Genomic DNA, 57,671 nt, shown 5'->3' with positions numbered 1-57,671 from the left:
CAAAGAGCTTTCCCGCTGGTTATTTTACAAAGGGTAGATGCATCCACAGCGTGTTGCCGTAATAGATTGTGGCACCAATACCTTTAATCTATTGGTTGCAGAGAAAAAAGGCGATGGGTGGAAGTTCCTGTGTCGCAGAAAGAGAGTTGTCAAACTGGGTTCACAGGGAATTCGAAACCGGATGATTGGTCCGATTCCGGCACGAAAAGCATTGACCGCCTTGATGGATTATAAAGAATTGATCACCGGTTACAGGGTAGATAAGACGATTATTCACGGCACCGCAGCATTGAGAGATGCTATAAACGGACCTGTTTTGCTCGGCGAGATAAAAAAGAAAACGGGATTTACAATTGAGTTAATTGACGGGGATCGCGAAGCTTTTCTCATCTATAAAGGTGTGCAATCCGCGATGACCCTCCCGGAAAGTTGTTCGCTGATCATGGATATTGGAGGTGGGAGTACGGAATTTATTTTATGCAACAATAAAAAGATTCTTTGGAAAAAAAGTTTCCGGCTTGGCGCCGCCCGATTGGCAGAAACACTGGCCCCTTCAGATCCCATCCGGCCCAAAGAAGTAGCTGAATTAAATAAATTACTTGAAAAAGAACTGGAAAGCCTGCTTCAAGCCTGTGCTAAATTCAAACCGGAAAGGCTCATTGGCTCCAGTGGTTCATTTGATACTTTTGCGAATATTATCCTGAGAAAATCCAATCTGAAACTTGGGCGCAAAACCCATTATGTTTTCAAACTCAGTGAATACCGGACATTACATCGTGAACTACTCTCCTCCACCTATAAAGAGCGGCTACGTATACCGGGTATGTTAAAGATGCGGGCTGATATGATCCTGCTCGCCTCCCTATTGCTTACATTTGTGCTGCGAAAAGCAATAATCAACGAAATCCACCTGAGTACTCATGCTCTTAAAGAAGGCATCCTCGCCGACTTAAAATAATGATCCTATGGCAAAAATTTTAGTAATAGACGACGAAAAAAGCATCAGAAACACTTTGAAAGAGATTCTTGAATATGAATCCCATGAAGTGCAGGATGCTGCAGATGGGCTTGAAGGGTTAAAAAAGATCGAATCAGAAAAATTCGATGTGGTGCTCTGCGATATTAAGATGCCTAAAATGGATGGTCTTGAATTGCTGGAGAAAATCATGGAAATTCAGAATGACACGCCGGTTATCATGATCTCAGGTCACGGAACAATTGAAACGGCAGTGGAAGCGATTAAAAAAGGAGCCTATGATTTTATTTCCAAGCCTCTTGATTTGAATCGCATGCTTATTACACTCCGGAATGCTCTTGACCGCTCAATCTTAGTGAAAGAAACCAAGACACTGAAGAAAAAAATCACCCGTAACAATGATATGGTTGGTAATTCGGAGCCCATTCTTAAAATAAAAGAGATGATTGCCCGCGTTGCGCCAACAGATGCACGTGTTTTAATTACCGGAGAAAACGGAACGGGAAAAGAATTGGTTGCACGATGGGTTCATGAGCAAAGTAATCGAAATGCTTCTCCATTAATTGAAGTCAATTGCGCCGCCATACCTTCGGAGTTAATCGAAAGTGAATTATTCGGCCATGAAAAAGGGGCTTTCACCTCTGCTGTTAAACAACGGATCGGAAAATTTGAACTGGCACATAACGGCACTTTATTCTTAGATGAGATAGGTGACATGAGCTTATCTGCACAGGCAAAAGTTCTACGCGCCTTACAGGAAAATAAGATCACCAGAGTTGGTGGAGAGAAAGAAATACCTGTCAATGTCAGAATAATAGCCGCTACCAATAAGGATTTGCAAAAAGAAATTGAAAAGAATAATTTCCGTGAAGATTTATATCACCGTTTAAGTGTTATTGTAATTCACGTTCCCTCTTTAAATGAAAGGAAGGACGATATTCCACAAATTGCTGAATTTTTTATGGAGCAAATTTGTGAAGACTATAAGATGCCGAAGAAAACTTTTTCGAAAGATGCCTATGAAGAGTTGAAAAAAATCAACTGGACAGGAAATATCAGAGAATTAAGAAATGTGGTAGAGCGTTTGATCATCTTATGCGATAAGACGATCACCGGGACAGATGTCATGAATTTCGCCTCAAAAGCTACTGTGTAGATACCGCTTATACTAAGGAATTCTGTGCTTAATAATCGGGTCAGCCCTTCTCCTAACTAGTACTTTTTAGTGCGGGCTATCAATTTCTTTGAAGATGAATATAATCGCTTTTTCCCTGAGCTTCGACTTTACTTTTCAAACATAAATAATCTTAGTTTTGAATAAAAGAATATTCTGATAAAGAATTTCCTGTTTAAACGCAGCGACCGCCGCGAACGCAGCGTTTAAGTTTGGAATTGTTACTGTTCTATATGGTGTTTTAATCACTCTAATTTACTTTATACCTTCTCTGAGTGAGGTTAAAGTAGAAAACCATTAACTTAACCGACTGAATACATTTAACTTATGATTTTACCCGTGAATGCAGGTAAAAGTCAGGAAATATCAGAGAATTAAGAAATGTGGTAGAGCGTTTGATCATCTTATGCGATAAGACGATCACCGGGACAGATGTCATGAATTTCGCCTCAAAAGCTACTGTGTAGATACAGCTGCTGCGGAGGAATTCTGCTATTAATCGTCGTGTCCGCCCTTCTTACAGCAATCATTCAGATTTTTGTATGCTTTTGGATCGGCAGGAATCGAGTCCGCATCATAGCCGATCATGGAAACAGCCTTTCTGATTTTATCGGGACTTATTTTTTCAGGATTATAAATAACCATCAATTGCTTTGTCTTCAAATCAAGATCTGCGGATTTAACACCCTTTGTGTAAACAATATCATGTTCCAGTTTTTTCTTACACATGGAACATTGGGCACTGGTTTTAATTTGAATGGTATCGGACTGTGAATAAGCCGTTGCCATGGAAAACATCAGTAGAATAACTATTTTAATTTTCAGCATTTTCCTTAATTTTTTGATTTATTAATATTTAATCTGACTCCGGCATAAATTCTTGTTCCCATCACCGGACCCCAGATCTGAGTCGCATCAAAATCCGATCCGAAAGGGTTATCGCTGCCAAGGATGACCTGATGCTGGGTATAATTTAAAATATTTTCAGCCCCCAGATAAACCTCCCATATTTTGAAAACACGTGTAATTTGTCCCATCAACTGAACATAATCCGGTGACTTAGAAAAGCCGGGGCCATTTTCATGATTAACATGATCGGTTCCTGCTGCAAGCGGCAAAGGTTTAGTACCTTCCCACTGCAGTGTAACATCTCCTCCACCGCTCTGAACGGTCGGTATAAGCAATATTAAGAAGTGATTTATTACGCGCCAGCAAGGGTTTAGACAAATCCGGAAAATCAAGATAGTCGGCTTTTACGTCATCAAATCGCCAGGCCGCTTTCATCACGAGTCCCATTACCGGTTCATACGTGACTGTCGCCTGTAATGAACTGGCCGAAGACTCCCCTTTTAGATTATAATAGTAAACCGATGTAGAACTACTAAATTGATCGGAAACCCATTGGTTGTTAAAATAGGTATGATAGGCATCAAGCGCCACACTCCCTTCTTTCCCATTTACTTTAAATCGTGCTGTCAGGTTAACTCCGCCATTCCATGCATCTTCCATTTTCGGTTTTTCCAACACTTCCAATTCCTTTGCACTCACGAACAATCCGATATTATCAGAATATGTATTGGGCGTTCGATACGCTCTTCCCGCCGATGCTCTAAGAATGAGTTCAGGAAGAAAATTATACTTCAGGTTCACCCGGGGAGTGTACAGCCAACCGAATAAATTATGGTAATCCGCTCTGACACCTGCAATGGCTCCGAACTTTGCTTCCTCACACCCATAGGTATATTCAAAATAAACTCCGGGTACCGACTCTGTTCTTGTAAACGCACTATCATCTACCGATTCATCGTACAAGTCATATTTATAATCCAATCCGGTTTTAAATTTATGGTCGGTCCTGCCAATTACACTCATGTAAATGTAATTCGCATATCCCGAATATTGCGTACCCAGATATGATCTCAAACCGAAATAGGCATTCTGATCATGCATTGTAGCGGAGAGTTGCAGACCCATCGATTTATACGGTGTTTCAGGAAAAACTATTCCGGTTTTTGAATAGGCTTCCACGCGACGTGTTTCAATGCGGAAACCATAGGCTTTGGTAGTGAACTTATCTTTTGATTCGTCGAATCCTATATTTCCTCCGGTGCGATCTTCGAGCATGGCTTTCAATCCAAACTGACCTTCGAATTTATTCCTGCTATTGAAATGCAAACGGTTGTAAACATTGATCTGACGATAGAGTGGCATGTCCATAAAATTATCATTATTATGGTCATTCTTCGTTTGCAAACCACTGGCATGACCCATGAACATATAATTCCAGTTTCTCTTTAGCGGCATAGTATAAATAGTATTCAACTCTGCTCTGCCGAAAGCATCTCCGTAAACATTCAGATGCAGCAGCGGTTGTTCTTCAAGCGGCTTTTTAAATTCAACATTGATTTGACCGGTCATCCCTTCGTAGCCATAAGCTACAGATCCCACACCTTTGGTAATCTGAATGGATTCCATCCAGGAACCGGGAATATACATCAAGCCGTAGGGAGTGGCGAGTCCACGGAGGGTAGGGATGGCTTCTCCCAACATCTGTGTATAGATACCGGATAAACCCAACAGCTGAATCTCTCTGGCTCCTGTAACTGCATCCGTATAATTTACATCTACAGAAGGATTGGTTTCAAAGCTTTCGGATAAATTACAACAGGCCGCTTTTAACAACTCGCCCTCGTTCAACAATTCCACATTTCGGGGCTGCAGTGTAGAAATTTCTGTGGATTGCCGTCGTGCAATAATTTCTGCTTCCTTTAATTCCAGCGAGGCATATAAGTTAATAGTTAGTTCTTCCGAGGCCTCCCGCACCACCAGGGTATCTGACAGAAATCCCACATAAGATATTACTAACTGAACAGGCAAAGTGCCGGTAGTTTCGAGCAAAAATCGCCCTTGGATATCGGATACTGTTACGGATTGAAGAGCGGGCAATAAAACTGTGGCGCCGGGCAATGACTTCCCGGAAGATGCATCGCGAACGGTACCTTTAATCGTTATACTTTGAGCTGAGAGGTAGTCGATGGAGACCAGACACAACAGCGTGAATATTATTTTTTTCATGAATCATGGAGTTTAATAAATAAGAACAGGCCGAAGCCAACCCAATAAATTAAACTGTTATCAGACTCTGAAAACACTCAACTCTGCCAATCTTTGCGACAAGGAAACCCATTCATCGAGAGGCGGCGGAGAATCCATCCCTGCAAAACCCAATGAACTATTGAGGAAATTTGAACTATTTAAACAGGTATTTACCATAAAATCAATGGAAAGAAATCCTGCTTCCGGAATTGCTAAAGAAGTTGTTTTATACACCGGAAAATTGAGATAAAAGTCAACGTCAAAACAACAGTTCTCGTCATTGGCCGAATAATATACCTCACTTGAACTTTCATGAGTAGCATTCTGTACAGGGACCTCATTTACAAATGCGGATTGATCCACTTTACATGCATCTCCTTCATCGCTGCAACAATCTCCCGAAATCACTTCTTCGCAAGCTTCTTCCATTTTACAAAAATGTCCGGTATACAACCATCCTGCAGATCCCATAAAGATCAACAAGACCAGTAAGGACAAAAGCGGACGAAACAAGTGACGCAACATGATTTGCAAATTTAGGAATTGTTTATTTAAATATTTGAAGTTTAAATGAAGCAAAACGATAGCTATTTCTTATTTTTACGACCCTCTAATAATAACGTTTCATCTATGAGCTTAATTGTAGCCCTCCACGCCAGGGAAATTCTTGATTCCAGGGGAAACCCAACCATTGAAGTTGAAGCATTTACGCAAGGAGGTTATTCCGGCAGAGCGGCAGTACCATCCGGCGCCTCCACCGGAAAACATGAGGCCGCGGAACTGCGCGATAATGATAAGTCCCGTTATTTGGGAAAAGGGGTACTTAAAGCTGTAAACAATGTCAACACAGTGATTTTCGAAGAGTTAAAGGGGATGTCAGTATTTGATCAACGCGCGATTGATGAGGCGATGATCCGGTTGGACGGCTCTGAGAACAAATCAAATCTGGGAGCGAATGCTATTTTGGGAGTGTCACTTGCGGTTGCGAAAGCTGCGGCTGCAGAATCCGGAATGTCATTGTACAGATATATTGGCGGGGTAAATGCCTGCACCCTTCCTCTTCCCATGATGAATATCCTCAATGGAGGAGCGCATGCGGATAATAAGATTGATTTTCAAGAGTTCATGGTGATGCCAACAGGAGCAGATAGTTTTGCGGAATCGCTTCGTATGGGAACTGAGGTATTTCATACACTAAAAGGTGTTCTAAAATCGAAGGGTTTAAGTACCAATGTGGGAGATGAAGGTGGGTTCGCGCCCAATCTTCAATCGAATGAAGAAGCGATTCAGGCGGTATTGGAAGCCATTGAAAAAGCAGGTTATTCACCCGGCAAGGATATTTTCATTGCCATGGATGCTGCCAGTACTGAATTCTATGATGAGGCCAGTGGGATGTATATTTTTAAGAAATCTACCGGCGACAAATTGACTTCCTCTCAGATGGTTAGTTTTTGGGCGGATTGGTGTAAAAAGTACCCTATTATTTCTATCGAAGATGGTTTAGCTGAAGATGACTGGAAGGGTTGGGACGAGCTGACGAGAGTATTGGGCGATAAGATTCAGTTGGTGGGAGATGATCTCTTTGTCACTAATTCACGACGCCTGCAAAAGGGAATCGATGCGAAAACCGCAAACTCCATTCTTGTGAAGGTCAATCAGATAGGAACTTTAACAGAAACCATTAATGCGGTGAATCTTGCCAAAGAAAATGGTTACACGGCGGTGATGAGTCATCGTTCCGGAGAAACGGAAGATTCCACAATAGCAGATCTTGCTGTCGCGTTAAATACCGGCCAGATCAAAACCGGTTCGGCTTCCCGTTCGGACAGGATTTCCAAATACAATCAGTTGTTGCGGTTGGAAGAAGACCTCGGCGACAGTTCCATCTTTGCAGGAAGAAGTTTTAAATACATTCGATAAAAAATTTAACCATCTTTTAATATGGCCAGGAACAAACACCCCGAAGACGATGAACCTGAAAACTTAGAAAATCAGGACGACCAGGATGAAACGCATGATGTAGAGGAGGAAGATGAAGAAGAGGATCAGGAAGAAGGAGGAGAACTTATTGAAGAACATACCGGTAGTCGACGCAGACGGAAAAAGCGGGTAAAAATTCGCAGGAGAGTCCGCATAAAACGGAAGTCGAGTCCCAAGAAAAAGGCCAAGAAAATGCTTGAAACCGCAGCTTGGGTATTGATCGTAGCGGCCTTCATTATTACCATCATCGTACTTGTATTACAACTTGATCTGAATTCAAAACACCGCAATAAAAAGTCGGTATCCTATAAAACTCAGGAAACAGGATGCACTTATCCTGAAAAACGATACAACGCTTAACCTTATCTATTGGTCGTTGTTGTAACGTTTATTACCTTCGCTCACAGAATCTACCCTTTGCATATAGTATAAAAAATAATGGATCGCTTAAAAGAAAAATTTGCAGAGAAAGCTCTGCCACTCGCTGAAGAAATCAAAACCATGATAAAGGATCATGGACATGTAGTACTGGGTTCCTATACCATAGAACAGGTTTATCATGGCATGAAAGGCATGATCGGCATGGTAACAGAAACTTCTAAACTGGATTCCGACGAAGGGATCCGCTTCAGAGGATATTCTATTCCTGAGCTAAGAGAGAAGTTGCCGAGAGGATCCGGCGGCGAGAATTTGCCGGAGGGGATTTTTTATTTACTGCTTACCGGTGATCTTCCCACAGAAGCAGATGCCAGAGAAGTGAGCAATGCCTGGGCTCGTCGCAGTCATGTGCCAAAGCATGTTTTTGATATGCTGGATATGCTTCCCAAAGGGACACATCCAATGACCCAATTCAGTATGGCCATTCTTGCGATGCAGACCGAAAGTAATTTTGCTGCTGCCTACCGAAAAGGCATCAACAAAAAGCAATATTGGGATCCGATGTTCGAAGATGTGATGAATTGTATTGCACGACTACCGAGGATTGCCGCATACATTTATCGCCGCACTTACAAAGAAGGAGTACATATTGAGCCGGATCCAAAATTAGACTGGGGTGCCAACTTCGCACATATGCTCGGCTTTGATGATGATGGTATGAAAGCTTTGATGCGCTTGTACCTGACCATCCATGTGGATCATGAAGGAGGAAATGTATCGGCTCATGCCACACATCTTGTAGGTTCAGCTTTAAGTGACGTGTATTATTCTCTCTCTGCAGGTATAAACGGACTTGCGGGACCGTTACATGGACTTGCGAATCAGGAAGTAGTACGCTGGATTTATGACTTGCGTGCACATTATGGCGAGAAGATGCCTACGAAAGAAGACATTGCTGATTACGTGAAGAAGACTTTGGCGGAAGGACGCGTAGTTCCGGGTTACGGCCATGCGGTACTTCGCAAAACAGATCCGCGTTATATCGCACAACAGGAATTTGCACAAAACATTTAGCGGACGATGAACTTTTCAAAATCGTGCAGATGCTTTACGGTAGTACCGGAGATTCTTAAATCGACAGGAAAGATTAAAAACCCATGGCCGAACGTTGATGCGCATAGCGGCGTTTTATTGATTCACTATGGCCTGACCGAATATGATTTCTATACCGTTCTTTTCGGTGTATCACGCGCCATCGGCGTACTCACCTCCTTACTCTGGGATCGTGCTTTAGGACATCCGTTAGAGCGTCCGGGATCAGTGACTACGGAGTGGATGAAGGCGCAGATTGAGAAATCGAAAGCTACGGCATAAGACCGCGAAGTCATTTACGTAAGGACAGGTCGCGACCTGTCCTTACGTAAATGACTTCGGTTTATAGATTAAAGTTTAAAGGTTTTAGGGTTTACTGTTTCACAAACGTCGCCCTCATCCCCCCTGATTGAATCAGATATTCACCATTAGCGAGTTGATTTGTTTCGAGTGTTGAAGTTATGGTTGTGACTGTTTTCTCAAGAATTAATTTCCCATAAATATCCGTCAACCTCAACTGCGCTTTTCCATTTTCCAATTGAATGCCTGAGATGTTGATGGAATTCTCCGCGGGATTGGGGAAGACATGCAATTTTCCTTGTGCAGGTGAAGCAGATGCAATTCCGGTGGGGAGAATGATACTGGTTTTTGCTGTATTAGTGATGACAGGTTCGTTGAAGTCGAAGTAGATGGCGGCGAAGTTGGTGATGGAATCGCCGGCGGTGAGGGTTGTTTTGGGTTGAATGCGATAGCGAACGAAGCCGTGTGAGAGGGGTTCGTTGGTGTTGCTATCGGGAAGTAGAATATTTTCAAATTTAAACTCCATGTTGCGCTGGTAATTGATCCAGTTCAGGTTGACGGGATGCGAGGCGTTGGCGAATTCGAAAGTGGAGAGATTGAGTTTGTTGGTATCAATCGGATTCAGAATTTTTACGGTGAAGGCGGTATCGTTGCCGGTGTTTTGAAAGCGGATGATGTACTCTAACCAAGGCGCGTTGCTGAGTTGTGTGGTGGTGAGGGTGTCTTCGTTCACGAGAATATCATTGGGATCAAAGGAGCCGGTGGTGTACACTTCCCAATTGCTGTTATTACAGCTGGGGTTATCATCGGTAGCATAAGGTTCAATATGCACGCTGCTGTTGATGAGTGTTCCGATGGGAAGTCCGGGGTTGACATTTACGGTGACGATGATGCTGCCGGTTTGGAAGGGAGTTAATGACGGGAGATTCCAAATCACTGAATCAGGAAAGATTTGGTTTGGGGTAACTGTTGCGGATTGAAAGGTGACATTTCTATACGGATAAAAATAAACTGTTGGTGTAACTGTGGTGGTTCCATAGTTTCCGTAAGTAATCATATAACTTGCGTTAAAGCCACTGCGGAAATTTCCGAGAGGAGTAATTGTAATACAAACATCTTCAAAACTGCCTTGCGGTTGGATGGCAAAGTCGTTGAGGGAATCGGTATGGTGGATTCCAACGAAAGTTGATGTATGAGATACTGGGGATGGATTAAACCAGTTTACTGATTGGGGGGAAACTGTGAAATTCCCTGTGTCGAGTACTGATAAGATATAATTACCATTTTGATCGGAGAAGGTGAAACGACCTGTGCTTTGTTCAGTAATTTTCCGTACCGGTAAGGGAAATTCCCCACTTTCCTGAATTCCGTTACTATTAAAATCTGCAAATAACTTTCCTGTTATCAAATTATATTTATCAGTTAGTTTTATGATCCAATAATCATAATCACCAAAACAATTTTCAGTTTTATCTCCTGAAATGTTTGATTGAGACATTCCACCCAAAATATATTCACCATCATTTGTATTATCAATAGAGAAAATGACATCATTCCCACTACCTCCAATTGTATTCTGCCAAATTATATTCCCTCCCTCATCAGTTTTAAGTACCCAAACATCAGGCCCAGGCCCCATAGAATTCTCTGTCTTGTCCCCGCTAATATTAGAGAAAGATGATCCTCCCATAATGAATCCGCCATCAGCAGTTTGCCTAATAGAATTTATGTTATCACCTCCAATACCACCAATAGTATTTTGCCATTCTATATTACCTAGAGAATCAATTTTCAATAACCAAGTATCATAATATCCTTTTGAGGCTTCCGTCTTAAGACCAGATAAACTTGAAAGGGAACTCCCACATAGAATATAACCCCCATCATTCGTTTGTTCAATTGAAGTTAATTCGTCCTCTAAAGTTCCACCAATTGTCTTATCCCATTGTAGATTACCTAGCGCATCCGTTTTCACAATCCAGTAATCATAATCTCCAAAACTATTTGTTGTTTTATCTCCTGAAATATTCGATTCTGAGTATCCACCCAAAATACACCCCCCGTCCGTGGTAAGTTGAATAGATACGAGTCTATCATCTTGACTTCCTCCAATCGTATTTTGCCATTGGATTAAACCCAAACTATTTACTTTAACGATCCAGTAATCCCAATTTCCAAAACAATTATCGGTTTTATCCCCAGAAATATCAGAGTTTGAATGCCCACCTAAAATATATCCTCCATCAGTAGTCTGCTGTATATCGAATAACTCATCTACACGAGTACCGCCAATTGTATTCTGCCACAATATATTTCCCAATGAGTCTATTTTGACAATCCAATAATCACTAGCTAATATAAAAGTACCAATACGATCTTCGGTCTTATCTCCAGAAATATTTGAAGTAGAGTATCCACCTAAAATATATCCTCCATCATTAGTCTGTTCAACTGAATTTAGCCTATCGAAAGCTGCACCCCCAATAGTATTCTGCCATTGGATACTTCCTGTCGAATCAATTTTTACAATCCAGTAATCTCGATCACCTAAACAACTTTCTGTTTTATAACCTGATATACTTGAAGAAGAAATTCCGCCAAATATATATCCACCATCGGTAGTTTGCTGAATTGAATACAACCCGTCACTTGAACTCCCCCCAATCGTCCTTTGCCATTCAATTTCCTGAGCAAATACCGGTGATGTATAGGTAAACAAAATCAGTATTAATTTAATAAATAGCCTTTGATTGAAATTTTCCATGTTATTATAACTTTTGATGGTTCAGTTTAAAATCATTATTCACCGACTACTGCTTCACAAACGTCGCCCTCCTACCCCCTGATTGAATCAGATAAACACCATTAGCGAGTTGATTTGTTTCTAATGTTGAAGTTGTTGTTGTCACCGTTTTCTCAAGAATTAATTTTCCATAAATATCCGTCAACCTCAACTGCGCTTTTCCATTCTCCAATTGAATTCCGGAGATGTTAATTGTATTCTCTGTTGGATTGGGGAAGACATGCAATTTTCCTTGTGCTGTTGATGCAGATGCAATTCCGGTAGGGAGAATGATATAGGTTTTTGCGGTGTTGGTGATGACAGGTTCGTTGAAGTCGAAGTAGATGGCGGCGAAGTTGGTGATGGAATCGCCGGCGGTGAGGGTTGTTTTGGGTTGGATGCGATAGCGAACAAAGCCGTGCGAGAGGGGTTCGTTGGTGTTGCTGTCGACTAATAAAATATTTTCAAATTTGAACTCCATGTTGCGCTGGTAGTTGATCCAATTCAGGTTGACGGGATGCGAGGCGTTGGTGAATTCGAAAGTGGAGAGGTTGAGTTTGTTGGTATCAATCGGATTTAAAATTTTTACGGTGAATGCTGTATCGTTGCCGGTGTTTTGAAAGCGGATAATGTACTCTAACCAGGGCGCGCTGGCAAGTTGGGTCGTGGTGAGGGTGTCTTCGTTAACGAGAATATCATTCGGATCAAAGGAGCCGGTGGTGTACACTTCCCAGTTGCTGTTGTTGCAGCTGGGATTATCGTCGGTAGCATACGGTTCAATATGTGCGCTGCTGTTGATGAGTGTTCCGATGGGGAGTCCGGGGTCGACATTGACGGTGACGATGATGCTGCCGGTTTGGAAGGGTGTTAATGCGGGGAGATTCCAAATCACTGAATCAGGAAAGATTTGGTTTGGTGTAACTGTTGCTGATTGAAAGGTGACATTGCTGTATGGGTAAAAATATACAGTAGGTGTAACTGTAGTATTTCCATAGTTACCGTAACTGATCATGTAACTTGCGTTAAAACCACTTCTGAAATTTCCAAGTGGAGTGATTGTAATGCAGACATCTTCAAAAGTTCCTTGCGGTTGGAAGGCGAAGTCGTTGAGAGAGTCTGTCTGCAGAATTCCGGTGAAATTTGCAGTTTGAGATAGTGGTACTGGGTTATACCCATTAATTGGCTGTGGATATGTTGTGAAATTTCCTGAGTCCAAAACAGAAAGAACATACTTACCATTATGATCACTAAAAGTGAAACGACTGTTATTTTGTTCAATAATTTTCTTACCTACAATTGGAGGTTCCCCAACATCTCGTATTCCGTTGCTGTTTAAATCTGCAAATACTAGACCTTTAATTAAATTATAATTACCATAAAGTTTTACGACCCAAAAATCCTCATTTCCTAATCCGTTTTCAGTTTTATCTTCGGAAATGTTGGAATTTGAAGACCCACCTAAAAGATAACCTCCATCGGAAGTTTGTTCAATAGAGTACAATAAATCCTGCATATTTCCACCAATTGTATTTTGCCACTGAATAACCCCAACTGAATCTATTTTTATGACCCAGTAATCAAAATCACCCAAACAATTTTCTGTCTTAACACCTGAAATACCAGAATTGGAATATCCACATAAAACATAACCACCTTCTGTAGTTTGCTTAATAGAAGTAAGTAAGTCTTGGCCACTACCTCCAATCGTTTTTTGCCATTCAATAATCCCCAATGAATCTGTTTTTACTATCCAATAATCATCACCTCCAAAACTATTTTCTGTTTTATCTCCGGAGATGCCTGAATTTGAATACCCTCCTAAAATAAATCCACCATCTGTAGTTTGCTCAACTGAGAACAAGTCATCCTGTCCATTTCCACCAATTGTATTCTGCCATTGTATATTCCCCATTGTGTCAGTTTTGACAATCCAATAATCTCTACTACCTCCTATATTATTCTCCGTCTTATCTCCGGAGATATTCGAAGATGAATATCCTCCTAAAATAAATCCACCATCTTGGGTTTGTTGAATTGAATTCAACATATCATATCCACTTCCTCCAATCGTATTCTGCCACTGGATATTCCCTGTTGTATCTGTTTTTACGACCCAATAATCAAAGCCTCCTATACGATTTTCCGTCTTATCACCAGAAATATTTGAATCAGAATAGCCACCCAAAATATAGCTTCCATCAGAAGTTTGTTGAATTGATTGTAATACATCTTGACTACCCCCACTAATAGTATTCTGCCATTGAATATTTCCTGAACCATCAGTTTTTACGATCCAGTAATCTCCACTTCCTAAACAATCCTCCCATTTTTCCCAAGAAATATCTGAATCAGAAAATCCGCCAAGAATAAAGCCGCCATCAATAGTTTGATGTAATGAATACATTAAGTCATATGAACTCCCTCCTAACGTATTTTGCCATTGATAATTTCCTTGTGAACCGGTTTTCACGATCCAATAATCATAATCTCCTCTACATGTTTCATTTTTATCTCCTGAAACTGGTGAATTAGACGCGCCACCAAATATATACCCTCCTTCTACGGTTTGAGAAATTGAAGTTAAATTATCATATAAACTCCCCCCAATCGTATTTTGCCATTCGAATTCCTGAGAATACAAAGTTGATGCACTAACCAATATAAGCAATGTCACTCTTGTAAAAAGGGAGACAACCTTTGAAGGAATATCTATACAATTATTTTTCATAGTAAGTAGCATTAAAGGTTACTGTTTCACAAAAGTCGCCCTCATCCCCCCTGACTGAATCAGATAGACACCATTAGAGAGTTGATTTGTTTCGAATATTGAAGTTATGGTTGTAACTGTTTTCTCAAGAATCAACTTTCCATAAATATCCGTCAACCTCAACTGCGCTTTCCCATTCTCCAATTGAATTCCGGAGATGTTGATTGAATTCTCTGAAGGATTTGGGAAGACATGCAATTTTCCTTGTGTTGGAGTTGCAGATGCAATTCCGGTGGGGAGAATGATACTGGTTTTTGCTGTATTGGTGATGACAGGTTCGTTGAAGTCGAAGTAGATGGCGGCGAAGTTGGTGATGGAATCGCCGGCGGTGAGGGTTGTTTTGGGTTGGATGCGGTAACGAACAAAGCCGTGAGAGAGGGGTTCGTTGGTGTTGCTATCGACCAATAAAATATTTTCAAATTTGAACTCCATGTTACGCTGGTAGTTGATCCAGTTGAGGTTGACGGGATGCGAGGCGCTGGTAAATTCGAAAGTGGAGAGATTGAGTTTGTTGGTATCAATGGGATTCAGAATTTTAACGGTGAAGGCTGTATCGTTACCGGTGTTTTGAAAGCGGATGATGTACTCTAACCAGGGAGCGTTGCTGAGTTGTGTGGTGGTGAGGGTATCTTCGTCTACGAGAATATCATTCGGATCAAAGGAGCCGGTGGTGTACACTTCCCAATTGCTGTTATTGCAGCTGGGATTATCATCAGTAGCATAAGGTTCAATATGCGCGCTGCTGTTGATGAGTGTGCCGATGGAGAGTCCGGGGTTGACATTTACGGTGACTATAATGCTGCCGGTTTGGAATGGGGTTAATGCCGGGAGATTCCAAATCACTGAATCTGGTGTGATTTGACTCGGTGTGATTGTTGCTGATTGAAAGGTCACATTATTATACGGGTAAAAATAAACTGTTGGTGTAACAGTGGTGTTGCCATAGTTTCCATAAGTAATCATATAACTTGCATTGAAACCGCTGCGGAAATTTCCAAGAGGAGTAATGGTAATACAAACATCTTCGAATGTTCCTTGAGGTTGGAAGGCGAAGTCGTTGAGGGAATCGGTTTGGTGGACTCCTGTGAAAATAGCTGTTTGAGAAATTGGTGTAGGAGTATACCAATTCACAGATTGAGGTGATACCGAAAAATTTCCGGAATCAAGAACAATCACTGAATAATTACCATTCTGTTCACTAAATGCAAATCGTCCAGAATTTGGCTCTGCAATTTTCTTAGTTGGCAATGGTGGTTCCCCATTATCTTGTATACCGTTGCCGTTAAAATCACCAAAAATGTGACCCTTTATCAAATTATATTTATCCGTAAGTTTCAATATCCAGAAGTCATCACTTCCTAAACAATTTTCTGTTTTATCACCTGAAATGTTTGAACTGGACAATCCGCCAAGTATATATCCACCGTCAGAGGTTTGTTGGATGGAGTACAACCTATCTACCCTAATCCCCCCGATGGTGTTTTGCCATTGAATGTTTCCCGATCCATCGGTTTTTACTATCCAGTAATCATAACTGCCATTTCGGTTTTCGGTTTTATCGCCTGAAATGTTTGATTGGGAAGATCCTCCAAGGATATATCCCCCATCAGCTGTTTGATCTAAAGAATATAGATAATCTCGACCTTTCCCCCCTATGGTTTTTTCCCATTGTATGTTGCCGGTGGCATCGGTTTTTACTATCCAGAAATCTCGACCACCAATATTGTTTTCAGTTTTATCGTCTGAAATGTTTGAATTGGAATTTCCACTAAGAATATACCCCCCGTCAGTTGTTTGTTGGATTGAATAAAGGTCATCCCAAACAGTTCCTCCAATCGTGTTCTGCCATTGTATATTGCCTGATGCATCGATTTTTACAATCCAGTAGTCACTTTCCCCATAACCGCCTTCGGTTTTGTCGCCTGAAATGTTTGAGTCGGAACCTCCGCCCAATATATATCCTCCGTCAAAAGTTTGTTGAATAGTTTGAAGCCAATCATATTCACTTCCACCGATGGTATTCTGCCATTGAATGCTTCCTAGCGAATCAGTTTTTACGATCCAGTAATCATCTTCTCCATTGCTATTTTCCGTTTTATCGCCTGAAATGTCTGAATAAGACCATCCACCTAAAATATACCCCCCGTCAGATGTCTGTTTAATGGAATAAAGAACATCTGCACTATTTCCACCTATGGTATTCTGCCATAGGATGATTCCCTGTGAATCGGTTTTTACGATCCAGTAATCTGGATGACCAATTCCTCCAATCGAGTTTTCCGATTTATCGCCTGAAATGTTTGACGTGGATGATCCGCCAAGGATATACCCCCCGTCAGCGGTTTGTTGGATGCAATAAAGATAATCTAAACCGTCTCCCCCTAAAGTATTCTGCCATTGTATATTACCATTGACATCAGTTTTTACAATCCAAAAATCACTACCACCTATGCAATTTTCTGTCTTATCTCCGGAGATGTTGGAAAGAGAACTTCCTCCCAAAACATATCCCCCATCAGTGGTTTGCCGAATACAGTTCAGCTTGTCACTCTCACTTCCCCCAATCGTATTCTGCCATTCGATTTCCTGAGAGAAAACGGGTTTAAATGCTAATGCAAGTAAACAAAAAAAGTATAGGGCATAGGTATAAATTTTATTCATGACATTAATTTGAAGATGTGATAATTGAAGATTTGAAGATCTCCCTATGCGGGAGACAGGTTTGAAGATGTGATGATCTCTCATTCTGGAGAGAGGTTTGAAGTTGTTTAATGCGAGATTACTTTTTCACAAACGTCGCCCTCCTACCCCCTGATTGAATCAGATAGACCCCATTAGCGAGTTGGTTTGTTTCTAGTGTTGAATTTGTGGTTGTGACGGTTTTCTCAAGAATTAACTTCCCATAAATATCCATCAACCGTAACTGTGCTTTCCCATTCTCCAATTGAATTCCGGAGATGTTGATTGTATTCTCTGCAGGATTTGGGAATACATGCAATTTTCCTTTTGCAGGTGATGCAGTTGCAACTCCTGTGGGGAGAATGATACTCGTTTTTGCCGTGTTGGTGATGACGGGTTCGTTGAAGTCGAAGTAGATGGCGGCGAAGTTGGTGATGGAATCGCCGGCGGTGAGGGTTGTTTTGGGTTGGATGCGATAACGAACGAAGCCGTGTGAGAGGAGTTCGTTGGTATTGCTGTCGACTAATAAAATATTTTCAAATTTGAACTCCATGTTGCGCTGGTAGTTGATCCAGTTGAGGTTGACGGGATGCGATGCGTTGGTGAATTCAAAAGTGGAGAGATTGAGTTTGTTGGTATCAATCGGATTTAAAATTTTAACGGTGAAGGCTGTATCGTTACCCGTGTTTTGAAAGCGGATGATGTACTCTAACCAGGGGGCGTTGCTGAGTTGGGTGGAGGTGAGGGTGTCTTCATTCACGAGAATATCATTCGGATCAAAAGAGCCGGTGGTGTACACTTCCCAATTGCTGTTGTTACAGCTGGGGTTATCATCGGTGGCGTACGGTTCAATATGTGCGCTGCTGTTGATGAGTGTACCAATGGGGAGTCCGGGGTTGACGTTTACGGTGACGATGATGCTGCCGGTTTGGAAGGGAGTTAATGCCGGGAGATTCCAAATTACTGAATCAGGAAAGATTTGGTTTGGGGTAACTGTTGCGGATTGAAAAGTGACATTGTTGTAAGGATAAAAGTATACAGTGGGTGATACGGTAGTGGTACCGTAGTTTCCGTAACTGATCATGTAACTTGCGTTGAAGCCACTGCGGAAATTTCCTAATGGAGTAATCTTGATACAAACATCTTCAAAATTTCCTTGAGGTTGGTAAGCGAAGTCGTTAAGGGAATCGGTGAGCTGAATTCCTGAAAACGTCGCAGATTGAGAACTGGGCACCGGGTTCCACCAATTCAAAGGTTGAGGAGTAACTAAATAATTACCTGAATCCAATACAGAAACCGAGTAATTCCCATTTTGCTCGCTGAACGCAAAGCGCCCAGTATTTTGTTCGGTAATTCTCCTTGCAGGTAAAGGTAGTTCTCCAATATCACGAATTCCGTTGCTGTTTAAATCGACAAATACTTGTCCAGTTATCAAATTGTTTTTGCCAGTAAGCTTCACGATCCAGTAGTCATACCCTCCTAAACAATTTTCAGTCTTATCACCAGATGAATCCGACCAAGAATATCCACCCAAAATATAGCCTCCATCAGCAGTCTGCTGAATTGAATTAAGCCCATCTTGGTAGCTACCTCCAATTGTGTTCTGCCATTCTATATTCCCAAGCTCATCGACTTTTACAATCCAATAATCCTCTTTTCCCCCAATACCGACACTATTTTCAGACTTATCTGCAGAAATGTTTGAACTAGACCATCCACCCAAAATATAGCCTCCATCTAATGATTGTGTAATAGACATAAAAGAATCCTCACCATTTCCTCCTATAGTATTCTGCCACTCAATATTCCCTACAGAATCTGTTTTTATGATCCAATAATCACTTAATCCCAAACAATCTTCCGTCTTACTACCAGAGATGTTAGAAAAGGACCATCCACCTAAAATAAATCCTCCATCTGCCGTTTCCTCAATTGACTTAAAAATATCGTAATCACTTCCACCTATTGTTTTCTGCCAAATTATATTCCCAACTGTATCGGTTTTTATAATCCAGTAGTCATCAAATCCCAAACAATTCTCTGATTTATCACCGGAAATATCAGATGATGAACTTCCGCCTAAAATGTAGCCACCATCTGTGGTTTGCTGAAGGGAAATCAATCTATCATCACTCATTCCTCCAATAGTGTTTTGCCATTGAATATTACCTGCTGAGTCAGTTTTTACCATCCAGAAATCATAACCTCCTATGCTATTTTCAGATTTATCACCGGATATATTAGATCTAGAAGACCCTCCGAATATATATCCTCCATCCAATGTTTGCTCAATTGAACTAACTCCCTCGCTCAAACTACCTCCTATTGTATACTCCCATTGAATTACCCCCATCGAATTTGTTTTTACTATCCACCAATCATTACCTCCAATGCAATTTCCTGATTTATCCCCAGAACTATATGAATCAGAACTCCCACCTAATAAATAACCTCCATCATTTGTTTGAATTAAAGTAGATAAGTTTTCAGTTTCTGCCGCGCCTATAGTATTCTGCCAAACTAGAACTCCTAAATAATTAGTTTTTACGATCCAATAATCCATAATTCCATGGCAATTTTCAGTCTTATCACCAGAAGCATCAGACCAAGAATATCCGCCCAAAATATATCCTCCGTCAGTTGTTTGTTTTACTCTTCTCAAATCATCGGTGGTGCTCCCCCCAATAGTATTCTGCCATTCGATTTCCTGAGAAAACAAAGTTGATGCACTAACTAATAAAAGCAATGTCACTCTTGTAAAAAGGGAGACAAACTTTGAAGGAAGATTCATGCAATTATTTTTCATAGTAAGTAGCATTAAAGGTCACTGTTTCACAAACGTCGCCCTCCCACCACCTGATTGAATCAGATATACACCATTAGAGAGCTGATTTGTTTCAAGGGTAGTTGTTGATGTTGAGATAGTTTTTTCGATGATCAGTTTCCCATAAATATCCGTCAACCTCAACCGCGATTTCCCATTCTCCAATTGAATTCCGGAGATGTTAATTGCATTCTCTGCAGGATTGGGGAAGACATGCAATTTACCTGACGCTGGTGATGCAGATGCAATTCCGGTGGGGAGAATGATAATCGTTTTAGCTGTATTAGTGATGACAGGTTCGTTGAAGTCGAAGTAGATGGCGGCGAAGTTGGTGATGGAATCGCCTGCGCTTAAATTTGTTTTGGGTTGGATGCGATAACGAACGAAGCCGTGAGAGAGGGGTTCGTTGGTGTTGCTGTCAACTAATAAAATATTTTCAAATTTGAACTCCATGTTGCGCTGGTAGTTGATCCAGTTCAGATTGACGGGATGCGAGGCGTTGGTGAATTCGAAAGTGGAGAGGTTGAGTTTGTTGGTATCAATCGGATTTAAAATTTTTACCGTGAATGCCGTATCGTTGCCGGTGTTTTGAAAACGGATAATATAATCGAGCCAAGGCGCATTGCTTAGTTGCATAGTGGTGAGTGTATCTTCACTGACTAAAATATCATTGGGATCAAAAGAACCTGTGGTGTACACTTCCCAATTGCTGTTATTGCAACTGGGATTATCATCGGTGGCGTACGGTTCAATATGTGCGCTGCTGTTGATGAGTGTGCCGATGGGGAGTCCGGGGTTGACATTTACGGTGACTATAATGCTGCCGGTTTGGAAGGGTGTTAATGCGGGGAGATTCCATATCACTGAGTCAGGGAAGATTTGACTGGGTGTAACTGTAGCTGATTGAAAGGTGACATTGTTGTAGGGGTAAAAATACACGGTGGGTGAAACTGTTGTGTTACCATAGTTTCCGTAATTGATCATATAACTCGCAGCGAAGCCACTTCGGAAATTTCCGAGAGGAGTAATGGTAATACATACATCTTCGAATGTTCCTTGCGGTTGGTAGCCGAAGTCGTTGAGGGAATCGGTTTGGTTGATGGCGGTGAAGGTGGCGGAATTGGTTAATGGGTTAGGATTAAACCATGGCTGTGATTGCGGTAATACGGTATAAGTCCCAGAATCCAGTAAAGACACTACGTATTGCCCATTTGACTGCGAAAAAGAGAAACGCCCTGTTCCCTGTTCAGTGATCTTTTTACCCTGCAGCGATGGTTCGCCAATATCCTGAAGGCCATTGCTATTAATGTCGGCGAAGAGTTTTCCTTTAAGCAGATTGTAATTATCAAAGAGTTTGACGATCCAGTAATCATAAAATCCATTGCTATTTTCAGATTTATCACCGGACATGATTGAATTAGAGAATCCGCCCAAAATATAGCCCCCTTGTGAGGTTGGGTGAAGAAATTGAAGCTCTTCATACCCGTTTCCCCCAATGGTATTCTGCCATTCTATATTTCCATTGAAATCGGTTTTTACGATCCAGTAATCACCTACACCAAAGCTCTTTTCCGTTTTATCCCAGGAAATATTTGAATAGGACCATCCACCTAAAATAAAGCCCCCGTCAATGGTTTGATTGATGGATTGAAGATTATCAACACCGCTCCCCCCGAGGGTATTCTGCCATAAGATGTTTCCCAGTGAATCGGTTTTTACAACCCAGTAATCAAAGTCACCCTTACAATTTTCCGTTTTATCCCAGGAAATATTTGAATAGGACCTTCCACCCAGAATATAGCCCTCGTCAGTTGTTTGTTGGAGGGAGAATAATTCATCAATAGCACTTCCCCCAATGGTATTCTGCCATTGGATATTTCCGATTGAATCCGTTTTTACAATCCAGTAATCCTGCCATCCTTTGCAGTTTTCTGTTTTATCCCTGAAAAGCTTGATTGGGACCATCCACCTAAAATATAGCCCCCATCAGTAGTTTGTTGAATTGTGTAAAGTTCATCATAATTGTCTCCCCCGATAGTATTTTGCCACTGGATATTACCTATTGAATCAGTTTTTACAACCCAGTAATCTTGATAACCAATGCTGTTTTCCGTTTTATCCCCGGAAAAATTAGATTCGGAATAACCACCCAAAATATAACCCCCGTCAGTAGTTTGCTGTATAGATTTAAGAAAATCATCGCTGGTTCCCCCAATCGTATTTTGCCATTGGATAATGCCTAGCGAATCCGTCTTAACAATCCAGTAATCACTTCCTCCAATGTTTATTTCCGTTTTGTCTCTAGAAATATTTGATTCGGAATAACCACCCAATATATAGCCCCCGTCGGAAGTTTGCGAGATGGAAGTAAGGAAATCCAAAGAGTTTCCCCCGATAGTGTTTTGCCATTGGATGTTTCCCAACGAATCAGTTTTTACCATCCAGTAATCTCCAAACCAACTAATTTCCGATTTATCCCCGGAAATATTTGATTCGGAAAAACCACCCAATATATAACCCCCGTCATTGGTTTGCTTGATGGAAAGCAGAATATCACCCGAACTCCCTCCAATCGTCCTTTGCCATTCAATTTCCTGAGCTAATACCGGTGATGTATTGGTAAACAAAATAAATATCAATTTAATAAGTAGCCTTTCATTGAAATTTTCCATGTTAGTATAAATATTGATAGTTCAGTTTAAAATTATAATTCATTTATTACTTTTTCACAAACGTCGCCCTCATCCCCCCTGATTGAATCAGATAGACACCATTAGAGAGTTGATTTGTTTCGAGTGTTGAAGATGTGGTTGCAACTGTTTTCTCAAGAATCAACTTCCCATAAATATCCGTCAACCGCAACTGCGCTTTCCCGTTCTCTAATTGAATGCCGGAGATGTTGATGGAATTCTCTGCGGGATTGGGGAAGACATGCAATTTTCCTTGTGCAGGTGAAGCAGTTGCAATTCCGGTGGGGAGAATGATGATGGTTTTAGCCGTGTTAGTGATGACAGGTTCGTTGAAGTCGAAGTAGATGGCGGCGAAGTTGGTGATGGAATCGCCGGCGGTGAGGGTTGTTTTTGGTTGGATGCGATAACGAACGAAGCCATGCGAGAGGGGTTCGTTGGTGTTGCTGTCGACTAATAAAATATTTTCAAATTTAAACTCCATGTTGCGCTGGTAGTTGATCCAGTTGAGGTTGACGGGATGCGAGGCGTTGGTGAATTCGAAAGTGGAGAGGTTGAGTTTGTTGGTATCAATCGGATTCAGAATTTTCACTGTGAAGGCCGTATCGTTGCCGGTGTTTTGAAAGCTGATGATGTACTCTAACCAGGGTGCATTGCTGAGTTGGGTGGTGGTGAGGGTGTCTTCGTTCACGAGGATATCATTCGGATCAAAAGAGCCGGTGGTGTACACTTCCCAGTTGCTGTTGTTGCAACTGGGGTTATCATCTGTGGCATAGGGTTCAATATGCGCGCTGCTGTTGATGAGTGTGCCAAGGGGGAGACCAAGGTTTACGTTTACGGTGACAATAATGCTGCCGGTTTGGAATGGTGTTAATGCGGGGAGATTCCAAATCACTGAGTCAGGAGAGATTTGGCTCGGTGTAACTGTTGCGGACTGAAAGGTGACATTGCTGTATGGGTAAAAACATACGATCGGATTTGATACTGTGGTAGTACCATAGTTACCATAAGAAATCATATAAGTTGCATTGAAGCCGCTGCGGAAATTTCCGAGGGGAGTGATAGTAATGCATACATCTTCAAAAATTCCTTGCGATTGGTAGGCGAAATCGTTGAGGGAGTCTGTCTGCAGAATTCCGGTGAAATTTGCAGTTTGAGATAGTGGTACTGGGTTATACCCATTAATTGGCTGTGGATAGGTTGTGAAATTTCCTGAGTCCAAAACTGAAAGAACATACTTACCATTATGATCACTAAAAGTGAAACGACTATTATTTTGTTCAATAATTTTCTTACCTACAATTGGAGGTTCCCCGACATCTCGTATTCCGTTGCTGTTTAAATCTGCAAATACTAGTCCTTTAATTAAATTATAATTACCATAAAGTTTTACGACCCAAAAATCCTCATTTCCTAATCCGTTTTCAGTTTTATCTTCGGAAATGTTGGAATTTGAAGACCCACCTAAAAGATAACCTCCATCGGAAGATTGTTCAATAGAGTACAATAAATCCTGCATATTTCCACCAATTGTATTTTGCCACTGAATAACCCCAACTGAATCTATTTTTATGACCCAGTAATCAAAATCACCCAAACAATTTTCTGTCTTAACACCTGAAATACCAGAATTGGAATATCCACATAAAATATAACCACCATCTGTAGTTTGCTTAATAGAAGTAAGTAAGTCTTGGCCACTACCTCCAATCGTTTTTTGCCATTCAATAATCCCCAATGAATCTGTTTTTACTATCCAATAATCATCACCACCAAAACTATTTTCTGTTTTATCTCCGGAGATGCCTGAATTTGAATACCCTCCTAAAATAAATCCACCATCTGTAGTTTGCTCAACTGAGAACAAGTCATCCTGTCCATTTCCACCAATTGTATTCTGCCATTGTATATTCCCCATTGTGTCAGTTTTGACAATCCAATAATCTCTACTACCTCCTATATTATTCTCCGTCTTATCTCCGGAGATATTCGAAGATGAATATCCTCCTAAAATAAATCCACCATCTTGGGTTTGTTGAATTGAATTCAACATATCATATCCACTTCCTCCAATCGTATTCTGCCACTGGATATTCCCTGTTGTATCTGTTTTTACGACCCAATAATCAAAGCCTCCTATACGATTTTCCGTCTTATCACCAGAAATATTTGAATCAGAATAACCACCCAAAATATAGCTTCCATCAGAAGTTTGTTGAATTGATTGTAATACATCTTGACTACCCCCACTAATAGTATTCTGCCATTGAATATTTCCTGAACCATCAGTTTTTACGATCCAGTAATCTCCACTTCCTAAACAATCCTCCCATTTTTCCCAAGAAATATCTGAATCAGAAAATCCGCCAAGAATAAAGCCGCCATCAGTAGTTTGATGTAATGAATACATTAAGTCATATGAACTCCCTCCTATCGTATTTTGCCATTGATAATTTCCTTGTGAACCGGTTTTCACGATCCAATAATCATAATCTCCTCTACATGTTTCATTTTTATCTCCTGAAACTGGTGAATTAGACGCGCCACCAAATATATACCCTCCTTCTACGGTTTGAGAAATTGAAGTTAAATTATCATATAAACTCCCCCCCAATCGTATTCTGCCATTCGAATTCCTGAGAATATAAAGTTGATGCACTAACCAATAAAACTAATGTCACTCTTGTAAAAAGGGAGACAAACTTTGAAGGAAGATCCTTACAATTATTTTTCATAGTAAGTAGCATTAAAGGTTATTGCTTCACAAACGTCGCCCTCATCCCCCCTGATTGAATCAGATAGACTCCATTAGAGAGCAGATCTGTTTCTAGTGTTGAAGTTGTTGTTGTCACCGTTTTCTCAAGAATTAATTTCCCATAAATATCCGTCAACCTCAACTGCGCTTTCCCATTCTCTAATTGAATGCCGGAAATGTTGATTGTATTCTCTGCGGGATTGGGGAAGACATGCAATTTACCTTGTACAGGTGATGCAGATGCAATTCCGGTTGGGAGAATGATACTGGTTTTAGCTGTATTGGTGATGACGGGTTCGTTGAAGTCGAAGTAGATGGCGGCGAAGTTGGTGATGGAATCGCCGGCGGAGAGGGTTGTTTTGGGTTGAATGCGATAACGAACAAAACCGTGAGAGAGGGGTTCGTTGGTGTTACTGTCGACTAATAAAATATTTTCAAATTTGAACTCCATGTTGCGCTGGTAGTTGATCCAGTTCAGGTTGACGGGATGCGAGGCGTTGGTGAATTCGAAAGTGGAGAGATTGAGTTTGTTGGTGTCAATCGGATTTAAAATTTTTACGGTGAAGGCCGTATCGTTACCGGTATTTTGAAAGCGGATGATGTACTCTAACCATGGGGCGTTGCTGAGTTGGGTGGTGGTGAGGGTATCTTCGTTAACGAGGATATCATTCGGATCAAAGGAGCCGGTGGTGTACACTTCCCAATTGCTGTTGTTGCAGCTGGGGTTATCATCGGTAGCATAAGGTTCGATGTGCGCGCTGCTGTTGATGAGGGTTCCAATGGGGAGTCCTGGGTTTACATTAACGGTGACGATGATGCTGCCGGTTTGGAAGGGAGTTAATGTCGGGAGATTCCAAATTACTGAATCAGGAAAGATTTGGCTTGGTGTAACTGTTGCGGATTGAAAGGTCACATTACTGTATGGGTAAAAATATACGATCGGATTTGTTACTGTGGTAGTACCATAGTTACCATAAGAAATCATATAAGTTGCGTTGAATCCACTTCGGAAATTTCCGAGAGGATTAATTGTAATGCATATATCTTCAAAACAACCTTGAGGTTGGAAGGCGAAGTCGTTAAGGGAATCGGTTTGGTGGATGGTGGTGAAGGTTGCTGTATGGGATATGGGTGAAGGGCTAAACCAGTTTATTAATTGGGGTGATACTGTGAAATTTCCTGTGTCGAGAACCGATAAGATATAGTTTCCATTTTGATCGGTGAAGGTGAAACGACCTGAAGTTTGTTCGATAATTTTTCGTGCGGGTAGAGATATATCCGCACTATCCTGAACACCGTTGTTGTTTGAGTCGGCATATACATGACCAGTAATTAAATTGTACTTATTAGTTAGTTTTATGAGCCAAAAATCCACTCCTCCTCCAAAATTATTTTCTGTCTTATCTCCAGATATATTAGATCTAGAATAACCACCTAATATATAGCCACTATTTGAAATTTGCTTAACAGAATGTAATTCATCAAGATCACGCCCTCCAATCGTATTTTGCCAGAGGATAATTCCATTTGCATCTGTTTTTATGACCAAATAATCAAACCCAACTATACTATTTTCAACCTTATCTCCAGAAATGTTAGATGAAGAATATCCACCTATAAAATAACCACCATCCCAAGTTGGTTCAATTGATTCCAAAACATCATGAAAACTTCCCCCGATTGTATTTTGCCACTGGATATTTCCAAAACTATCCGTCTTTACAATCCAGTAATCAAAAAGGCCTAAGTTGTTTTCTGTTTTATCTCCAGATATATTTGATTTAGATATTCCTCCTAATATATATCCTCCATCAGCAGTTTGCTGAATATAATTTAACCAATCATCTCCACTCCCTCCGATTGTATTCTGCCATTGAATATTCCCAAGAACGTCGGTTTTTACAATCCAATAGTCCGCTCCTCCCAAACTATTTTCAGTTTTATCCCCCGAGATATTTGAAGTGCAAGACCCTCCCAAAATATATCCTCCATCATCAGTTTCTTGAATTGAATTCAAGTAATCATAAAAACCACCTACTATCGTATTCTGCCAAAGAATACTACCAAGCGAATCAGTTCTCACAATCCAGTAATCTGCAATTATACTGAATTCATTTTTATCTCCGGAAATGTCTGATTCAGAATATCCACTCAATAGAAATCCACCATCTGAAGTTTGCACAATAGAGTTTAAAATATCATTATCGCTACCACCTATGGTGTTTTGCCATTGAATAACCCCCAATGAATCGATCTTAACGATCCAATAATCATAAAATCCTAAACAGATTTCCGTTTTATCTCCGGTATAATTTGAATCGGACCAGCCGCCTAAAACATATCCCCCATCCGAAGTTTGCAGAATTACGCTCAATTTATCAGTATCACTACCTCCTATTGTATTCTGCCACTCGATATTCCCAATAGAATCTGTTTTTACAATCCAAAAATCTTCTTTCCCTTTACAATTTTCTGTCTTATCATAAGATATGTTTGAAGTGGAGCTTCCACCCAAAATATACCCTCCATCACGTGTTTGCTGAATTGATTTAAGTTCATCAGTGCCACCCCCCCCTATAGTTTTTTGCCACTCTATTTCCTGTGCAAAAACGGGTTTAAATGTTAAAGCAAGTACACAAAAAATACATAAGACGGTGATATAAATTTTAGTCATGACTTTAATTTGAAGATTTGTCGATTTGAAAATTTGAAGATGATTCCATTTGATGAAGATTTTTTATTTAGATGAATCTATTAAATGAAGGGTAATTATCTATGAAATTATTGTTTCACAAACGTAGCTCTCAATTCGCCTGACTGAATCAAATAAATTCCCGAGGAAAGATTATTTGTTTCTAGTGTTGTTGTTATTGATGTTATCGTTTTTTCAAGAATGAGTTTGCCATAAATATCCGTTAAACGCAATTGGGCTATTCCGTTTTCGAGTTGAATGCCGGAGATGTTGATTGTATTTTCTGCGGGATTGGGGAAGACATGCAATTTTCCCTGTACAGGTGTGGCGGATGCAATTCCGGTGTGGAGAATGATAATTGTTTTAGCAGTATTGGTGATGACGGGTTCGTTGAAGTCGAAGTAGATGGCGGCGAAGTTGGTGATGGAATCGCCGGCGGAGAGGGTGGTTTTGGGTTGGATGCGATAACGAACGAAACCGTGCGAGAGGGGTTCGTTGGTGTTGCTATCGGGAAGGAGAATGTTTTCAAATTTGAATTCCATGTTGCGCTGGTAGTTGATCCAGTTCAGGTTGACGGGATGCGAGGCGTTGGTGAATTCGAAAGTGGAGAGGTTGAGTTTGTTGGTATCGATTGGATTTAAAATTTTTACGGTGAAGGCTGTATCGTTGCCGGTGTTTTGAAAGCGGATGATGTACTCTAACCAGGGCGCGTTGCTGAGTTGCGTGGTGGTGAGGGTGTCTTCGTTCACGAGGATATCATTCGGATCAAAGGAGCCGGTGGTATTTACTACCCAACTACTATTGTTGTTGCCTTGGTTTGCATCGGTGGCATACGGTTCGATGTGAGCACTGCTGTTGATGAGTGTGCCGATGGGGAGTCCGGAATTCACATTTACAGTTATGATGATACTACCAGTTTGAAATGGAGTCATCGGGGACAAATTCCATATTACTGAATCAGGTGAGATTTGACTCGGTGTAACAGTTGATGATTGAAATGTGACATTACTATACGGATAAAAATAAACACTGGGTGATATATTGGTAGTACCATAATTGCTGTATTTAATTTGATAATAAGCAGTAAAGCCACTCCGAAAATTACTTATGGGAGTAATCGTAATACTACCATCTTCAAAAGCGCCTTGCGATTGGAAGGCAAAATCGTTGAGGGAATCGGTTTGGTGGATTCCAGTGAAAGTTGCTGTATGAGATACGGGAGCAGGGTTATACCAGTTGATTGATGGAGGAGACGCTATGAAATTTCCGGTATCAAGAACAAATAAGGAATAATTTCCATTTTGATCACTGAAGCAAACACTATTAGAACCCTGCTCAGTAATCTTTTGATTAGCAAGTTGTGGTTCTCCGCTATCATGGATGCTATTATTGTTTGAGTCAGAAAACAATTGCCCCTTTATCAAATTGTATTGATCTCTTATTTTTACAACCCAAAAATCCTCAAGGACATAACAATTCTCTGTTTTATCTCCAGAAATGTCAGACCAAGACCATCCACCTAAAACATATGCTCCATCAGTGGTTTCCAGAACGGAAGTCAGCCTATCTGCATTACTTCCTCCAATAGTATTCTGCCATTGTATATACCCTGCCGTATCCAATTTTACAACCCAATAGTCTATGTCACCTAAACTATTTTCAGTTTTATCAACGGAGATATTTGAGGCAGAAGACCCGCTTAAAATATAGCCCCCATCGTTGGTTTGTTGAACAGAAGACATCCAATCAATAAAGCTACCACCTATGGTATTCTGCCATTCGATATTCCCAGCAACATCAGTTTTTACAATCCAGAAATCATCAAACCCCAAACAATTTTCAGATTTATCTCCGGAAATATTTGAGTTGGAATTTCCGCCTAAGACATAACCACCATCTGCAGTTTGCTGAACTGAATACATAAAATCATTTACAGATCCCCCTAGTGTATTCTGCCATTGAATATTTCCTTGTGAATCCGTTTTTACAATCCAATAATCATAACCACCTAAACAGTTCTCGGTTTTGTCTCCGGAAATACCAGAACCCGAGAATCCACCTAAAATAAAACCTCCATCTGCAGTTTGGTGAATGGAGTTCAACTCATCATTTATACTGCCACCAATCGTATTTTGCCACTGAATATTTCCAATTGAATCGGTCTTCACGATCCAGTAGTCATAGCCTCCCTGGCTGTTTTCAGTTTTATCCCCTGAAATATCAGACCTGGATTTTCCACCTAAAATATACCCGCCATCAGCTGTTTGTTGAAGTGCGAACAATTCGTCCTCTAAAATACCTCCAATCGTATTCTGCCATTGGATATTCCCAAGTGAATCGGTTTTAACAATCCAATAATCAAAATCTCCTAAACAGTTTTCTGTTTTATCTCCAAATATGTAAGATTCTGAATATCCTCCCAAAATAAATCCGCCGTCAGCGGTTTGCATAACAGAAGTTAGATTATCATTTAGAATTCCTCCTATCGTATTTTGCCATTGAATATTCCCAATAGAGTCCGTTTTGACTATCCAATAATCATTTCCTCCAATGCAATTTTCTGTCTTATTTCCAGAGAAGTTCGATACAGAAGTTCCCCCTAAAATATATCCTCCGTCAGAAGTTTGCTTCATTGAGCTTAACCAATCTACATTGTTCCCCCCAATCGTTTTCTGCCACTCAATTTCCTGAGAAAAACCAGGTTTAAATGCTAATGAAAGTAAACAAAAAAAGTATAGGACGGAGGTATAAATTTTAGTCATGACTTTAATTTGAAGATGTGATAATTTGAAGATTTGAAGATCTCCCTATGCGGGAGACAGGTTTGAAGATGTGATGATCTCTCATTCTGGAGAGAGGTTTGAAGTTGTTTAATGCGAGATTACTTTTTCACAAACGTCGCCCTCCTACCCCCTGATTGAATCAGATAGACCCCATTAGCGAGTTGGTTTGTTTCTAGTGTTGAATTTGTGGTTGTGACGGTTTTCTCAAGAATTAACTTCCCATAAATATCCATCAACCGCAACTGCACTTTCCCGTTCTCCAATTGAATACCGGAGATGTTAATTGTATTCTCTGCGGGATTTGGAAAGACATGCAATTTGCCTTGTGTTTGTGTTGCGGATGCAATTCCGGTGGGGAGAATGATAATGGTTTTAGCAGTATTGGTGATAACGGGCTCGTTAAAGTCGAAGTAGATGGCGGCGAAGTTGGTGATGGAATCGCCGGCGGTGAGGGTGGTTTTGGGTTGGATGCGATAACGAACAAAACCGTGAGAGAGGGGTTCGTTGATGTTGCTGTCGGGAAGGAGAATGTTTTCAAATTTAAACTCCATGTTGCGCTGGTAGTTGATCCAGTTTAGGTTGACGGGATGCGATGCGTTGGTGAATTCGAAAGTGGAGAGGTTGAGTTTGTTGGTATCAATCGGATTTAAAATTTTAACGGTGAAGGCTGTATCGTTACCCGTGTTTTGAAAGCGGATGATGTACTCTAACCAGGGAGCGTTGCTGAGTTGGGTGGTGGTAAGGGTATCTTCGTTCACGAGGATATCATTGGGATCAAGGGAGCCGGTGGTGTACACTTCCCAGTTGCTGTTGTTGCAACTGGGGTTATCATCGGTGGCATACGGCTCAATATGCGCGCTGCTGTTGATGAAGGTTCCAATGGGGAGTCCGGGGTTTACATTGACGGTGACGATAATGCTGCCGGTTTGGAAGGGTGTTAATGCCGGGATGTTCCATTGCACTGAGTCAGGGAAGATTTGACTGGGTGTAACTGTAGCTGATTGAAAAGTGACATTGCTATACGGGTAAAAATATACGATCGGATTTGATACTGTGGTAGTACCATAGTTACCGTAAGAAATCATATAATTTGCGTTGAAGCCACTTCGGAAATTTCCTAGTGGAGTGATTGTAATGCAAACATCTTCAAAAGTTCCTTGAGGTTGGAAGGCGAAATCGTTGAGGGAATCGGCTTGGTTGATCGCGGAGAAGGTTGATGTATGTGATATTGGTGAAGGATTAAACCAGTTAATTGATTGTGGTGACAATGTGAAATTTCCTGTGTCGAGAACAGACAATTTATAATTACCATTCTGATCAGCATAGGTGAAGCGACCGGTAATTTGCTCGGTAATTTTTAGGGCTGCTAGAGGTGGTTCTCCACTATCCTGAATACCGTTGTTGTTTATGTCAGCAAATAAATGGCCGGAGATTAAATTGAGGTTATCGGTTAGTTTCACTATCCAGTAATCATTATTACCTAAACAATTTTTCGATTTATCTTCTGAAATATTTGACAAAGAACTCCCACCTAAAATGAAGCTTCCATCACTGGTTTGCTCTATTGACAACAGACCATCAAAATCATTACCTCCAATAGTATTCTCCCATATGACTTGGCCTACCTCATCGGTTCTTACAATCCAGAAATCATTAGTTCCAATACAATTTTCTGACTTATACCCAGAGATATTAGATGTAGATTCTCCACCTAAAATAAATCCACCATTATTGGTTTGTTCAATAAACCGTATTCCGTCAAAAAAATTACCTCCAATTGTATTTTGCCATTGAATATTACCCAAATCATCGGTTTTTAAAATCCAGTAATCCCAATATCCCAAGGAGTTTTCTGTCTTATCTCCAGAAAAGTTTGACACAGACCAACCACCCAAAATATAACCTCCGTCATAGGTTTGTTGGATTGAATACAGTAAATCCACATCATTGCCCCCAATCGTATTCTGCCATTGGATATTTCCAATAGAATCGACTTTTACAATCCAATAATCATTTCGATTTAGTAATCCTATTGCGTTTTCAGTCTTATCTCCGGAAATATCAGATTTTGAAAATCCTCCTAATATAAAGCCTCCATCCGAGGTTTGCTTTATTGACTGTAGAACATCATCTAAACTGCCCCCAATTGTGTTCTGCCATTGAATATTCCCAGAAGAATCGGTTTTTACGATCCAGTAATCTATATACCCCAAACTATTTTCTGTCTTGTCGCCAGAAATGTTTGATTTAGATGATCCACCTAAAATGTAGCCTCCATCAGAGGTTTGCTCTATAGAAATGAAATGGTCATCATCATTCCCTCCAATAGTATTCTGCCATTGAATATTTCCAATTGAATCTGTTTTAACGAACCAGTAATCCCAAGATGACCCCATACTATTTTCTGTTTTATCACCAGAAATGTCGGAAACGGAATGACCACCCAAAATAAAACCACCATCATAGGTTTGCTGAATAGAGAACAGTTTGTCCGTCGAACTCCCTCCAATTGTATTCTGCCATAGTATATTCCCCGCTGAATCGGTTTTTAAGATCCAATAATCATCTGATCCTATATTATTTTCCGTTTTATCTCCGAAGATGCCTGAACTTGACCACCCGCCTAAAATGTATCCCCCATCAGAAGTCTGATGAACACACTGTAAATAGTCATTCCAATTGCCCCCAATTGTATTCTGCCATTCGATTTCCTGAGAAAACAAAGTTGATGCACTAACTAATAAAAGCAATGTCACTCTTGTAAAAAGGGAGACAAACTTTGAAGGAAGATTCATGCAATTATTTTTCATAGTAAGTAGCATTAAAGGTCACTGTTTCACAAACGTCGCCCTCTTACCCCCTGATTGAATCAGATAGACCCCATTGGAGAGTAGATTTGTTTCGAGTGTTGAATTTGTGGTTGTGACGGTTTTCTCAAGAATTAACTTCCCATAAATATCCGTCAATCTCAACAGCGCTTTCCCATTCTCCAATTGAATACCGGAGATGTTAATTGTATTCTCTGTGGGATTTGGGTAGACATGCAATTTTCCTTGTGATGGTGATGCAGCTGCAATTCCGGTGGGTAGAACGATGATTGTTTTCGCGGTGTTGGTGATCACCGGCTCGTTGAAGTCGAAATAGATGGCGGCGAAGTTGGTGATGGAATCGCCGGCGGTGAGGGTGGTCTTGGGTTGGATGCGATAACGAACAAAGCCGTGAGAGAGGGGTTCGTTGGTGTTGCTATCGGGGAGGAGAATGTTTTCAAATTTAAACTCCATGTTGCGCTGGTAGTTGATCCAGTTCAGGTTGACGGGATGCGAGGCGTTGGTGAATTCAAAAGTGGAGAGATTGAGTTTGTTGGTATCAATCGGATTTAAAATTTTTACGGTGAAGGCTGTATCGTTACCCGTGTTTTGAAAGCGGATGATGTACTCTAACCATGGGGCGCTGGCAAGTTGTGTGGTGGTGAGGGTGTCTTCGTTCACGAGGATATCATTCGGATCAAAGGAGCCGGTGGTGTACACTTCCCAATTGCTGTTGTTGCAGCTGGGGTTATCATCGGTAGCATACGGCTCGATATGCGCACTGCTGTTGATGAGGGTTCCGATGGGGAGTCCGAGGTTGACATTTACGGTGACGATGATGCTGCCGGTTTGGAAGGGTGTTAATGCGGGGAGATTCCATACTACAGAATCAGGAAAGATTTGGTTTGGGGTTACTGCTGCTGATTGATAGGTGACATTGCTGTATGGGTAAAAATAAACTGTTGGTGTAACTGTGGTATTTCCATAGTTTCCATAACTGATCATATAACTTGCAGTGAAACCGCTGCGGAAATTTCCGAGAGGAGTGATCTTAACACAAACATCTTCAAAAGTTCCTTGCGGTTGGATGGCGAAGTCGTTGAGGGAATCGGTTTGGTTGATGGCAGTGAAGGTGGCTGATTGGGTTGAAGGAAGAGGACTAAACAAGTTTATTGATTGAAGTAATACTGTAAAATTTCCAGTATCAAGAACCGACAAACTATAATTACCATTCTGATCGCTGAAAGTGAAACGTCCGGTATTTTGTTCGATGATCTTGTGTGCGGTAAATGGCAGTTCTCCACTGTCCTGATTCCCGTTGTTGTTTAAATCAACATACAACTTGCCAGTTATTAAATTGAACTTATCTGTAAGTTTTATGATCCAGTAATCGCTATATCCTAAACAATTTTCCGTCTTGTCTCCAGAGATGTCCGACAGAGTATACCCGCCTATTATATAACCCCCATCAGATGTTTGCTCAATTGAATTCAATTCATCTGAATTACCACCCCCAATAGTATTCTCCCATTGAATATTCCCCATTGAATCAGTTTTCACAATCCAGTAATCTGTATCACCCAAATTAAGTTCAGTTTTATTTCCGGAAATGTTGGATTCTGATGTTCCACCTAAAATATAACCACCATCAGCAGTTTGCTGCATTGAAAACAATCTATCATATTTACTCCCTCCAATAGTGTTCTGCCATTGGACATTTCCTGCCCCATCGGTTTTTACAATCCAAAAATCGTAGTACCCACTGCTACCAATTACATCCCCTGTTTTATCTCCTGAGATAGGTGAATCAGAAAAACCACCCAAAATATACCCCCCATCTGTAGTTTGTTGAATAGAGTATAATTGATCACTTTGAACTCCACCAATTGTCTTTTGCCATTGAATATCTCCTATAGAATCGATTTTTAAGATCCAATAATCCGCGTTAGCACTATTTTCTATTTTATCCCCAGATATATTTGATAAGGAACTTCCACCTAAAATATAGCCCCCATCTGATGTTTGTACAATAGACCTCAACCAATCATAGTCATTTCCTCCAATCGTATTCTCCCATTGTATATTCCCCACCCCATCAACTTTTACAATCCAGTAATCATACAATCCAAATCCAATTTCCGTTTTATCCCCCGAGTTGTTTGAATGAGACCATCCCCCCAAAATATAACCTCCATCAAAAGTTTGTTGAATTGTATTTAAAATATCATCATTAGATCCTCCAATTGTATTCTGCCATTGGATATTCCCAATTGCATCGATTTTTACAATCCAGTAATCTCTCCACCCAACAGTAATTACAGGATTCTCAGTCTTGTCTCCAGAAATACCTGAATAGGAAGAACCACCTAATATATAACCTCCATCATAAGTTTGCTTTATTGAGTGCAAATAATCAGTGGCACTACCACCAATTGTATTTTGCCATTGAATATTCCCGACTGCATCGGTTTTAACGATCCAGTAATCAAAACCTCCAAGATAATTCTCGGTCTTGTCAACGGAAATACTTGAGCTGGAATATCCCCCCAAAATATAGCCACCATCAATTGTTTGATGAACAGAGTATAGTCTATCATCAAGACTCCCGCCTAGCGTATTCTGCCATTCAATTTCCTGAGAATACAAAGTTGATGCACTAACCAATAAAAGCAATGTCACTCTTGTAAAAAAGGAGACAAACTTTGAAGGAATATCCAAGCAATTATTTTTCATAGTAAGTAGCATTAAAGGTTATTGTTTCACAAACGTCGCCCTCATCCCCCCCGATTGAATCAGATAAACACCATTAGCGAGTTGATTTGTTTCGAGTGTTGAAGTTGTAGTTGTCACCGTTTTCTCAAGAATTAGCTTCCCATAAATATCCGTCAACCGCAACTGCGCTTTCCCGTTCTCCAATTGAATACCGGAGATGTTAATTGTATTCTCGGCAGGATTTGGGAAGACAAGGAGTTTTCCTTGTGTTGGTGATGCAGATGCAATTCCGGTGGGGAGAATGATAATTGTTTTTGCGGTGTTGGTGATGACAGGTTCGTTGAAGTCGAAATAGATGGCGGCGAAGTTGGTGATGGAATCGCCGGCGGTGAGGGTTGTTTTGGGTTGGATGCGATAGCGAACAAAGCCATGCGAGAGAGGTTCGTTGGTGTTGCTATCGACTAATAAAATGTTTTCAAATTTAAACTCCATGTTGCGCTGGTAGTTGATCCAGTTGAGGTTGACGGGATGCGAGGCGTTGGTGAATTCGAAAGTGGAGAGGTTGAGTTTGTTGGTATCAATCGGATTCAGAATTTTCACTGTGAAGGCCGTATCGTTGCCGGTGTTTTGAAAGCTGATGATGTACTCTAACCAGGGCGCGTTGCTGAGTTGGGTGGTGGTGAGGGTATCTTCGTTCACGAGAATATCATTGGGATCAAAGGAGCCGGTGGTGTACACTTCCCAATTGCTGTTGTTGCAACTGGGGTTATCATCGGTGGCATACGGCTCGATATGCGCGCTGCTGTTGATGAGTGTACCAATGGGGAGTCCGAGGTTGACGTTTACTGTGACGATGATGCTGCCAGTTTGGAAGGGGGTTAATGCCGGGAGATTCCAAATTACTGAATCAGGTGTGATTTGACTTGGGGTAAGTGTTGCGGATTGAAAGGTCACATTACTGTATGGGTAAAAATATACGATCGGATTTGTTACTGTGGTAGTACCATAGTTACCATAAGAAATCATATAAGTTGCGTTGAATCCGCTGCGGAAATTTCCGAGAGGAGTGATAGTAATGCATACATCTTCAAAAGTTCCTTGCGGTTGGTAGGCGAAGTCGTTGAGTGAATCGGTTTGGTTGATGGCGGTGAAGGTGACTGGATGAGATACGGGAGAAGGGTTATACCAGTTTATTGATTGAGGAGAAACGGTGAAATTTCCGCTGTCGAGTACTGATAAGATATAGTTTCCGTCTTGATCGGTGAAGGTGAAACGACCTGAAGTTTGTTCGGTAATTCTTCGTGCTAGTATTGGTGATTCTCCGCTTTCAAGAATTCCGTTGCTGTTTAAATCTGAAAATAGTTTTCCTGTAATCAGATTGCATTTATCTGTTAGTTTGACAACCCAATAATCAAAATTTCCTAAACTATTTTCGGACTTATCTCCAGAAATGTTTGAATCAGACTTTCCGCCAAAGACATATTCCTTATTAGAGGTTATATCAAGAGAAAATAGGCTTTCCTCTAAACTTCCACCAATTGTATTTTGCCAAACAATCTTTCCTATTGAATCTGTTTTAATGATCCAGGCATCCGAATCTCCTATAGAATTTTCTGTCTTACTTCCAGAGATGTTAGACAATGAATGTCCACCCAAAAAATACCCCCTATCGTCAGTTTGTTTAACTGAAATCAAATAATCCTCAAAAGAGCCTCCAATTGTTTTCTGCCATTGTATATTTCCAATGGAGTCAGTTTTCACTATCCAATAATCTTCATCACCAAAACAATTTTCTGTTTTAACTCCTGAGATATTAGATTCCGAATATCCACCTAAAATATAGCCGCCATCTGAAGTTTGTTGAACAGAGTTTAATTTATCACCCGCACTCCCGCCTATTGTATTTTGCCACTGAATATTACCCAGTGAATCCGTTTTTACAATCCAGTAATCCCAAATACCGAAACTATTTTCCGTTTTATCTCCAGAGATATCAGATATAGAATAACCACCAAGAATATATCCTCCATCAGTAGTTTGTTGAATTGATGTCAAAATATCATTGTCATTTCCACCAATTGTGTTTTGCCAAAGTATATTACCAACTGAGTCAATTTTCACAACCCAATAATCTTTCAAACCTAAACTATTTTCAGATTTATCTCCAGAAATATTAGATGTAGACTCTCCTCCTAAAATAAATCCACCATCTACAGTTTCCTGTACGGTGAATAACACATCCCAATTACTACCACCAATAGTATTCTGCCATTGTATATTTCCTACGGAATCAGTTTTCAATACCCAATAATCACAAACTCCTAAAGAATTCTCGGATTTATCGCCCCCTATACTTGAGTAAGAATATCCTCCTAAAATGTAACCGCCATCTGAAGTTTGTTGAACAGAGTTTAACACATCACCCGCACTCCCGCCTATTGTATTTTGCCACCAAATATTACCCAGTGAATCCGTTTTTACAATCCAGTAATCCCAATAACCGAAACTATTTTCCGTTTTATCTCCAGAAATGTTTGAGTCTGAATGGCCGCCCAAAATAAATCCCCCATCATTAGTTTTTTGAACTGAAAACATGCCATCTATTTTACTCCCCCCAATCGTATTCTGCCATTGGATTTCCTGAGCTAATACCGATGATGTATTAATAAATAAAATCAGTATTAATTTGATAAATAGCCTTTGAATGAAATTTTCCATGTTAGAATAAATTTTGATGGTTAAGTTTAAAATTATAAATCACGTTTTACTGCTTCACAAACGTCGCCCTCCTACCCCCTGATTGAATCAGATAGACACCATTAGAGAGCAGATTTGTTTCTATTGTTGAAGTTGTAGTTGTCACCGTTTTCTCAAGAATCAACTTCCCATAAATATCCGTCAACCTCAACTGCGCTTTTCCATTCTCCAATTGAATTCCGGAGATGTTGATAGAATTCTCCGCCGGATTTGGGAAGACATGCAATTTTCCTTGTACAGGTGATGCAGATGCAATTCCGGTGGGGAGAATGATGATGGTTTTAGCCGTGTTAGTGATGACAGGTTCGTTGAAGTCGAAGTAGATGGCGGCGAAGTTGGTGATGGAATCGCCGGCGGTGAGGGTTGTTTTGGGTTGGATGCGGTAACGAATAAATCCATGCGAGAGGGGTTCGTTGGTGTTGCTATCGGGCAGGAGAATATTTTCGAATTTGAACTCCATGTTGCGCTGGTAGTTGATCCAGTTGAGGTTGACGGGATGCGAGGCGTTGGTGAATTCAAAAGTGGAGAGGTTGAGTTTGTTGGTATCAATCGGATTTAAAATTTTTACGGTGAATGCTGTATCGTTACCGGTATTTTGAAAGCGGATGCTGTACTCTAACCAGGGTGCATTGCTGAGTTGCGTGGTGGTGAGGGTGTCTTCGTTAACCAGAATATCATTCGGATCAAAGGAGCCGGTGGTGTACACTTCCCAATTGCTGTTATTGCAGCTGGGGTTATCATCGGTGGCATAGGGTTCGATGTGCGCGCTGCTGTTGATGAGTGTGCCAATGGGGAGACCAAGGTTTACGTTTACGGTGACAATAATGCTGCCGGTTTGGAATGGTGTTAATGCGGGGAGATTCCAAATCACTGAATCAGGAAAGATTTGGTTTGGAGTTACTGTTGCTGATTGAAAGGTGACGTTGTTATACGGGTAAAAATAAACTGTTGGTGTAACAGTAGTGGTTCCATAATTACCGTAACTGATCATGTAACTTGCAGTGAATCCACTTCTGAAATTTCCGAGTGGAGTGATTGTAATGCAGACATCTTCAAAAGTTCCTTGCGGTTGGAAGGCGAAGTCGTTGAAGGAATCGGTTTGGTGGATGGTGGTGAAGGTGGCTGATTGAGATACAGGAAAAGGGTTATACCAGTTTATTGATTGCGGTGATATAGTGAAGTTTCCCGAATCGATTACCACAAGTGAAAAATTACCACTTTGGTCACTGAAACTAAAACGACCTGTATTCTGCTCAATAATTTTCCTCGTTAGCAAACCGAGTTCGCCACTATCTTGAATGCCATTGCTGTTTAAGTCAGCAAATAACTTTCCTTTAATTAAATTAAAATTGTCTGTAAGTTTTATAATCCAATAATCAGAACTTCCCAAGCTATTCTCTATCTTATCTCCTGAGATATTGGAAGATGTATGACCGCCCAAAATATAGTCACCGTCGGTGGTTTGTTGAATTGAATATAAATAATCTGCTAGGCTTCCGCCAATCGTATTCTGCCATTGGATAGCTCCCATGGAATCAACCTTGACGATCAAGTAATCCAGAGATCCGTTGCTATTTTCAGTCTTATCACCTGAGATATTGGACAATGACCATCCGCCCAGTACATAACCTCCGTCGGTGGTTTTTTGAATAGAGCGCAATTCTTCATATTCACTCCCACCAATCGACTTCTGCCATTGAATAGTTCCCAGAGAATCAACCTTAACAATCCAGAAATCAAAACCTCCATTGGTGGTTATCGTTTTATCGCCGGAAATTCCTGAACCAGATTTTCCACCAAAAATATAGCCCCCATCGGTGGTCTGTTGAATTGAATATAGATAATCCACTAGGCTTCCTCCAATAGTATTCTCCCATTGGATATCTCCCAGTGAATCAACCTTTACAATCCAGTAATCAAAAAACCCGAAACCATATTCTGTTTTATCACCGCCAATATTAGATTGTGAGGTCCCAGCTAAAATATAGCCCCCGTCGGTGGTTTGTTGAATGGAATTTAAATATTCCGAGGAGCCTCCGCCAATCGTATTCTGCCATTGGATATTTCCAATCGAATCAACCTTTACAATCCAGTAATCATTTTGTCCTATACTAGTTTCCGTTTTATCTCCGGAAATATTTGATTGTGAAGTACCAGCCAAAATATATCCCCCGTCTGTCGTTTGCTGAAAATCGCCCAACTGATCAAAACTACTTCCTCCTATTGTATTTTGCCACTGGATTAAACCCAATGAGTCCACTTTAACGATCCAGTAATCACTAAGTCCCTTGCAGTTTTCAGTTTTGTCACCAGAGATGTTAGAATCAGAATAACCGCCAAGGATATACCCCTCGTCGCTAGTTTGACAAATAGAGTATAATCGATCTTCATTGCTCCCTCCAATCGTCTTTTGCCATTGAAGATTTCCTTTAGAATCAATTTTAACGATCCAATAATCAAAATCACCTAAACAATTTTCCGTCTTATCTCCTGATATGTTGGACGTTGAACTTCCACCTAAAATATACCCCTTGTCTGTGGTTTGCTGAATAAAGTTTAAAACATCATTCAAGTTTCCCCCAATCGTATTCTGCCATTCAATTTCCTGAGCAAATACCGGTGATGTATTAATAAACAAAATCAGTATTAATTTGATAAATAGCCTTTGAATGAAATTTTCCATATTAATATAAATATTGATAGTTCAGTTTAAAATTACAATTCATTTATTACTGCTTCACAAACGTCGCCCTCATCCCCCCTGATTGTATCAGATAGACCCCATTAGAGAGCTGGTTTGTTTCCAGTGTTGGAGTTGTAGTTGTGACCGTTTTCTCAAGAATTAACTTTCCATAAATATCCATCAACCTCAACTGCGCCTTTCCATTCTCTAATTGAATTCCGGAGATGTTGATTGTATTCTCTGCGGGATTGGGGAAGACATGCAATTTTCCTTGTGCTGGAGATGCAGCTGCAATTCCGGTGGGGAGAATAATAATTGTTTTCGCCGTGTTGGTGATGACGGGTTCGTTGAAGTCGAAGTAGATGGCGGCGAAGTTGGTGATGGAATCGCCGGCGGTGAGATTTGTTTTGGGTTGGATGCGATAGCGAACGAATCCATGCGAGAGGGGTTCGTTGGTGTTGCTATCGGGAAGTAGAATATTTTCAAATTTGAACTCCATGTTGCGCTGGTAGTTGATCCAGTTGAGGTTGACGGGATGCGATGCGTTGGTGAATTCAAAAGTGGAGAGATTGAGTTTGTTGGTATCAATCGGATTTAGAATTTTAACCGCGAAGGCTGTATCGTTACCCGTGTTTTGAAAGCGGATGATGTACTCTAACCAGGGGGCGTTGCTGAGTTGGGTGGAGGTGAGGGTGTCTTCATTCACGAGGATATCATTCGGATCAAGGGAGCCTGTAGTGTACACTTCCAAATTGCTGTTGTTGCAGCTCGGATTATCATCGGTGGCATAGGGTTCGATGTGTGCGCTGCTGTTGATGAGTGTGCCGATGGGGAGTCCGGGGTTGACATTTACGGTGACGATGATGCTGCCTGTTTGGAAGGGTGTTAATGCCGGGAGACTCCAAATCACCGAATCTGGTGTGATTTGACTCGGTGTAACTGTTGCGGATTGAAAGGTGACGTTGTTGTAGGGATAAAAGTACACGGTGGGTGAAACTGTAGTGTTACCATAGTTTCCATAACTGATCATATAACTTGCATTGAAGCCGCTGCGGAAATTTCCGAGAGGAGTAATGGTAATACAAACATCTTCGAATGTTCCTTGCGGTTGGTAGGCGAAATCGTTGAGGGAGTCGGTTTGGTGGATGGTGGTGAAAGTGGCTGTATGAGATATTGGAGAAGGGTTATACCAGTTTATTGATTGGGGAGACACGGTGAAATTTCCAGAATCAAGAACAAGAACTGAATAGTTTCCGTTTTGATCACTGAATACAAAACGTCCGGTATTTTGTTCGGTAATCTTATGAGCGGCAAGTGGTGGTTCGCCGATATCCTGAAGGCCGTTGCTGATGAGGTCTGCGAATAGTTTTCCTGTTAGCAGATTGTATTTATCGGTGAGTTTGACGATCCAGTAGTCAGATCCTCCTATGTAATTTTCCTTCTTATCCCCAGAAATATTTGAGGCTGAATATCCACCCAAAATATAGCCTCCGTCGGTGGTTTGCTGAATGGAGAACAAGAAATCCCAGCCATTCCCACCAATTGTATTCTGCCGTTGGATGTCTCCCAAAGAATCAACCTTGACAATCCAGTAATCCCAATTACCATAGCAATTTTCCGTCTTATCACCGGAGATATTTGACAAAGACCAGCCACCGAAAATACAGCCACCGTCGGACGTAAGTTGAATCGACCATAATTCATCATCGAAACTCCCACCAATCGTATTTTGCCATTGGATACCTCCCAGAGAATCGACCTTGACAATCCAGTTATCAATACCACCATTACAATTTTCCGTTTTATCACCAGAAATATTTGATCTGGAACTTCCACCCAAAACATAGCCACCGTCGGTAGTTTGTTGAATTGAATATAAATTATCATCATCACTACCTCCAATCGTATTCTGCCATTCAATTACGCCCAGTGAATTTAACTTGACGATCCAGTAATCATTTAGTCCAACACAATTTTCCGACTTATCACCGGAAATATTGGAGTTTGAATACCCACCTAACATATAGCCCCCATCAGTTGATTGTAGGATTGAATTCAGTCTGTCATTATCGCTCCCCCCTATCGTATTCTGCCATTGAATAGCTCCCTGAGAATCCACCTTGATTATCCAAAGATCATTACTACCAAAACAATTTTCCGTCTTATCACCGGAAATGTTGGAGCTTGAATACCCACCTAAAATATAGCCTCCATCCGCGGTTTGCTGAATTGAATTCAAAAATTCTGGACCACTCCCTCCAATCGAATTCTGCCATTGTATAGCTCCTTGGGAATCCACCTTGACTATCCAGTAGTCACCACCTCCTCCAATGTGATTTTCAGTCTTATCACCGGATATACTTGAACCAGACCGACCACCCAAAATATAGCCTCCGTCGGTGGTTTGTTGGATGGAGTACAAATCATCAACAGAATTCCCCCCAATCGTGTTTTGCCATTGGATCACTCCCTGGTAGTCCACCTTGACAATCCAGTAATCAAGATTTCCAATACAGTTTTCTGTCTTATCACCGGAAATATTTGACTTGGACGACCCACCTAAGATATAGCCTCCGTCGGTGGTTTGATGGATAGAGTACAATCTATCCTGATCATTCCCTCCAATCGTATTCTGCCATTCAATTTCTTGGGCATTGCTGAAAGAAAACAAAGCAATAAACAGAGCGAAAGTCAGGCACAGGTTTTTCATGATCGTAAAATTTCAAATAAAAGTAAAGAAAATCAACGAATTACCGCAATGTTTAGTAAGAAAATTTAAACATGTGGTAACATTGGGCGATCGACCCAACCGGAACGCCGGTAATCACCGGAAAAGGTGCCGGATAATCAGGTTAAAATGCAAAGGTGCGGTACGATTTGACCCTGATGCTGCTATTTCTAAAAACCCCTGTTTAAGTATTCGCTTTAAATATCCGATTCAACCATTTCAGCATGGAGAAGGCAATGGCGGTGGCGACGAGTAAGAGGAAACAGTTGAAGAGGAAGAAGTCGGTTTTCATTTCGTATTTATCCCATAAGCTGGCCAGTACACCGCTGAGCTTGTTTCCGATGGAGGTGCTCAGGAACCAGCCACCCATCATGAGTGCTGTGATCCGCGGAGGACTCAGTTTCGAGACCAGACTCAATCCCATCGGACTTAAAAACAATTCTCCAATGGTGATCACCCCGTAACAGCCAATCAGCCACCATACACTCACTTTCTCTGCTCCGTTACTTCCTGCTTTCGCGGCGGCGACCATCACCAATGCCGAGAGCGCGGAGATGAATAATCCGTAGGCAATTTTTGCCGGAGTGGAAGGCTCCTTTTTCTTCCCGCGCAGCCAGGTAAAGAAGGCTACCACGAGCGGTGTGAGTAATATCACCCAGCCGGGGTTGATCGATTGACTGAGGTTGGTCGCCCAAACATTGATACTTTCTCCTTCTTCCGGTAGCTTCGATTCATTTTCATTTCGGAAATAGACCGGATAATTTACTTCTTCTTTTACTATTCCATCTACTTTTTGTAAACGGAAATATTCATCGTAGACCGGCACTGTATCTTTCGCGTAAGTAATTTCCTTGGATTGCTTCAGCACACCAAATACCTCTGCTGTAGTTCCACTCAGACTGCGATCCGTATACCGGTCGGCCCAGGTATTCAGCGCTGATCCGTTTTGCTTGAATACCGCCCAAAAGAGAATCACCACTGCAAAAATGGCAAGCATCGCACCGATGGGACCTTTCTCTTCCTTCTTGGCAGTGAAATAAAGATTTCCATAAAAATAAAGCACGGGAAGGCAACTCAGGATAAATGCATCGGTACTGTCGCTGCCAAAAATATTATCCGGTATCAACCATCCGATAATACCAAAAACGAAGACCGGGAGTAAAACGACTGCTCCGATTTTTGACATCGGCATATCGTCTTTATGTACTCCTTTTTTCTGATCATATCCAACATAGTGTTTTCTTCCCGACAGGAACACAAAAAGGCCGATAAACATCCCCACTCCTGCAGCCATAAAGGCCCAGCCCCAGCCCAGCATAATTTGTAAAGCCGCACCAAAGAAATTACAGATGAATGCACCAATATTTATCCCCATGTAAAAAATGTTATATCCTTCATCTTTCCTGTGACGGTACTCGTCGGTGGAATAAATATTTCCCAATAAGGTGCTGATATTTGGTTTAAAGAACCCATTCCCGAAAATCACGAGGGTCATCCCGGCATAGAGCGCGGAAAGATTATGAATACCCATCAGGCAGTATCCCAATCCCATCATGATTCCTCCAATAACGATGGCTTTTGTATAGCCCCAATACCGGTCGGCGATGAGTCCGCCCAGGAAGGGGGTTAAAAATACCAGGGCGATAAAGGTCCCGTAGAGATCGGAGGCCTCTGCCTCAGTCATGGCGAAGCCTTCTTTTACATCTTTGAGATAGAGGGTAAAGATGCCAATCATGAGGTAATAGCCGAAGCGTTCCCACATTTCAGACAGGAAGAGGAAGGGTAATCCGGAAGGATGTTTTTTGGACATAAATTTTAACTCTGGTTGACGAATATAGGGAATTTGAAGATTTACCGATTAGAAGATTTGAAGATTTGAAGATGGGTTGATTTGAAGATTTGAAGATGTACCGATCTCCCTATCCGGGAGACAGGTTTGAAGATGGGGATGTGATGATGGAATGGCGTCTTCAGGGGAGATAGCGCCGAAAAAGGGGAATGCAGATTAAACGGATCAAACGGATGGTCACGGATTTAACCATATAACCTAGCGTCCCTTGCGATCAGCGAAGCGGCCTTGCGTCCCTGCGGTTAACCAAAAGATTATATTAAACCTAAAAACATAAAGAGAACACTGATGAAGGCGGATTTGGCGGATGGTCGCGGATTGGAATAACCACATCTTCAAATTAACACATCTTCAAATTTTCAAATCATGATAGTTTCTAGTTACGATAAAACGTTATCGCGGAGTACGAACACTTTACGAAGAAAAAATATTTTTCGCGCCTTCGAGTGCTTTTGTGAGCCCTTCGGGATTTTTGCCTCCGGCGGTGGCATAGAAGGGTTGTCCGCCTCCCCCTCCCTGGATTTCTTTGGCGAGGGTGCGGATGATTTGAGTGGCGTTGAGGGATTTGTCGGCGACGACTGAGTCGGAGATGATGACGGATAAGTGCGGCTTGCCATCTACGTTAGAACCCAGGACACAAAAGAGATGATCCACCTGCTGTTTTAATTCGAAGGAAATATTTTTGATGGCATCGGCATTCAGGTCGACTTGTTCAACGATCATATTTACACCGCCGTTTTCAACGATTTTCTTCAGTAGTTCTGCTTTTACCTGACGGGATTTCTCGAGTTGTAAAATGTCCAGCTGCTTGCGCAAGGATTCATTTTCTTCGAGAAGGGCCTCTACACCTTTCACCACATCTTTCGGATTTTTTACCAGTTCCTTAACCTGATCTAAGGCGGAAAGCTGTTCATTCAACCAGGCTTCGGCGACATCAGCGGTGATGGCTTCCATACGTCGAACTCCGGCAGCGACAGAACTCTCACCAACAATTTTAAAATAACCGATTTCCCCTGTCGCTTTCACATGGGTACCGCCGCAAAGCTCCACTGAAAAATTTCTATCGAAGGTGATCATTCGCACAAACTCTCCGTATTTCTCTCCGAACAAAGCCATCGCACCACTCTCCTGCGCCTGTTTAATAGGGACATTGCGCTGCTCATTGAGTGCAATATTTTCGCGAATCTTTTCATTGACCAGCACTTCTATCTGATGCACTTCTTCATCGGTCACTTTAGCAAAATGGGAGAAGTCGAAGCGGGTATATTCATCATTGACCAGCGATCCCTTCTGTGCCACATGAGTTCCCAGCACCTTTCGGAGGGCCGCATGCATAAGATGGGTCGCGCTATGGTTGCGGGTGATTAGAGAGCGTCGTGCAAAATCTACACGCGCTGTAAATACCGCATTCACATCTGCAGGAAGCTGATCACAAAAATGCACGATGAGATTATTTTCCTTTTGCGTATCGGTAATACGGATTTTCGCTCCATTGTATTCCAACACACCGGTATCTCCAACTTGTCCGCCACTCTCTGCATAAAAGGGAGTACGGTTCAACACCAGTTGATATTGTTCTTTATTTCCCTTTTTAATTTTCCGGTAGCGCAAAATCTCCGAAGGACATTCCAGCAATTCATATCCCACAAACTCCACCGCATCTTCCTCACGGACCGTGGTCCAGTCGTCGGTACTCATGGCAGTGGCCTGACGCGAACGGTTCTTTTGCTCAGCCATGCAGGCGTTGAAGCCCTCCATGTCCACCGACTTATTGCTCTCCCGCGCCATCAACTGCGTGAGATCAATCGGGAATCCGTAAGTATCGTAGAGTTCGAAAGCGAAGTCGCCCGCGATCGGATTTCCGGTATAGGCCTCGAACTTTCTTATACCGGTATCGAGTGTCCGAAGAAAGGAAGCTTCTTCTTCATGAATAACACGAGTCACAAAATCTTCCTGTGCTTTTAACTCCGGAAAGACAGTTTTAAATTGTTCGGCAATCAAGGGCAGTAATTTATACAGAAAGGGTTCCTTGATCCCGAGGAAGGTAAAGCAATAACGCACTGCTCTGCGCAAAATTCGCCGAATCACATAGCCGGCCTTATTGTTCGAGGGCAATTGTCCGTCGGCAATGGTAAAAGAAATGGCGCGAATATGATCTGCAATCACACGCATGGCGATATCCGTCTTCTCCGACTTCCCATAAGCAATGCCCGACACCTTCTCCATAAAATGAATGGTTGGCGTAAACACATCCGTATCATAATTTGAAACTTTTCCCTGCATGGCCATGCATAAACGTTCAAAGCCCATTCCGGTGTCCACATGTTTTGCAGGCAATGGCTCTAGGCTTCCATCCGCTTTGCGATTAAACTCCATGAAAACGTTGTTCCAGATTTCAATCACCTGCGGATGACTTTCATTTACGAGTTGTTTACCATCCAGCTTCTTCCTCTCCTCTTCGCTGCGCAAATCAATATGAATTTCTGAACATGGGCCACAGGGACCGGTCTCCCCCATCTCCCAGAAATTATCCTTCTTATTGCCACGCAAGATTCTGTCTTCTGCAATCCACTTCTTCCAAAAATCAAAAGCTTCCTGATCAAACGCCAGCTTCTCCTTCTCATCTCCTTCAAAAACGGTCACGTAGAGTCTGTCCTTGGGAAGCCCATACACCTTTGTCAACAGTTCCCAGGCCCATTCAATCGCTTCCTCTTTAAAATAATCCCCAAAAGACCAGTTGCCCAGCATCTCGAACATGGTATGGTGATAGGTATCCACGCCCACTTCTTCGAGGTCATTGTGTTTACCGCTCACGCGCAGACATTTTTGGGTATTTGCAACACGCTTTGCAAACGCAGGTTGGTTCCCGAGGAAGATATCTTTAAACTGATTCATTCCCGCATTGGTAAACATGAGGGTAGGATCATTTTTAACAACAATCGGAGCTGAAGCAACGATCGTATGGCCTTCGGATTGGAAGAAATCGAGGAAGGACTGACGTATTTGAGCTGAAGTCTGGGTACTCATTCTGTTTGGTAGGAGAAATCTGTTATTTTTGTAATGACGCGCAAAGTTAATTAAAAGGTATGCCCAAGACGAAGTATTATTTCAACACGGATTCGCTGAAATTCGAGCGTGTTAAAATCACTTTCAAAAAGAGATTTTTGAGGGTAATGGGCTGGCTTTCAACTGCTGCAGTATTCGGAACGATTGTACTTCTGCTGGCCTACTCCTTTTTAGATTCACCGAAAGAAAAGCAGTTGAAGCGGGAATTGAGCGCGGTCACCCTGCAATACGAGCTTCTCCAGCAGCGAATGGATCTGGCATATGCGGTGCTGGACGACCTTCAGAAGCGGGATGATCAGGTCTATCGGGTCATTTTTGAAGCAGAGGCGATTCCGGAAGAAGTGCGACAGGCGGGATTTGGCGGAGTGAACCGATACCGCGATCTCGACAACTATGATAACTCGGAATTGATGACGAACACTTCCCGATCCATGGATAAGTTGTACCGGAGATTGTATATTCAGAGTAAATCTTACGACGAAGTATTTGAACTGGTAAAAAAGAAAGCGGAATTACTGGCGTCCATTCCCGCCATTCAACCTGTGACCAAGAGCGGCATTGCCCGACTGGCTTCCGGTTTCGGCTATCGGATTCATCCCATCTACAAAACCCATATGATGCATGAGGGAATTGATTTCACTTCCCCTATCGGAACAGAAATTTATTCGACAGGGAATGGCATTGTGGCGAAAGTGGAATATAACGGCAGAGGCTATGGGAATCATATCATCATCAATCATGGTTATGGGTATTCCACCTTGTATGGACATATGAGCAAGTTCGCGGTGAGGCCGGGACAAAAAATAAAGCGAGGAGATATCATAGGCTATGTAGGGAATACCGGATCTTCTACCGGTCCGCATGTGCATTATGAAGTCATCAAGAACGGCAAGAAAATCAACCCGATCAATTTCTTCTTCAACGATCTCACGGCGGAAGAATACGAAAAGATACGAGAGCAGGCTTCACAATCCAATCAGTCGTTTGACTAAGGAGGAATGGAAGTTTGGAAGATTACCAAATAGAATTAATATAAGTCAATTGATAACAACTAATCAATCCTGACGTAGTGTAATCACTCTGAATAAAAACGTATCCTTCACCTCAACTGACAAATTCGAATTTTCACTATCTAACTTTAGAAACAAAATTTTAACCTATAACCAATTAATGAAATGAGTAAGAAAAATCAACTTAATAAAATTGCTATTTTCGAAGGAAAAGAAGTCAGAAAGGTTAGTGTTGACGATGAATGGTACTTTGTTGTTGAAGATGTAATTAAAGCTCTCACTGATTCTGTTGATCCTAAGCAGTATATAAGTAAACTGAGGCAGAGAGATGAAGAACTTTCCAAAGGGTGGGTACAACTTGTACACCCCCTTCCTATTATGACTGCCGGCGGCAAGCAAAACATCAATTGTGCTAATACTGAGGGGGTTTTCAGAATTATACAGTCTATTCCCTCTAAAAAAGCAGAGCCATTTAAAAGGTGGCTGGCAAGGGTTGGTAAAGAAAGGCTTGATGAAATTGAGCAACCATCAAAAGCCATTGAAAGGGCGAAAGGCTATTATCTTGCCAAAGGGTACAGTGCAGAATGGATACAAACACGAACAGCTTCAGTTGATACAAGGCATACTTTTACAGATAGGTTAAAAGAGAGTGGGATAAATGAAAGCTATCAATATGCAATCTTGACCGATGAATTATATAAATCCGCCTTTGGCTTAAATTCATCGGAATACAAATCTCATAAAGGTTTAAAAAAGGGAGACAGTTTACGCGATAATATGACCCCACTCGAATTGGCAGCCACCATTTTCAGTGAAGCAACATCCACCGAAATAATAACTAATACCGGAGCAAAGAATTTTGTTGAAACAAAAAGTGCAATACATATTGCCGGAAGTATCACAAAAGAAGCAATCGAAAAGATAGAAAAGCAAACCGGGAAAAAAGTAGTAACACATGAAAACGCACAAGAATTAGATACTCCAGAAATAAGAAAAGAATTAGCTCAAAATAAAACGACAAATTCAGAAAGTGTATTAAACAATTTCGACCAAAATCTTGTAGAAATATTAAATACACCGCCTACGAAGGATGATGAGAATTGAGTAAATCGTTTTTTTTGAATAACCCTATACATGTACCAAAATACCTATAAACAGCATGGCACCAATAATAGATTTCGATAAAGAGCCCGAGCGCCTGTACTATCCTATCGGAGATGTGGCGGAGCTATTCCATGTCAATGCCTCGCTGATTAGATTCTGGGAGAAGGAATTTGATATTTTAAAGCCCAAGAAAAATAAAAAAGGAAATCGTTTACTTACTGCAGAAGATGTTGCCAATCTGCGTGTCATTTTTCATCTGGTAAAAGAGAAGGGCTATACCTTAGAAGGAGCGAAAAAGATGCTCGAGCAAAAAGGAGACACCCTGGCGAGAGATGTAGAGATCAAGGAAACTTTACTTCGCACCAGGAAATTTTTAGAGGAATTGAAGGCTCAGTTGTGATGACAGGTAGTGACAGGTCGCGACCTGTCATAACGCGGATCCATGCATGTCGCGATGTGTAATGACAGGTCGCGATGTGTCACTACGATGTAAACTATGATCGTTTTGTTAATGATCACAGGTCGCGATGGGTGATGACAGGTCGCGATTGGCAGGTCGCGACCTGTCACTGTGTAAACTATGAACGTTTTGTTAATGATGACAGGTCGCGACCTGTCACTACCTAAATGAAAACGATTTGTGTACCACAAAACTCAAAACGCCGATGCTCACCGCTGACACGGCCCGGGCCAATGTAGGATACCATTCCAATTGACGGATGAGGAAACTCATTAAGAAATAATTCAGGATGAGGACCAGGATGGCAACCATCACATAACGGAACAGTTGCTTATGGGTTTCCAATTCTGATTCTTTAAAGACCAGGAATTTTGTGAGGGTAAAATTGGTCAGGAGTCCGATGGTATAACTCAGGATCAGTGAAGCGGTAGGTGCAGAAACGGTATAGAAGCCAAAGATATCGATGTCCTCTTTTTTATACAAATAATTAAAAGAAACGAAGTACACCACCACATCCACCCAGGTGGCTAATCCGGCAGAAATTAAATAGCGAATTATTTTCGATTTCAAGAGTGGCTTCAATGCTTGCATTCCTTCCGGTTAATAGTATTTAGCTGTAGAAAGATAATTTTTCACATAGTCATTTACACCTTCTTCCAGCGAAGTAAAAGGCTTATTGTATCCGGCATTTATTAACTTTTGCATCTTCGCTTCCGTAAAATACTGGTACTTGTCGCGAATATCGGCAGGGATATCGATAAACTCAATATTCGGTTCAACATTCAAAGCATTAAAAGTAGCGGACGCAAGATCAAAGAAGGATCTGGCTTTTCCGGTACCCAGATTATAAATGGAAGAGGGCACCTTATTTTTCATGAGGAAGATGCATACTTCAATCACATCTTTAACGTAGATAAAATCGCGTAGTTGCCAACCATCTTTATAATCGGGACGATGCGATCGGAATAACTTCACCTTCCCATTTTCCTTGATTTGATTAAACGCATGAAAAATGACGGAAGCCATTCTTCCTTTGTGAAATTCATTGGGGCCATACACATTAAAAAACTTCAATCCCGCCCATTGCGGAGGCTGCTTCTTCTGCTCCAATGCCCAGCAATCGAAATACTGTTTCGACCATCCATAGGGATTCAAGGGTTGTAAGCGTGGCACTCCGGCAACATCATCGTCATAGCCGAATTCACCTTCTCCATATGTTGCTGCAGAGGAGGCATACACCAATGGTATTCCATGGTCGCTGCAGATATTCCAGATACTTTGCGAGTAAAAAAGATTCAACCGGTTAAATATTTCCATATCGAATTCGGTGGTATCTGTGCGGGCACCAATATGAAATATGAAATCTACATCCTTGAAATTTTCAGCCAGCCATTCCGGAAAAGCATCTCTATGGATTTTTTTCTCAAACTTCTTCCCCAACAGATTTTTTTCCTTTGCAGGAGTATGAAATTCATCCACAAGAATCAGATCCTCATGTCCCAATTCATTTAATCTGCCGGTTAAGCAACTACCTATGAAACCATCTGCGCCGGTTACTACTATCATATTTTCAGACTAAATCATTAATAAATATTGGCTCCATTGCCTCCGGGAAGAAACCGGAGTCGTGGCCCAGTTTGAACATCATGCGAATGGCCTGTTTGCCTTCCTCGCCCAAATCTAAAGAAAAATTATTCACATATAATCCGATATGCATATTCTGCACTTCCCTGCTCATCTCTAAAGCATATTTCCCGATATATTCGACGGAATCTTCGGGATGACGGAAAGCCCATTCCACACTCTGCCGAACCAGACTTTGAATTTCAGCCTTTTTCGTTTCGGGCAGGTTTCTTTTGACTGCTATACACCCCAAAGGAATTGGTAACCCGTATCGCTGCTCCCAAAGTTCCCCCAGATCGGCCACTTTATGCAAACCCTTTTCGGCATAGGTAAAACGGCTTTCATGAATAATTAATCCGAGAGGAAATTCCCCGCTAAGTACTTTATCTTCAATTTCAGAAAATAAAACTTCCGTTTTCAGGGTCAGTTGAGGAAAGAAAATACTTAAGAGCAAGTTCGCAGTTGTATTTTTTCCGGGAATGGCAATTTCCATTGAAGTAAGATTCGACATATCAATCGGTTCCTTACTCACAATCAGCGGACCGCACCCCCGACCAAGAGCACTCCCGGAAGAAAGTATCTGATAGTTAGCGGAAACAGCAGGATAGGCGGCGAAACTCATTTTCGACACTTCGAGATGAGCATTTTCTGCCAATCTGTTCAGGGCTTCCACATCCATGATCACCGGATCCACAATTAAAGAACTTCCTAAACGATTGTTAACAAGCGCCTCAAAAATAAAAGTGTCGTTCGGACAGGAGGAGAAACCAAGTTTCAGATTGTTCATATTTTGCAAAGGTAATGCATCTGCATATGGATTAATTATGGATAATTTTATTTTACTTTATCGTGAAAATATTTTACTCAAAAATGGATGAAATAACTACTAAAAATGAGAAGAAGGATAGAAATATCTGGTTAAAACTTGTTTTTAGTATTAACCTCTTCATGGCTTTGCTTTTACTTTGTTGCCAGACAGCGATGCGGATCAGTCCCGAAAAACTCTGGATTTTACAACCTTTATCCAACACATTTCCGGTTCTGTTACTCATCAACCTACTTTTTGTCATGTTCTGGACAAGCAGAAAAAGTCGTCTCGCCTTTCTCTCTGCTGCCGTCATACTCATCGGCCATGATAAATGCAGTCAACTGTACCGGCCCGGTTTGTTCAAGGTAGAAGTCATGCAACCGAAAAATGCATTCAAAGTGCTCTCCTATAATGTCCGTCTTTTTGATTTATACAACTGGACCGGCAATCTGGAAACAAGAGCGTCTATCTTCAAATTCTTCAAACAAGAGCAACCCGACATCCTTTGCATTCAGGAATATTTTCATGATGATAAAGGTAATTTTCAAAATAACGATACCATAAAAAAACTCATTAACGCCAACTTCGGAACGATCAAGTACAGTATTACTCTTCGCAAAACCAGTCATTGGGGATTAGCAACTTTCAGTAAGTTTCCGATTCTTAATGAAGGCACTGTCTTTTATGAGGCAGGGAAATCTAATTTCTGTATTTATTCTGATCTGGACATCAACAACAAAACGGTTCGTGTTTACAATGCGCATTTTCAGTCGAATCATTTTAAACAGGAAGAGTATGAATTTCTGGAATATCCTGATTCGCTGGAAAGCAATAACAACAAACTCAAAAACACGAAAATTATATTGAGGAGAATAAAGAAAGCCGCTATTAAGAGAAGTCAACAGGTAGATGAACTGAAATTACATATGGCTGCTTGCCCCTACCCGATTATTCTTTGTGGAGATTTTAACGATACACCATTTTCATACACTTATCAAACCTTAAAAAACGATTTAGATGATTCATTTATAGAAAAAGGAGAAGGATTCGGGAGCACTTATATTAAACTTCCCATCAATTTCAGAATCGACTACATACTACATAGTCCCAACATTCAAACGCATTCCTTTCGGGTGAAGAACGGAAAACTCAGCGACCACTACCCTATTCAGAGCTGGTTAAGTATTCCCTGATTTTTATTCTACGACAACAATGGAGCCTGTATTTTCTGTATTACTAGTATTACCATCTCTATCGACCACCCTCACTTTGTAAAATAATTGTTCAGGACCGGCATTGTTTACAAGATTTGTATAGGGCAACACTACTTTCATCGTTCCGCGGATAGCGGGTGTTCCTTCAGCGGCAATTCTACCGATTCGAAATCCGAACTGCAATTGATTGCGTTGATCCACCAGAAATAAATTCTGCGTAAAGGGACTATTTTCACCGAGGTCTCCATCACCATCTTCGTAATAAATCTCTACCACAATACTGTCGGTAAACGCTTTCACACTATCCGGATAAATAGAACGCACTTCAATGCGCGGCACTTCTGAAAAAGGCGACTCTTCTTTTTTACAGGAAGAAAGGCCTGCCAGCAGCAGCAGGAATAACCAGGGTCTAATCATAGCTGGAACGAGAAATTTGTTTTATAATACGAATAGGAAGTATTCTTTGGCATTTCAAAAATCTGATTCAGGATGGGATCTTTGATATAGTAGCGCATGAACACTTTTGATCCCGCAGGAAATTGTCCGGTGTTCACACTCACCACCCATCCCCAGCAAACGGGACCATTCACCCAGGTCGCATTGGCAGAAACCGCGTTTGAAAAATCATTTGGATCAAGACTAAACTTCATTTGATTTAACAAAAGTTTTTTATCCTCTGTTTCCTCATCATCGACAAACACCCAGAAATCAATTTGTTGTCCGTAGGGAGCAGGAAAAGCCACACTCCAACTGGACCGCAAAACATCGATGCGGTTAAAGGAAGCATCATAGGCGTTATATCCTGCCACTTTTGGAGGTAAATTCGCCAGCACAGGCAATACACCTCTGGCATCCGGCGCACCGTTCAATATCCATGTTTTGATATGACCGAGATCTTCAGTACTCAATGCATCCATATAAATCGGCATACGTGGAATCAATGAATCATGCCTGGTGACACGGTGATACAACCACGATTTTCCGGTATCTCGCGGCACAACACGATAGGTGTATTTTTCATTGATGGTATTCTTCACTACCGGCTGATACACGAGCGTGTAGTAGGTGGATTCCACTGTTCTGAAATCAGGTTCAAAGGTACCGCCATGACAACTGGGGACTGCACATCGGGGAGCAAAAATATTTTTATGCAAGCCTGCGATCGAATTCGGATCAGGACTTGCCGTACTTCCACCATCCTCCGACACTTCGGCAGGAAACGGATTCTCCTCCTTAGCACAGGAACAAATGATCATAGCGATCAAAGCGGCGAACAAATATGTCTTCATCTTCATATTCCTTCTTCTTAGCTGGTGAATGCCTGGTACAAGGGACTTCCGGGCAGATATCCTTGCGGAATGTCGGGATGGAATCCAAGTACATGTGCAATGGTGGGAACAATATCTATACTCTCACCGGTCACATTTGTAATCACATTATTTTGCACCACCTTTCCGGCAGGGCCTGCCACGAGACAAAATATTTCTCGCGACATCGTATCGGAATGATCCAGACCATAGCGTCCGTAAGCGTCACGAATAGAATTATGCTGTGCATTGCGACCGATTTCAGGAACAACAATCAGGACGGTATCGTTCGCCATCCCGGGCGTTTGCTGGATGGTATTCCACAAGCGGCCAACAGCATAATCCGCCTTACGCATATTATTGCAATACTCCGTGAAATTCGAATGACCTGCATCCACTCCGGTCATATTCACCACCGTTAGTTCGGGGGAAAACTCCTTTATAATTTCCTCAGCGAAGAACATATTGAACATATCGCTGTTCATCCCTGTACCAATCTGCCAGGGATCCCAAAGCTGATTGTTCTTTTGTCGCGTTGCGAGATTTCCATAAAAACTCTGAATCGCCAAACGATCGGA

35 protein-coding genes and 1 pseudogene (2 of these 36 running past the window's edge) are annotated in these 57,671 nt (G+C 41.4%); 10 read left to right on the top strand and 26 right to left on the bottom strand.

Annotated features, from left to right (window positions below; genetic code table 11):
- The 3 genes in view from IPJ86_09210 to IPJ86_09200 are tightly spaced (at most 7 nt apart) and all read left to right on the top strand, a layout consistent with a single transcriptional unit that may run on beyond the window.
- Positions 1–37: the end of an ABC transporter permease gene (locus IPJ86_09210; GenBank protein ID MBK7887463.1), read on the top strand. It extends 1,295 nt beyond the left edge of the window; the window shows 37 of its 1,332 coding nt (coding positions 1,296–1,332); the start codon falls outside the window, past its left edge; it ends in the stop codon at positions 35–37.
- Positions 38–958, top strand: a complete 921-nt coding sequence (locus tag IPJ86_09205; protein ID MBK7887462.1) for an exopolyphosphatase — start codon at positions 38–40, stop codon at positions 956–958.
- Positions 959–965: 7 nt separating this feature from the next.
- Positions 966–2,132 carry a sigma-54-dependent Fis family transcriptional regulator gene (locus IPJ86_09200; protein ID MBK7887461.1) on the top strand — a complete coding sequence of 389 codons (1,167 nt, stop codon included), beginning with the start codon at positions 966–968 and terminating at the stop codon, positions 2,130–2,132.
- A 513-nt stretch (positions 2,133–2,645) separates the two neighbouring features.
- Here IPJ86_09200 and IPJ86_09195 read toward each other — a convergent pair.
- Genes IPJ86_09195 through IPJ86_09180 form a run of 4 tightly spaced genes read right to left on the bottom strand, consistent with a single transcriptional unit; the run spans position 2,646 to position 5,771 of the window.
- Positions 2,646–2,951, bottom strand: coding sequence for a heavy-metal-associated domain-containing protein (locus IPJ86_09195; protein ID MBK7887460.1), 306 nt, complete (start codon positions 2,949–2,951; stop codon positions 2,646–2,648).
- A gap of 32 nt (positions 2,952–2,983) precedes the next feature.
- A complete protein-coding gene (locus IPJ86_09190) occupies positions 2,984–3,268 on the bottom strand; it encodes a hypothetical protein (GenBank protein MBK7887459.1) in 285 nt (94 codons plus the stop codon).
- A 4-nt stretch (positions 3,269–3,272) separates the two neighbouring features.
- Positions 3,273–5,225: a TonB-dependent receptor gene (locus tag IPJ86_09185; GenBank protein MBK7887458.1), complete on the bottom strand. Its 1,953-nt coding sequence runs from the start codon at positions 5,223–5,225 to the stop codon at positions 3,273–3,275.
- Between the two features lie 60 nt (positions 5,226–5,285).
- On the bottom strand, positions 5,286–5,771 hold the full coding sequence (locus IPJ86_09180) for a hypothetical protein (protein MBK7887457.1): 486 nt from the start codon (positions 5,769–5,771) through the stop codon (positions 5,286–5,288).
- Between the two features lie 105 nt (positions 5,772–5,876).
- Between IPJ86_09180 and eno the strand changes: the two genes are divergently transcribed.
- The 3 genes and pseudogenes from eno (at position 5,877) to IPJ86_09165 (ending at position 8,978) form a co-directional block, all read left to right on the top strand.
- On the top strand, positions 5,877–7,166 hold the full coding sequence (gene eno / locus IPJ86_09175; protein ID MBK7887456.1) for a phosphopyruvate hydratase: 1,290 nt from the start codon (positions 5,877–5,879) through the stop codon (positions 7,164–7,166).
- A gap of 21 nt (positions 7,167–7,187) precedes the next feature.
- Positions 7,188–7,586 (top strand): hypothetical protein, encoded by a 399-nt coding sequence (locus IPJ86_09170; GenBank protein MBK7887455.1) that lies wholly within the window; start codon positions 7,188–7,190, stop codon positions 7,584–7,586.
- Positions 7,587–7,664: 78 nt separating this feature from the next.
- Positions 7,665–8,978 (top strand): annotated as a pseudogene (locus IPJ86_09165) (citrate (Si)-synthase).
- Between the two features lie 91 nt (positions 8,979–9,069).
- On the opposite strand, the gene IPJ86_09160 reads toward IPJ86_09165, so the two are convergent.
- The 16 genes from IPJ86_09160 to alaS all read right to left on the bottom strand — a co-directional run bounded on the left by IPJ86_09160 (position 9,070) and on the right by alaS (position 49,528).
- Positions 9,070–11,760: a T9SS type A sorting domain-containing protein gene (locus IPJ86_09160; GenBank protein MBK7887454.1), complete on the bottom strand. Its 2,691-nt coding sequence runs from the start codon at positions 11,758–11,760 to the stop codon at positions 9,070–9,072.
- 46 nt (positions 11,761–11,806) lie between these two features.
- Positions 11,807–14,506, bottom strand: coding sequence for a T9SS type A sorting domain-containing protein (locus IPJ86_09155; GenBank protein ID MBK7887453.1), 2,700 nt, complete (start codon positions 14,504–14,506; stop codon positions 11,807–11,809).
- Between the two features lie 18 nt (positions 14,507–14,524).
- On the bottom strand, positions 14,525–17,206 hold the full coding sequence (locus IPJ86_09150) for a T9SS type A sorting domain-containing protein (protein ID MBK7887452.1): 2,682 nt from the start codon (positions 17,204–17,206) through the stop codon (positions 14,525–14,527).
- Positions 17,207–17,324: 118 nt separating this feature from the next.
- Entirely contained in the window at positions 17,325–20,030 is a 2,706-nt protein-coding gene (locus IPJ86_09145; GenBank protein MBK7887451.1) for a T9SS type A sorting domain-containing protein, read from the bottom strand.
- 18 nt (positions 20,031–20,048) lie between these two features.
- Entirely contained in the window at positions 20,049–22,013 is a 1,965-nt protein-coding gene (locus IPJ86_09140) for a T9SS type A sorting domain-containing protein (protein ID MBK7887450.1), read from the bottom strand.
- Positions 21,944–22,720, bottom strand: coding sequence for a hypothetical protein (locus IPJ86_09135; GenBank protein MBK7887449.1), 777 nt, complete (start codon positions 22,718–22,720; stop codon positions 21,944–21,946). The genes IPJ86_09140 and IPJ86_09135 overlap by 70 nt, the downstream gene beginning before the upstream one ends.
- 46 nt (positions 22,721–22,766) lie before the next feature.
- Entirely contained in the window at positions 22,767–25,394 is a 2,628-nt protein-coding gene (locus IPJ86_09130; protein MBK7887448.1) for a T9SS type A sorting domain-containing protein, read from the bottom strand.
- A 94-nt stretch (positions 25,395–25,488) separates the two neighbouring features.
- Positions 25,489–28,164: a DUF11 domain-containing protein gene (locus IPJ86_09125; GenBank protein ID MBK7887447.1), complete on the bottom strand. Its 2,676-nt coding sequence runs from the start codon at positions 28,162–28,164 to the stop codon at positions 25,489–25,491.
- A 107-nt stretch (positions 28,165–28,271) separates the two neighbouring features.
- Positions 28,272–30,944 carry a T9SS type A sorting domain-containing protein gene (locus IPJ86_09120; GenBank protein MBK7887446.1) on the bottom strand — a complete coding sequence of 891 codons (2,673 nt, stop codon included), beginning with the start codon at positions 30,942–30,944 and terminating at the stop codon, positions 28,272–28,274.
- A gap of 119 nt (positions 30,945–31,063) precedes the next feature.
- Positions 31,064–33,775, bottom strand: coding sequence for a T9SS type A sorting domain-containing protein (locus tag IPJ86_09115; GenBank protein ID MBK7887445.1), 2,712 nt, complete (start codon positions 33,773–33,775; stop codon positions 31,064–31,066).
- 18 nt (positions 33,776–33,793) lie between these two features.
- Positions 33,794–36,505 carry a T9SS type A sorting domain-containing protein gene (locus tag IPJ86_09110; protein ID MBK7887444.1) on the bottom strand — a complete coding sequence of 904 codons (2,712 nt, stop codon included), beginning with the start codon at positions 36,503–36,505 and terminating at the stop codon, positions 33,794–33,796.
- Positions 36,506–36,523: 18 nt separating this feature from the next.
- Entirely contained in the window at positions 36,524–39,202 is a 2,679-nt protein-coding gene (locus IPJ86_09105) for a T9SS type A sorting domain-containing protein (GenBank protein ID MBK7887443.1), read from the bottom strand.
- Positions 39,203–39,248: 46 nt separating this feature from the next.
- Positions 39,249–41,924 (bottom strand): T9SS type A sorting domain-containing protein, encoded by a 2,676-nt coding sequence (locus IPJ86_09100; GenBank protein ID MBK7887442.1) that lies wholly within the window; start codon positions 41,922–41,924, stop codon positions 39,249–39,251.
- Between the two features lie 46 nt (positions 41,925–41,970).
- Positions 41,971–44,634, bottom strand: a complete 2,664-nt coding sequence (locus IPJ86_09095) for a T9SS type A sorting domain-containing protein (GenBank protein MBK7887441.1) — start codon at positions 44,632–44,634, stop codon at positions 41,971–41,973.
- A gap of 202 nt (positions 44,635–44,836) precedes the next feature.
- Positions 44,837–46,462 (bottom strand): MFS transporter, encoded by a 1,626-nt coding sequence (locus tag IPJ86_09090; GenBank protein MBK7887440.1) that lies wholly within the window; start codon positions 46,460–46,462, stop codon positions 44,837–44,839.
- A gap of 453 nt (positions 46,463–46,915) precedes the next feature.
- Positions 46,916–49,528, bottom strand: coding sequence for an alanine--tRNA ligase (alaS, locus tag IPJ86_09085; GenBank protein ID MBK7887439.1), 2,613 nt, complete (start codon positions 49,526–49,528; stop codon positions 46,916–46,918).
- Positions 49,529–49,587: 59 nt separating this feature from the next.
- Here alaS and IPJ86_09080 point away from each other — a divergent pair, with 59 nt between their 5' ends.
- The 3 genes from IPJ86_09080 to IPJ86_09070 all read left to right on the top strand — a co-directional run bounded on the left by IPJ86_09080 (position 49,588) and on the right by IPJ86_09070 (position 52,081).
- Positions 49,588–50,559 (top strand): M23 family metallopeptidase, encoded by a 972-nt coding sequence (locus IPJ86_09080; protein MBK7887438.1) that lies wholly within the window; start codon positions 49,588–49,590, stop codon positions 50,557–50,559.
- 183 nt (positions 50,560–50,742) lie between these two features.
- Positions 50,743–51,681 (top strand): Bro-N domain-containing protein, encoded by a 939-nt coding sequence (locus IPJ86_09075; protein MBK7887437.1) that lies wholly within the window; start codon positions 50,743–50,745, stop codon positions 51,679–51,681.
- Positions 51,682–51,736: 55 nt separating this feature from the next.
- Complete coding sequence (locus IPJ86_09070; protein MBK7887436.1) at positions 51,737–52,081, top strand: MerR family transcriptional regulator; 345 nt, start codon at positions 51,737–51,739, stop codon at positions 52,079–52,081.
- 219 nt (positions 52,082–52,300) lie between these two features.
- Here IPJ86_09070 and IPJ86_09065 read toward each other — a convergent pair whose 3' ends face one another.
- Genes IPJ86_09065 through IPJ86_09055 form a run of 3 tightly spaced genes read right to left on the bottom strand, consistent with a single transcriptional unit; the run spans position 52,301 to position 54,551 of the window.
- Positions 52,301–52,732 carry a GtrA family protein gene (locus IPJ86_09065; GenBank protein MBK7887435.1) on the bottom strand — a complete coding sequence of 144 codons (432 nt, stop codon included), beginning with the start codon at positions 52,730–52,732 and terminating at the stop codon, positions 52,301–52,303.
- Between the two features lie 9 nt (positions 52,733–52,741).
- Positions 52,742–53,707: an ADP-glyceromanno-heptose 6-epimerase gene (gene rfaD, locus IPJ86_09060; protein MBK7887434.1), complete on the bottom strand. Its 966-nt coding sequence runs from the start codon at positions 53,705–53,707 to the stop codon at positions 52,742–52,744.
- Between the two features lie 4 nt (positions 53,708–53,711).
- Complete coding sequence (locus tag IPJ86_09055; protein MBK7887433.1) at positions 53,712–54,551, bottom strand: 1,4-dihydroxy-6-naphthoate synthase; 840 nt, start codon at positions 54,549–54,551, stop codon at positions 53,712–53,714.
- Between the two features lie 83 nt (positions 54,552–54,634).
- On the opposite strand from IPJ86_09055, the gene IPJ86_09050 reads away from it, so the two are divergent.
- Complete coding sequence (locus IPJ86_09050; protein MBK7887432.1) at positions 54,635–55,765, top strand: endonuclease/exonuclease/phosphatase family protein; 1,131 nt, start codon at positions 54,635–54,637, stop codon at positions 55,763–55,765.
- 3 nt (positions 55,766–55,768) lie between these two features.
- Here the strand turns inward: IPJ86_09050 and IPJ86_09045 are convergent, their stop codons facing one another.
- The 3 genes in view from IPJ86_09045 to IPJ86_09035 are tightly spaced (at most 17 nt apart) and all read right to left on the bottom strand, a layout consistent with a single transcriptional unit that may run on beyond the window.
- Positions 55,769–56,203 (bottom strand): hypothetical protein, encoded by a 435-nt coding sequence (locus IPJ86_09045; GenBank protein MBK7887431.1) that lies wholly within the window; start codon positions 56,201–56,203, stop codon positions 55,769–55,771.
- Complete coding sequence (locus IPJ86_09040) at positions 56,200–57,075, bottom strand: hypothetical protein (protein ID MBK7887430.1); 876 nt, start codon at positions 57,073–57,075, stop codon at positions 56,200–56,202. Before IPJ86_09040 ends, IPJ86_09045 begins: the two co-directional genes overlap by 4 nt.
- A 17-nt stretch (positions 57,076–57,092) precedes the next feature.
- On the bottom strand, positions 57,093–57,671 hold the end of the coding sequence (locus IPJ86_09035) for a hypothetical protein (GenBank protein ID MBK7887429.1). 726 nt of this gene lie beyond the right edge of the window; only the last 579 of its 1,305 coding nucleotides appear in the window; the start codon falls outside the window, past its right edge; it ends in the stop codon at positions 57,093–57,095.

This window comes from Bacteroidota bacterium, assembly GCA_016713925.1.
Lineage (GTDB): Bacteria > Bacteroidota > Bacteroidia > AKYH767-A > OLB10 > JAJTFW01.
The sequence above is the reverse complement of the archived record's forward strand: the minus strand, read 5'-3'. Positions and strand labels throughout refer to the sequence as shown.

Coding starts and splice junctions, on each gene's coding strand:
- IPJ86_09180 (MBK7887457.1), bottom strand. CDS start 5,771: ATGTTGCGTCACTTGTTTCGTCCGCTTTTGTCCTTACTGGTCTTGTTG.
- IPJ86_09140 (MBK7887450.1), bottom strand. CDS start 22,013: ATGGTCCCAATCAAGCTTTTCAGGGATAAAACAGAAAACTGCAAAGGA.
- IPJ86_09135 (MBK7887449.1), bottom strand. CDS start 22,720: ATGGAAAATTTCAATGAAAGGCTACTTATTAAATTGATATTTATTTTG.
- IPJ86_09155 (MBK7887453.1), bottom strand. CDS start 14,506: ATGAAAAATAATTGTATAGATATTCCTTCAAAGGTTGTCTCCCTTTTT.
- IPJ86_09100 (MBK7887442.1), bottom strand. CDS start 41,924: ATGGAAAATTTCATTCAAAGGCTATTTATCAAATTAATACTGATTTTG.
- IPJ86_09090 (MBK7887440.1), bottom strand. CDS start 46,462: ATGTCCAAAAAACATCCTTCCGGATTACCCTTCCTCTTCCTGTCTGAA.
- IPJ86_09200 (MBK7887461.1), top strand. CDS start 966: ATGGCAAAAATTTTAGTAATAGACGACGAAAAAAGCATCAGAAACACT.
- rfaD (MBK7887434.1), bottom strand. CDS start 53,707: ATGATAGTAGTAACCGGCGCAGATGGTTTCATAGGTAGTTGCTTAACC.
- IPJ86_09045 (MBK7887431.1), bottom strand. CDS start 56,203: ATGATTAGACCCTGGTTATTCCTGCTGCTGCTGGCAGGCCTTTCTTCC.
- IPJ86_09050 (MBK7887432.1), top strand. CDS start 54,635: ATGGATGAAATAACTACTAAAAATGAGAAGAAGGATAGAAATATCTGG.
- IPJ86_09075 (MBK7887437.1), top strand. CDS start 50,743: ATGAGTAAGAAAAATCAACTTAATAAAATTGCTATTTTCGAAGGAAAA.
- IPJ86_09120 (MBK7887446.1), bottom strand. CDS start 30,944: ATGACTAAAATTTATACCTCCGTCCTATACTTTTTTTGTTTACTTTCA.
- IPJ86_09095 (MBK7887441.1), bottom strand. CDS start 44,634: ATGAAAAACCTGTGCCTGACTTTCGCTCTGTTTATTGCTTTGTTTTCT.
- IPJ86_09125 (MBK7887447.1), bottom strand. CDS start 28,164: ATGACTAAAATTTATATCACCGTCTTATGTATTTTTTGTGTACTTGCT.
- IPJ86_09110 (MBK7887444.1), bottom strand. CDS start 36,505: ATGAAAAATAATTGCTTGGATATTCCTTCAAAGTTTGTCTCCTTTTTT.
- IPJ86_09040 (MBK7887430.1), bottom strand. CDS start 57,075: ATGAAGACATATTTGTTCGCCGCTTTGATCGCTATGATCATTTGTTCC.
- eno (MBK7887456.1), top strand. CDS start 5,877: ATGAGCTTAATTGTAGCCCTCCACGCCAGGGAAATTCTTGATTCCAGG.
- IPJ86_09145 (MBK7887451.1), bottom strand. CDS start 20,030: ATGAAAAATAATTGCATGAATCTTCCTTCAAAGTTTGTCTCCCTTTTT.
- IPJ86_09205 (MBK7887462.1), top strand. CDS start 38: ATGCATCCACAGCGTGTTGCCGTAATAGATTGTGGCACCAATACCTTT.
- IPJ86_09055 (MBK7887433.1), bottom strand. CDS start 54,551: ATGAACAATCTGAAACTTGGTTTCTCCTCCTGTCCGAACGACACTTTT.
- IPJ86_09070 (MBK7887436.1), top strand. CDS start 51,737: ATGGCACCAATAATAGATTTCGATAAAGAGCCCGAGCGCCTGTACTAT.
- IPJ86_09115 (MBK7887445.1), bottom strand. CDS start 33,775: ATGAAAAATAATTGCATGAATCTTCCTTCAAAGTTTGTCTCCCTTTTT.
- IPJ86_09160 (MBK7887454.1), bottom strand. CDS start 11,760: ATGGAAAATTTCAATCAAAGGCTATTTATTAAATTAATACTGATTTTG.
- IPJ86_09080 (MBK7887438.1), top strand. CDS start 49,588: ATGCCCAAGACGAAGTATTATTTCAACACGGATTCGCTGAAATTCGAG.
- alaS (MBK7887439.1), bottom strand. CDS start 49,528: ATGAGTACCCAGACTTCAGCTCAAATACGTCAGTCCTTCCTCGATTTC.
- IPJ86_09150 (MBK7887452.1), bottom strand. CDS start 17,206: ATGAATAAAATTTATACCTATGCCCTATACTTTTTTTGTTTACTTGCA.
- IPJ86_09065 (MBK7887435.1), bottom strand. CDS start 52,732: ATGCAAGCATTGAAGCCACTCTTGAAATCGAAAATAATTCGCTATTTA.
- IPJ86_09105 (MBK7887443.1), bottom strand. CDS start 39,202: ATGGAAAATTTCATTCAAAGGCTATTTATCAAATTAATACTGATTTTA.
- IPJ86_09185 (MBK7887458.1), bottom strand. CDS start 5,225: ATGAAAAAAATAATATTCACGCTGTTGTGTCTGGTCTCCATCGACTAC.
- IPJ86_09170 (MBK7887455.1), top strand. CDS start 7,188: ATGGCCAGGAACAAACACCCCGAAGACGATGAACCTGAAAACTTAGAA.